The organism is Bradyrhizobium sp. CFUWI (assembly GCF_056429085.1).
Map to the genome: position 1 here is coordinate 170,074 of NZ_JBWJZE010000011.1, position 57,671 is coordinate 227,744.

Consider the following 57,671-nt stretch of genomic DNA (forward strand, 5'->3'; position numbering starts at 1 on the left):
TGGAGACGCAGGCGGGCTTCGCCTTGTTCGAGCGCGTCAACAACCGGTTGTTTCCGACCGCCGAGGCGATGGCGCTCTACAAGGAAAGCGAGACGATTTTTGCGCTGCACGCCAAGCTGGAGAACCGCGTCCGCGACCTCAGGGAATGTCGCACGGGACACCTGTCGATCGTCGCAACGCCGCCGCTGGCCTACAGCATCATCCCGCCCGCATTGTCGGACTTCCTGCGCCGGCGGCCGCAGACGCGGATGTTCTTCGACGTCCGCCGCTATGAGGGCATCATCGACGGAGTCCTGAGCCGGGTCGCCGAGCTCGGCTTCGTGCTCGGCTTCTCTCACCATCCGGGTATCGCCCATGAAGTGGTGCACACCGGCGAGATGGTCTGCGTCATGCCGCCGCAACATCCGCTGGCGGACCGCGCGGTGATCACCGCACCCGATCTCGCCGATCTCCCCTTCATCGGGCTCGAGCGCGGAACGCAATTGGGTGAAGCCGTGCGTGCGAGTTTTGCTTCCGCCGGCGCTCCATTCCAGCCGACCGTCGAGGTGCGATACTGCAACACCGCCTGCGTACTCGCCGCGGCAGGCGTTGGCGCGGCGGTGGTGGACTCGTTCTCGCCGCACCAGGCTGGCAGCCAAGAGCTGGTCATCCGCCCTTTCCTTCCCAAGACACCTGCGCTGGCATACATGCTGTGGTCCGAAGCGGAGCCGCTCTCGCGTCTTGCAAGGGCGTTCCTCGACGAAGTCCGCCGAGCAAGCCGACAACTGCAATGATCTAGGCGCCGTACTGCTGCGGCGTCGCAGCTTGCAAGCTCTCAACCTCTTGGCGGCGTTTCGTGCGTGGCGAGAGGCGCACCGATCACCGAACATTCGCGTGGCGGTACATGCGGTCGAGCGCTTCGCTTGAGCCGTGCAGCAATCCAGGAACCACCATCGTCCTGCCAGAGAGCTGAGGTGACGCGAGACGTCGCATCGGCGGCCGGCTCGGTTGAGACCGTTTTCCGTTCTCGTATCGGTCACCATCACTATTGATTGTACACTTAGGTTCCACATCGTTTCGATCGAGCAGGGCTTCGAAGGCAGCGAAGGCCTCGTCAGCCGTTCCCAGCAAGGCCCCGATCGTAAGAGAGCCGTACAATCGGAAGAGTCGCGGCATTCAACAGCATTATCGTCCTATCAGGACACTTCTCCGAGGCTGAGCAGCCCCCCGTTGCGAACAGCAACAGACCGGCCGCATACGATGGTGGATACGGCCTGGACCAAGACGGCCCCCGCGCAATCTCGAAGCCTCGCCTTTCCCCAAGCAGAATGTTGGTGGTGGGCACGCGAACATTTGTGAATACAACTTCGGATGAGCGATCGAGAACGCCGCAAGAACCGAACGCCGGGATCGGCCGCAGCACCTCGACGCCCGGCGTATCCATGGGCACCAGGATTATCGATTGCTGCCGGTGCCGGTCGGGAGCTGAACATCGCAGCTTCATTCGCATCATTCGGCGCTTAGCGCCGACTGCCGCCCATCCCTCCTCCCGGACCGCCAAAGCCGCCGCCACTCATTCCACCGCCAGGTCCCATGGGCCCGCCAGGCGAGCCCAGACCGCCGGGTCCTGACGGGGCGCTTGGTCCGACCGGTGCAGAGCGGGGTGATGAAGCTGAGCCTGCTCCCGGCGCTGGCGAATGCGATCCGCCCGGCTGAGGGCCGCCCGAATTCGGCGTGTTGCGCTCCGGATGCAAGACCGAACCACCCGGCGACCGGCTTGGATTGCCGTTGCCGGGCGAAGCTGCTCCCGGCCTTTGGCCGATAGCACGAGCGGAATCCACCTGGAGGCCGCGCGAACGATCCAATACCCCATTGATCACCATCCGCGCTTCCCCGGCGGCCGGGCCAAAGCGCGAGCCGTCTTGGGCAACGAGCCCGGAGCCGAGCTGGAGGTTCGAACCCGCCCGCTGCACGTAGGCCTCGATCGACAGACGGCTGGCGCCGACGAGATCCGAAAAATCGTCGATCCGCGTTCGCGCCGCCTGCATCGCCCCCTGGCTCGCGTTGCCCTCGATCTGGACCCGCTGGCCGACCAGCAGGGGATCGACGCCGTTCAGCTTCAATCCGCCGATTCGCAAGCCGTCCGGCCCGCGCTCGACCAGACCCGTCACGCGCGCGGCCGCATTGCGCCTCGACTCGACCAAGCTTGCGACGATGACCCCGTCAGTCCGGCGCAATCCATAGACGGCGACTTGCGTACCCGTCCGGAGCTTGCTCGCCTTGTCACCGGCGAAGATCTTCTGGCCGAGCACGGTCAGCTCGTTGCCCTTCACCTGCTCAATCGGACCGGAGACCTCGCTCGCGATCGTGATGTTGCGCGTGACGAGCGTGCCGTCGGCCTGACGGATCGCAACCACGCGCGCGAGCTGACCGATACGCAACGCCTTGGGGCTGGCCGCCTCCCCGTCGATCCAGACCGGCACGTCATTCGCGTAAGTGATGTGCTCGCCATTGACGTAGATGCTGCCGAAACGCTGGATCACGCCGACGATGCCGGTGCCGCCGATGCCGTGATCATCACCGCGCGTGATCCCGGTGCCACCGATACCCTGATCGGCGCCACGCTGGACCTGTGCACGGGCGATGGCCGTGCCGGCGAGCCAGAATCCGGCCAACAGCAGGCGACGGGAGATGACCGGCGACCGGCTCATGAAGAATCACCTTGTTTGCCGCCCTCCTTCGCTTCACCCTCCTCGTCGGCATCTTCGCTGTAGATGTAGATACCGAAATTCCAGCGGGCATTGCCCCCCTTGTCCTTTGCGAGCGCGCGGTTGGCCTCGCGGTTGGCGGTCTTCAGCACGTCCATGGCGAGCTCGCGCGAGCGCGCTTCCAGCCGCCACGCCAGCCTCGGCGAGATGTTGTTGTAGTGCACCGCGCGCTCGAGGAAGCGTGGCGCGGCACCGGACACGTTTTCCGCGGCGGCCGCGATATGGTCGTGCAGATTGCGACCGAGATAATGCCATTTGCCATCGTCCTCGCCGCTCGGCACGAAAGCGGCCTCGACTAGCTCGATCTCGTCGGCCTCGTTGATGGTGACGAGCTTGCGGTCGACCCACTCGTCGAGCACCGCACGTGGGCGCACGTCCTTGGTGACGGAGGCGACGAGCTGCTCGAACGAGGGCGCATCGCCCTCGGCCGTGCGCGGCAAAGTGAGCGGTTCGCCCCTGTCGTCGGTGAACTCGGGCGCGGCGAGCCAGCGCGCGATCACCGCACTGGTCAGCGAGACTGCCGCCGGTGTCTCGTGCACGGGCGCGCCGGCGCTGCGCAGCCGCGCCACTTCCTTGCGATGGATGCCGGTGAGCAGGCTGACCCGGCTGTCGGTCTGCTCCTTTCCGTCCAGCGCGAAATCGTGCTCGGCGACGTTGACGAACAGCTCGCGAAGCAGCTGCGCCAATGCGGGAAAGGTCATGCCGCTGCGGATGCAGAGCCGCACGAGCGGGCGCAGCAACCGCGCCAGCGGCGCTTGCAGCTTCGCGGCGGCATTCGGCTGCGGTACCGCTGCTTTGGACCCCGATTTCGCATTCATGTCTGAATTGTACCAATGCGTCACGTGGGACACAATCCCACACTTTTCCGTGGGCGGATTGACGTGGTAAATTTTCCCACATATACGAACGCCACTTGGGGGCGCGACATACAGGGACTTCACCCATGGCTGACCGCTTGGTCCGCATTTCCAGTTCACCACGTGCTGTGCCGGCTCCCGACCGGGCACATGGCGCGATCGCGCCAATGCTGCCGGCTCTGCTGCGTGGCGTCATCTTCATCTCGGTGCTGGCCGCACCGTTCCTCGCAGCGCTTCTTGCAGGCTGACCGCCATCATGCATCCCACCAGCGACAGCCCGCCCCGCCCGTCGGTGCTGCACATCTTCAAGGTGTACTATCCCGACCTGTTCGGCGGCACGCTCACGGTGATCCGCGACATCTGCGCGAGCCTGAAGGATGCTTTCGCCTCCGCCGTGCTGGTCTGCTCGCAATCCGTCGAACGGCGGGAGATCGTCGTTAACGACGTCCCGGTCGAGCGCGTGCGCTCGTTCGGCAATATCATGTCGCTGCCAGCCGCGCCGACCTATCCCTGGCGTCTGTGGCGCAGGATTGCCGAGCACGATTTGCTCGCGCTCCATGCCCCCTTCCCTCTTGCCGACCTCGTGTTCGCCTTCGGAATCGGTGCCAGGCGTCCACTGGTGGTGCACTGGCACGCCGACATCGTCACTCATGCCGGCCTGCGTTGGCTCGTTGAACCTCTGATGCGGCGGACGCTGCGCTGCGCCAAGGCGATCATCGTCTCTGACCAAGCGCTGGTCGATAACACGCCGCTGCTGCGCGAATTCGAGGACAAATGCCATATCGTGCCGTTCGGCATCGACACCACAGGCTACGACTGGCCGAAGATCGAGCCGTACCATGTCAACGATCGCGGCCGGCTCGTGCTGGCCTGCGGCCGGCTCGTACCCTACAAGGGATTCGACGTGCTGGTCCGCGCTGCAGCCGTGCACGATTTCGAGGTCTGGATCATCGGCGAGGGAATCGAGCGGCCGCGGCTCGAGCAGTTGATCCAGGAGCTCGGCCTTCATGACCGCGTCCGCCTGCTCGGCTCGGTCAACGATTGCGAACGCATCAAGCTGATGCGCCTCGCCGACGTCTTCGTGATGCCGTCGGTGACCAATGCCGAGACCTTCGGCCTCGTCCAGCTCGAGGCCATGGCCGCCGGACGACCGGTCGTGAATACGGCGCTCGACACTGCGGTGCCGCGTGTCGCCCGCCACGGCATGGAGGCGATCACCGTGCCGCCCGGCGACGTCGCAAGGCTGGGTGAGGCTATCGACACCCTGATCCGCGATCCCGAGCGACGCCGTCGGATGGGGCTTGCGGCGCGTACGCGCGCCGTCACCCATTACTCGACCACGGCCTTCAAGCAAGGCATGGAGGCCGTCTACCGTGATGCCGTTGCCGCACCCAACAAGGAGCGACCAGCAACCGCGGAGCCGCTTCAAGCGACCGCTTGGCTGGACTGCGTTCGGATCGCGGCGGCACTGGCCTGGTCGGACATGCGCCACCGCTACGTGCGCTCGTTGCTCGGCCCGTTCTGGATGTCGCTCCAGATGGCGATCGTGGTGGCGGTGCTAGGCTCGGTCATCGGGCAGATGTCGAACGCCGACGTGCTGTCGCGCCTGCCCATGCTGGCGCTGTCGATGACGGCTTGGATCTTCCTCAACAGCGTGGTGCTCGACGCCACCACGGCGCTCCAGAACTCCGCGAGTCTGATCCGCGACCGGGCGCTGCCGCCGATCATCTTCTTGCTGCAATGCACGTTCCGCCAGGCGCTGTTCGCGCTCCATAACGCCTGCGTACCACTCCTCCTTTGGCTCCTCCTGTCCCGCCACGAGTTCTCCCACGCGCCGGCGGCGCTGCCGGGCCTCCTAGTGTTCGTGGTCTGCACTTTCGGCTTGAGCCTCGTTCTCGGTGCGATGGCAACACGCTATCGCGACCTCAAGCCAATCATCGAATCCACGTTGACGCTCGCCTTCCTCGCCTCGCCCATCATCTGGTCGTCGGAGATGGTCAACCATCGCTCGACGGTGATACGGATCAATCCGCTGACGCATCTGTTCGCGGTGTGGCGCGAGCCACTGGCCGGCGGCCATGTTGACCCCTTCAGCATCGTCTATGTCCTGATCGTACTGGCGCTTTTGATCGTTGCGAGCGTGATGACGCTGCTCCACCTGCGCAAAGCCGCGTTTTGGATCTGATGCATGGTCTCGATCAGCCTACGCAACGTCTGCCTCGACTATCCGCTCTACGGCGCCTACGACCATTCGCTGAAACGGCGGCTGCTCGGCTATCTCATCCGCGAGCCCGGCGAGACGCGGATCATACGCGCCATCGACGACGTCACCATCCAGGCCGATGCCGGTGCCCGCATCGGACTTGCCGGAGCCAACGGCTCCGGCAAATCGACGCTGCTGCGGCTGATCGCCGGCGTCTATCCACCAAGCAGCGGCAGCGTCGTGATCCAGGGGAACATCGTGCCCCTGCTCGGCCTCAATGCCGGCGTCAACCTGGATTTCGTGGCCGAGGACAACATCGCACTGCTGCTGCGGATCAGCGGCCGCAAGCCGACCCGCGGCGCAATCGACCAGATTTGGGCCTTCACCGAGCTAGAGGCGCGCATGCAGCGGCTGCCGCTGCGGATGTTCTCCTCGGGCATGCTGATGCGGGTGCTGTTTGCGACCGCGACGGCCTTTCCGGCCGACATCCTCCTGCTCGACGAATGGCTCAGCGTGGTCGACGAGCACTTTGCCGAGAAGGCGCAGGAGCGGCTCCTCAAGCTCATGTCCCAAGCGGCGATCGTGATCATCGCCTCGCATGACCAGCCTCTGCTGCGCCGCACCTGCACCAGCATCATCAACCTCGATCACGGCCGCATCGCCTCGACCATCACGGTCGCCCCGCCGGGCCCCAACGCCTTCGAGCTCCGCGAGAAAAGCGCATGAAGCACAACATCCTCGTCGTCTCCGAGTCGCTCGGACAACCCAATCACAAGCGCGGCATCTTCCACTTCACCCGGGAACTGGTACGTTCGCTCGCCTCGGAAGGCCACGAGCTCACGCTGGTGGTGGAGACCACGAAACGCTACCGCAAGCTCTGCCAGCGCGAGCGGCGTACGAGGCTGTTCGCGGCGCAATCGCGCAACATCGAGCTGCTTGCGCTCTATCGCTATCTCGACGAAATCAACGTGAGCGGGCCGTTGACGCTCAGCGGCACGCGCCGCAAACTCGACTGGCTCCGCCGCAGGGCCGGCCTGTTGCTGTCGCAGGACAACACCGTCTGCCTCCTGCGCGCGATCGGCCTGCTCGGCCTGCCCAAGCGCCTGATCGAGAACCGGCCCGCCGCGCTCGAATACATTCCGCCGGATCTCAGGCACCTCGAGCTGTTCGGCGACTTTCAGCTCGAGCCCGGCTTCTTCAACTATCAGGACGCATCGGCCTTCTTCCTGCTGCCTCCCCCGCGGATCGACGCGCGCGATTACGACTTGATCGTCGTGGACACCCCGACACGAGTGGTGATCAGGCGCAAACCCGGCGCCAAGGTGATCTGCATCGTCCACGACCTGTTGCCGCTCACCGACCTCAAGCTCAGCGACATCGCCACGCGGCAGTTCCTGGCGCGAATCCGCACCAGCCTGCGTCAGGCCGACGAACTCGCCTTCGTTTCAAACTACAGCATGATGCGGTTCAGGGAACTGCTGCCGCAATTTGCGCACCTGCCGGCGCGCGTCGTCTATCCCCGCACCAGGTTCGACGCCCCTGATGTCCTGCACCTTTCAGCCCCGTCGGGGAGTCGGGGGCGGCCGAGCTTCGTCGTCATCGTCTCGAACGAGCCACGCAAGAACATCGCCGCCGTGGTCCATGCCTTCCGCAACATTCCCCAGGCCGATCTCGTCGTGATCGGCTATACCGGAGAGATCAGCCGGACGCGCAACCTCCCGCCCAACGTCCGCTTCGCCGGCTATGTCGACGAGCACGAGAAGGCGGCGCTGATCGCGGAAGCGCACGGCCTGATCATGCCGAGCCTTGCCGAAGGTTTCGGCGTGCCGATCATCGAGGCGCTCGCTGCGAACACGCCGGTGCTGTGCTCCGACATCGCCGTCTTCCGCGAGGTCGCGGGCGAGCTCGCCGACTATTTCGACCCGTTCTCCACGGAGGCGATCGCCGCCTCCGTCACCCGCGTGCTGATGGGGCAGGAAGAGTGCCGCGGCAGGATCCGGGCGCGACGCCACGAGCTCGCCGAACGCTTCGGCTACGAGACCCAGGCCCGGGATTTCCTCGGCCATGAGACGCCCAGAGAAAGCCTGGTCGCAGCACAGTAAGCGTCAGCCACATGATCGCTGAGCAAGCCGCATCACCCAGTCCGGCCAGCCAACCAACCTTGCACGACCGATGGCATGCCCTGGGCCGTTCCGCCGGGCTGTTTCGTGCTGCCGACCTGCTCGTCATCCTGATTGCGGCATCGCTGCCCTGGTCGACCACCGCGACCTCGATCTTGGTCGGGTTCTGGCTGCTTGCGGTGACGCCGACCATCGCCTGGCGCGAGTATGCGCGCCAGCTTGCGCGACCAGCGTTTGCCTTGCCCCTCGCGCTCCTACTGCTCGCGCTTCTTGGCACGCTGTGGTCAGAGGGAGCGTGGGCGGACCGGCTGCATGCCGTCAAGCCGGTCGCAAAGCTCATGCTGATTCCGCCTTTGCTCTACCATTTCAGCCGGTCTGAGCGCGGCTTCCATGTCTGCATCGCCTTTCTCGCTTCCTGCGCGCTGCTTGCCGCGTTGTCCTGGATCGTGCTGCTCGATCCCGATTGGAAGATCACCGCAACGGCGTCGCCAGGCGTTCCCGTCAAGAACTACATCGACCAGAGCCAAGAGTTCACCCTGTGCGCCTTTGCGCTCGCGCTGCCCCTCTGGCGCGGCAGACTCGCGGTCGCAACCGTCGTCTGCTTGGCCTTAATCCTGCTGTTCGTCACCAACATGGTGTTCGTCGCCTCGGCCCGCACGGCCCTACTCTGCATCGCGGTGCTGCTGGCCCTGTTCGCCATGAGGCATTTGAGCCGGCCGGCGGCGCTGGTCCTGCTCGCAGGTGCGATCGCCGCGAGCCTATTGGCCTGGACCACCTCGCCCTATTTGCGCCAACGCATCGGCGACATCGCCGTCGAATACCGCCACGGCCACGAGAACATCAGCCGCGCCTCGACCGCGCAGCGGCTGATCTATTGGCGCAAGTCGCTCCATGCCTTTACCGAGGCGCCCCTGATCGGCCATGGCACCGGTTCAATAAAGCGTCAGTTCGAGCGCGCCGCCACGATTGAAAGCAAGCTCGATGCCGAGGTCGTGAGCAATCCGCACAACCAGACCCTCAACGTCGCGGTGCAGTGGGGCCTTCTGGGTGTCGGCCTGCTTTACGCCATGTGGATCGCGCATCTTCGCTTATTCGCAGGTGAAGGCTTCGCCGCCTGGATCGGCCTCGTGGCCGTCGTGCAGAACATCGCGAGCTCGCTGCTCAACTCGCACCTGTTCGATTTTCATGAGGGCTGGATGTACGTGCTTGGCGTTGGCGTCGCCGGCGGCATGGTGCTGAAGGCTAAGGCGAAAACGGCGTCCGGCAGCCAGGCTTGACGACTGGGCCGCGTACTCACAAACCGCTGGCGATGTCCGCTTTGCGCCGATACCGAACGCCTTTTTGCAGCCGCAGCTCGTCGTCCTGCATCTAAACGTGCGGCTCCGCTAGGACGCGCGGTAAAGGCTCTTGCGGGCGATTAACCTGATTCACCGAGCGGCTCGACCTGCAGCACGCATCGACGCTCTGCTCTACCAAGTTGACGACCCGATCCGTGACGCCCAGCTCGATGTCGAACGGCGCCTGACTATATTGCGTATTGCTGTGGAAGCGGACGCGTCGTGCAAAGGCACGCTGCCATTGCAAGCCATCGGCTCGTACCTGGCGCGGTGGGAAATTTTAGCCTTCATTGCCCTCGTATGTCGCTGTCCTGCGTTTTGTTTCAATTGTATTAGAGACGCCTGAACGCCGGAATTCCAACGTTCAATCCGCGTTGGTCGCCACATGCTCCTGCGAGGAACCCGTGACGTCCTCCGAGGGTGAGATGTCAAGGGATAATCGTTATGCAGGGCGGCATCAGACCATCGTTGCGCGCTTCCAGGCACAGGCTTCCAGCGTTACTCGTTCTGGCGGTTTTTTCCTGTGGGCAGTCGTCGGGAGCAGACGCTGCGGACCGCAGATCCGCGATGCGAGGAGATGCGATTAGCCAGTCCGATACGAGGTTTGTGTCTCTCGGCGTAGGCAAATCGATCGTAATCGATCTTCCACGCGACGTGAAGGACGTGCTGGTCGCGGATCCCAAGGTAGCCAACGTGGTGCTGCGATCGACACAACGCGCCTACATCATCGGCGCCGCTGTCGGGCAAACCAACGTCGTGTTCTTTGATACTGCCGGCCAGGCGATCGTCGCCTACGACATCGCCGTCAAGCGCGACCTGAACGGCGTTCGTGCAGCATTGAAGCAGGCTCTTCCCGCCGCCAATATCCATATCGACGGCGTCGGCGACGGCGTGATCCTGACCGGCACTGTCGCGACACCCCTCGAAGCCCAGCAGGCCAACGATATTGCTACGCGCCTCACGGGTGCGGCCGACAAGGTCGTCAACTCGATCGCGGTTCGGGGCCGCGACCAGGTGATGTTGAAGGTGACGGTCGCCGAGATTTCGCGCGAGGTCGTAAAGCAGCTTGGTGTCGATCTCAGCACGAGCCTCAGCTCAGGCACATCGGTCGTAAGCCTAACGAACTCGAATCCCTTCACGGCTTACGGCAAGAATCTTGTCGATAGCAACAGCGTGACTCTATCAGCCGGTGGAACGACGGCCACGTTGAGGGCGATGGAGAAGGCGGGTGTCGTACGCACGTTAGCAGAACCTACTCTGACGGCGATATCGGGAGAGGCCGCCACCTTTGTTTCCGGCGGTGAGTTTCCCGTTCCCGCGGGGTATTCTTGCGACCCAACAACCCATGTGTGCACGACGCAAATCAGCTTCAAGAAATTTGGAATGTCGTTGAGCTTCACGCCGGTCGTGCTGGCGGAGGGGCGCATCAGCTTGCACTTGATGACCGAGGTGTCGGACCTATCGAACGAGAATTCGATTACCTTGTCCCAGGCGGTGAGCGACAACACGACCAACTCTCTGACGGTTCCCTCCATCAAGACGCGACGGGCCGAGAGCACGCTTGAGATCCCGTCGGGCGGATCCATGGCAATCGCCGGCCTGATTCAGGACCAGACAAAGCGAGCCGTGAACGGCTTGCCCGGGCTGATGCAGGTGCCGCTGCTGGGTGCGCTCTTCAGGAGTCAGGACTTCGTCAACAACCAGACCGAGCTCGTCGTCCTCGTGACCCCTTACCTCGTTCGCGCCGTGAGTCCGAGAGAACTGTCGCGGCCGGACGACGGCTTTGTCGGGCCGAGCGACCCACAAGCCAATCTCATCGGCAACATCAATCGCCTTTATGGCCGAACAGGATCAACGGGAGCCCGTCGCGGCAATATCGGCTTCATCACCGATTGACGCGTTGTCCGTCCGTCGCGCCCGCACCGCGGCAGCGTTCAGGCAATCTTTGCAATATACATAAACATCGTCGTCATTATCCCACGGTTGTTCGGGCATACGACGCGCCGAACCTTTACAGATCAGGATTGGCGAAATGTCTTTGAATTCTTGGCGGTGCAAACGGGCGGTGGTACGGCCTGCCTCATCGTCGTCGGAATCAGCCCGTTGCGCGCAGAGCCGGTGTTCGACGGTCTGGCCCGGGCATGGTCCGGCACCGCGACGGTGAAACTATCGGACGGGCTCCGCGGGAGCGTGCGCGGCAAAATGGCTTACGACGTCGCCCAACCCAGACGGTCATTGACGCTGCACCTGCGCTGCGCGAGCGATGCTTACAAGATGGTCTTGTCCGCGAACATCGAGCAGAGCGGAGCCCTCCAGCAACTGGTTCGGGAGCGAATACTGGCGGGGCGGCAAGGTCTACGACACGAACAGGAACGGCCTGGTCGAGGCGCGAATTGAGGGGAAACACCGCATGACCCAGGCACTCCGAGTCGCCCTGTGTGCGCTCGTCACCATCGTATCCTCATTCGTTTGGATCTCTCGCCCTCAAGCACAAATGCCGCCGGGAAGCGCGCCGTCGCCCCGAACCGATCCCTTTCCTGACGGACTGCCGGTCTGGGACTACGATCGCGACGGAACGTACAGCTGCGACGAATGGAAGAGGCATATGGACCAATTGTTCCGATTTGCCGACCAAAACCGCGACGGGCTTCTGACCGCATCTGAATTCCCCGCTATTCGTCGCGTCGACCGGATGTTCGCGCAGGCGGAGCTGGGATATTTCGACGACAACCGTGATGGAAAGGTGAGCCGCTCCGAATTCGTGGACAAGCCAAGCCGGTTCATCGGCCAGTACGACAAGAATTCCGATTGTAAGGTCACGCCTGCGGAGTTGAAGAACAGCACATCCGCGCCACCCGGCGGCAGCCAGCCGAGTCCGACTGGTTCGGGAGGCTTCGGCCCGAAGTACTAGGTGTTCAGTGCACATAGGGGGATTGATCCTGAAGCGATCTGGCGCGTTCGCCATGACTTGCACATCGCTTCATACGGCATGAGGCCGCGCAGGGTCTCGAGACATCTGGCAAAGTCGCAGGCGAAGTCGTGCCGTGACTTGCCTGATCCAGAACTTGCCTTCGATGTTGTAGGGCGGCTCGCTCAACCAGATCCGCAATAGTAGAAGGGACGCAATAGGCTGCAGGCTGACAAGACTGTTGAAGCTTCGAGAGGTTACCCGCTCAAACAAAAACCTGGCTCGCGTCCCGCGATGGTTCGCAAGGAGCGTTTGTTGCTAGCTTGCGTCATGGAATGGACGCCGGTCACAACCTCTGCTCGTTGGTGGTTCGCCCGCAGTGCTTGCCCAAGCGAGACCTTCCGGCAAATGCCTTGATGGCGTCAGCCTAGTGCAAAGGCAGGATCAAGGAGAAGGCAACGCCCAGAGCAACCGCGAAAATGGCCAGACCAATCGAAAACCTTTCGTTTCCGCTCGCGGACGGCGGAACGTTCCGGTTAATTAATCCAAATGATTGATGACTCGGGCCGTCCTGACCGCACGTTCTCCGCGGCTTGAGCGGGGCGATCATGATCACGACGAAAAGGACGTTTATGATCAACCACATGCCGATGATGATCAGGAATCGTAGCATTCGAAATGCTAATGTGTTCGATGCAGGTGTAGCAAGCGGGGAGGTATTTCAACTTCCACTGATTTGTAAATACGATTGGGGATGGCATAGCCACTTGGCAGGACGATCCCCTGGATTTGAGCGGAGCCGTTCGATGGCGAGACATTCCGCCCTCGATCGCCGCCACCACGCGCTTTTGCGAAGATCAAAAGAATAGACGCCTCCGCTCGGCTAGCATGGCGAACCAGAAACAGCTGATTTGGGAGCCCCAAATCAATTCAGCTCAACATCATCACGCTTTACTTTAGCAGCCTCAGGTTCGCATTTAAAACAGCGCCAGATCGGTGGCCCCTTCCCCTTTCGCGGTGACGTTAGGGTCATCGGCCTCCTGCACCGCGGGCATATGGGAATTGCTCCAGAACATATAGGAAATTCGGTCACCATAGCAGGAACCTATCTAGTAGACGGAGGACCGTCGTCTGCCATTTGCCGTCGATCGCAGTACGACTCTGGATGATACTGACGGCCCCCACGACGAGCTGTTCTCATGAACGCAATCTGTTTCTCCGCGCATCCATGATCATCTGCGCCATGAAAGGCGCAGAGCATCCGAAGGTGCTGCAATGTTCGACTCGAGGGTGAACGATTATCGTTCATTTTCAGCGCCTCCCCTCTTAGCCAATCTAAGCGATCCGATTCTTCGGATGTAGACGTGGCTTGGTTCGTGCAGAGATTGTACGACCAATTCGTCGGAAAACCGAGCCCCAAGAGGTGGTCAGCCGCACACATTGGCAACGCATTTTGTGTCGCAATGTTTCTATACCAGCTGCGGCAGAACTAGGCGTCGTACCTATAATGCGAATTCATTGTCGGTCCCCGCTCGCGACTCTTGTGTCCGGAAGGGTTAGGACCTGCTCGTACACCACGCGTTACAATCGCATCGTTCGTTGGTAGCGACTGCTGGACCCGACTATCCCGGCAACAACTTTGCCAGCTTCGTCGGCGGCAGTGGCACGGTCACAGGTATTCTCTGGTTCAGCTACGCAGCTGACTTCGGCTAGGACGTACTGCGTCCTTCTCAGCGCAAGACCCGACGTCCTACATGCAGGCCGGCAACCTCAACATAAGAGCTAGAACGACCTCGCCTCCGACTGCTGTTTGCTGCCAGGCCCTGCCGCGAGAGGGCGTGGCTGGCTTCGATCTCGTGCGGAAGTCCTATTCGATCGAGGAATTGTCGCGTGTACTGCATCGGACAGCGTCCCTCGCAGTGGAAGAGTCCGTCGGCGCAAGCAAGCGGTCCTCAATCCGTGCAGCCATTAGCCGAGCTCGGCGCCGTCACCCGCTTGATTTCTGACCATTCGCTGCCGGCTATAAAGTCTGACCATGCGGCGATCTTTACCACCTCACAGGCCATTCAACCGATATGAAAACTCGTCCTATTGCCGAATCCTGTTTCCCACATAGCGACGATGTGACAACCGTGATTTGAGGGATTGTCAGCGCTTCTGCAATATCAGTTACCGACCCGGTCCAGATCGACGGAGACCTCCGAGGCCCAAGCCCCAGGTGCTTCCAACAGAAATGATTGATGATTCGCTTTGGTGCGAATGGTCACAAAAGCCGCGACGGTATTGCCCTCAATCCTTGCCTCGACAATCCCTTCGGAGCTCGTCCCGTATATTTTTCCGCCCTGCCGATACTCACTTTCGAACCAATTGCCCGAAATTACGGAACCATCTTGCTCAATCTGGGCGGACAGTACCATCTTATAGGCGTCGCTCGCGCATCTCAGTTCAAACCCGACGGATTTTTCGGGCCGCTTCACTACGTAGATTGCCCTGCAGCGAATACGTTCGCGAGGCCCCTCAGAGAGCTTCATTGACCCCGTCCCGTTCCATACCCCGGCCAGGCCATCGAGCGTTGCCAACGCATTCGATGACACGAGGAGCAAACATGCAAGGACAGACACCCCTAGTTGCCGCTTGTAATGGGCAATTCGTACGAACGCTTTGTGCTTTCCTATGGCCATGTTCTACCTGCCCTCTGATTGAGGGCTGTAGGTACTCCAGAAGGAGTGTCCTAAAGATGGTCTAAACTTTGCTATTCTTGACGCTTCTGGGTCCAGGCAATACTTGGCAATACTAATTGCGCTAAGGTTGTTTTTGATTCAGCTCGGCCATGGCAATTCATTCAGCTCCTGGGCCAAGTGGAGTACAAGTTATGACTGCTTTGGGATGCCGTCGAGTCGTCCATAAAACGTAGATTTACACCTTGCCCCACTTTCCCAATCCGACTCGAAAAATAAAGTATCCGGTGAGGACCGGGGAGCGCTCACACGGGCTGCCCGATTGACGTTCATATTTGGTCTCGCCATGAGCATCGCGTGCGATGCGCTCGACCACCAACGATCACGAAAATCCACCAACCCATGGCTTTATCCGACGTTCACCGAGACAATAGCACAGGGGTGTTGCTACCGCCCTTCATCAGAAAGTGGCCGCCTCCGTTGACCGGTGATGTTACGTTTGGCCCTTCGCGACTGTCTGAGCGTGCCCGGCCGTTTCCGACATTGATGGTAGACCGGACCTGACCGCCCATGGCCGCAACGGGCACTGTTGCCCCTGGCGGTGTGAAACGCTGCGCTTGATGTGATTCGCGCGATATGATTCCCGTACGATTTGCGGAGGCCGAAATGAATCGCTTTGTGCGGTGATTCAGAGGCGCGCTTTACGGAGTTCCGGGTTTAATTGGGCGGCAAGGGAGTTGGTCAAGCGACCAGATCGTTATGATCGGCACACCATCGATCAGCATCGTTGATCCTGCTCCGGCTTCCTCTACGTTCGACCGAGTTTGTTGCGTTTCGAGGGTCGTTTCGAACGCCATCCCCACTTCGCGCGACCCTTGGCGTGATGCGTCGACGGTCGGTCATGATCGCCGAATTATGGTGGCTACGGCCAGGCTGCCGTTGTCCTTGCGATGATCTGGAAGCTCGCAATCCCGGCATCCAGGCGGGCCTCTGCGATGCGTCACCATAATCCGCTTCAAGCAATGTCATTACCAAAGAGGATTCGTGCAGCACGAGACCGTGGAGACCCTTGTGGACCGGTGGAGCACTTCACACCAGAAATCGCGCCGATCAATGTCTATCTCAACGGGCTGTCATTTCATCGTTGGGAGCTCTTGCATTGGCCACCCGCATGATAGCTCGAGTGATGCTTTCGGACTTCGATTAAAGCGAACCCCTCTGGTCACTATTATCCCCGATTGGCTCCATGTCGATCCATAGTTCGGATCGTTTCTCTCGGAGAAACGTCCCGCAGGACGCTATATTCCGCCCCCGCCAGTTCCGAAACTCGTTCAGAATGCAAATTGAGATAACTGCGATGTCCCGTACGTCGCGCTTGGTGAGGTCATCAACCTTTGGATCAGTTTGCTTGGAAGGTGGCCCGGTCCCTCGCCTAGACCACCCAAACCGGTGCGCGGCCAAGCCTCACGCTGGTTGCCGGTAAACAAGTTCGAGGTAACTAGCGTGAATGGTGATCGGATGTCGCGCGCCATCGAACAGGATACGAACTTGCGATTTTGTTGCGCCATACCCGACGACCTTGCAGGATCCAGAGCCTTTGCGGGGGCTGCGGCGTCTTCCTAGGCTGTTGAGCTGACATCGGGCCCCCACTTCAAACTTACCGTCTTCCACGACTTCCCCACGCTTTAGAATAAGTATCGAACTAAAGCGCCATTTCGCCGGTTTGGTGACCGGTACATCAGCTGTTATTGCAAACTGTAAATATGGCCCGAGTGGCTTCCGCACTCTAGCAGTCTTCCCGCGTAAGGCTGGGTGGCCGCTTTGCCAATTTCCCGATTCTAGGCACGCTGGGCGAATCTATGAACGTGGCCCGCGGCAGTGGGGAGCGCTACCGCTCTCCGTTGGCAAACGTCGAGAGACCCCGAAACCTTCGGAGCTCAGGTTCAAATCGGGGAACGCACAAAAGCCGGGACCAGGATCAGCACCTCCCGCGCTTCACGCTATTGAACTGTGCCCGGTATCGGCCCAAACGGACTGCGGCATCTGCAAGGCGCGCCGGGAGGTGCAGGGGGAGCACGGCAAATTATCGGAGGAGGTCCCGGCGGCCCAGGAGAAAATGCCACGCACCTTAAACGAGGGGGTGGAGGCGGAGGTGGTCCGAATCCTGGTGGCCCGACGGGCGGCGGAAAAGGCTGAGCCGGAGCGCCATGCACCGCGCACAACATGATCGCAATTGCGAGAGCCAATTTGCGCATGATGAACCTCCGCTGCACATTAGCAACATGCCAGAAGATTCCGTCGTCGCAAGCACTGACACGTTTATCGAAAGACTTCGCAACATTTCTATACTTATAGAAACAATGTAGCCTCCGATGAGGGCCGCCCGGGAGGGACGAATATTGTTCAATGATGCAGGTCCGCAGATAGGAGCCAAAGTCGTTGTAAACTTCTATTCGTAAGAGCTACGTTTGAAGAATGGGTACTCAGTTAGTTGCGAGAGCCCTCATTCCATTCAATCAGGGGAGGCTGTCATGCAAAGGCGCACGATATCCCGTCGGCTGTTTACAGGGTGCTGGGGTTTGATTGGAGGGCACGTCGAGGATGGTCGTGTCGCCGTTCCTGGCGAACTCATTGCGCCACTCGCGCAAGCACACCTCCAGCTCGAGGAGCACGGGGCGGCGACGCTAATGGTGCACACGTAAGTGCTTCTCTGCAGAAGACCGTCGATCTCCTGCTCGATGGCGAACGGAACATCGATGCGCTTAGCCGCCACTGCTGAGCCGCGCGAGGTCCAGGAATTTGCGCCTGCCGTGCGCCCAGCAAGCGGCCTTTATGATCGGGACCGCCCTTGAGATTGGCCTCCTAGTGCCTGCCAAACACGCGGCGTAGAGTTAGCCTGCATGGATCCGACGCAGCCCGCCAGATGCTTGCTCCGGCTGCCCACCGTCACAATCGGGCGCGCAGAAGAACGCGGCCGCCAGCTGATCTGGACCGAGCAAACTCACGGTCATCGCGCACGTAGGTCCAGAGCAACGGAATCTCGGCGAGGTCGAGCGCCCTCGCCTCCTCTACGGCAGCTTCCAGTTAGAAGTGTAGTAGGCCCCCGTGGCCTTCGTGGCTCAGCCATCCGGCATATAAACTGCCGGATGGCTGTTGCCGTTTGCTAACTCCAGACAGGTTGGCTTAGAAGTTGCGCTGAGCGCGGAGCAGCATGGTGATCATGTTCTGGCCCTTGGCTTCGTATACGGCTGCGGGCTTGGCAGCCGCCGCCGACGCCGTACACGCGCCCGAGAACGTGCCGGAGTACTTCTGATCGAGATGCGTCCAGCTCAGATCCGCTGTGAAGGCAAGGTTCTTCACCGGAGTCCAAACCGTATTCACGCCGACCGCAGCCAGATTAAAGTTCGGGTTGCAGGTGCCGGCGAAGCCGAGCAACGAAACCGCGTTGGCGCAGATCGTAGCCGAGCCACTGGAACCGTACGTCAACTGACCGTACGCACCGTAAATAGCGCTCGCCCAGTTAGGGCTCCAGTTGTGGGTGTAACCACCACGGAAGCCCCATGTCTTGACGGTTTCGATCGACGAGCCGGTAGTGAAGACACCGTCAGCAATACCCATGCGATAGACGGCTGAACCAGCTTTCTCGCCGCAAGTGCTCGAGACGCCGGTCTCAATCATTTGCGCAGAATTTGGCTACGGGCTGCGAGCGGGTTGAGGCATCCCGCAAATTCGCTGCGGGATGCTTGTTGCTGTTTCGCTGCCTGGTCAGCTAGGCCGACTCAGAAGTTGCGCTGAGCGCGGAGCAGCATGCTGATCGAGTTCTGGTCCTTCAACTCATAGACGGCTGCTGGCTTGGCGGCCGTACTAACGCCCGGGCTCACGATGGTGCCAGAATATTTCTGGTCCAGATGCGACCAGCTCAGGTCAGCCGTGAACGACAGGCCTTTGACCGGGGTCCACACGGTGTTGACACCGACCACTGCGAAATTGAAGTCGGGATTGCAGGAACCGACGAAGCCGAGCAACGAAACGGCATTGGCGCAGATAGCGGTTTTGCCGGCTGAACCGTAGCGCAGCGAAGCGTAGCCGCCATAGACGCCGCTCGCCCAGTTCGGGCTCCAATTGTGGCTGTAGCCAGCACGGAGCCCCCAGGTCTTCACAGTCTCGATCGACGAGCCGGTGGTGAAGACACCGTCAGCAACGCCGGCGAACCCTACGCTCTGGTAGGCACCAGACACGCCAGTGCTGCCGTACTTGAAGAAGGACTGCGGGAATAGGTTCTGGAAGTTGTAGCGAGACGCGCCGTCCGTATAGACAGCTTGCAGGTTGATGCTGTCGCCAGGTCCCGTCGGGATGTTCTTGATCGACAACGCTCCTTGGATGGCCCAGCCCCACTTGTCGGAGGGATGACCGGTGGCTTCATTCGCGCCGTAATAGGACGCATGGAGCTCATGCGCGGCAACCGACAGCTGAGCCAGACCCCAGGCCTGGTCGACACGAACCTGACCGACGATATCGGGCGAACGCGTGCCGCCCCAGGAGTTGGTGCCATAGACGCCTTGAACCATGTTGGCTGCGGTCGCACCCGACAGGTTCCAAAGGTTCGACTGGCCACCTGAAGTCGACGTCATGTCCTGCAAAGCGACCGAAGCGGTGATGCCCTGGCCGAAGTCAGCCGTGTAGGCGACCTGGTTGATGCCGGTCACGTTGTTGCTGCCACCCGGAATGGTATCGGGGCCGCCAGCCGGATAGCTCTGCCACGGCGCATCGAAGATCGAGACCGTGCGGCCGAAGGTGAAACCCGCGAACTGGATGAACGCATGGTAGAGACCGAGCGTGGCCGCGTTGGTCGAGAACGCCGAGGGATTGCTGCCAGTGACGTTCGCGGCGTCATAGGTGAAGACCATGTCAGCGTAGGTGCGAACAACGCCGTACTCGGTTGCCGTGCGCGTATCGATGTTCAAGTCCAGACGAGCGCGGCTGTAGTAGTAGTTGGTCAGACGGTTGTTCGACCCGCCGTTCACGCTGCTCGTGCTGTTCTGGAAGCCATAGTCGCCGGCGCCGCCGAGAACCATGTCGGCGCGGACGTAACCACCCAGCTTGATGCAGGTGTCGGTGCCCGGGATGTAATAGTAGCCCGCACCGTACAGGGAGCAGATCTTCACGTATTCGACCGCTTTGGCCTTCACGGGGAGATCCGCTGCCTGCGCTCCACCCACGGCGATAAGACCCGCCGCAGTGCCGAGCAAAAGGCTCTTCGTCAATTTCATGCTTAACCCTCCAAGTTGAACCGGGCGGATTGGACGCTATCGGCAACGGCCCACCGCCCCTCATTTCGCCGCTCGCTCACATCCGATCACGGATCCCGAACGGAACGACTTCAAGGTGCCCCCATCCGCCGCTCGAACTTCGATACTTCACTATAACAATCATTTCCATTACTTGTTTTTATTAATCGATGGAATACAGCGCCCCTGTTGTAGACACGCAACACTTCTTCACCTCGAACAGAAATTGTTCATTGCTAACAGAAAAGCCCTCGGGGGGGCATCCCGAGGGCTGGCTTCCTTGGAGGTTTAGCGCAGTGTTTCAGAACCCCTCACGGGGAAGATTTTGAACCGCCCTAAACGCATCTGATAATTATCTTAATTACTTGATTTATGCAAGTCTAGACGAGAGATAATGCTTAAGTTTCAGTCAGACACGAGCGCAAAGCTCTGCATCGCAAATAAATATCTGGTAAGATGACCCGTCTCACGATACCGCCGTCTCATTCTTCCCAATCGCCCTGAACCGGACATGACCGATAAGAAGCTCGACCGAGCAATCAGCGATTTTGTTTGGAACGTGGTCGAGATCCACTCCCAGTTGGAGGAGATCCACAAAAGCTGGGCCGAGCTGCTCGGAATCACAGAACCGCAATGGTTGATTTTGATGGCGGTCGACGAGCTCGATAAGGGCCAAGGCGTGGCGGGGATCGAGGTCGCGAACAAATTGCGGATTCATCAGGCGTTCGTTACGAACCAGACGAAGAGCCTTGAGAAGAGCGGGTTTCTGTCGCGAAAGCATCGTGCAGACGATGCGCGTTACGTCTTGATGTCACTTACTTCCAAGGCCCGGACTGAAATTGCAAAACTCTCCAAACGAAAACTCGCTTTGAATTCGACAATGTTCAACGAGTTCGACGAGAAGACCTTGGAGGAACTGAACGTCGTGCTGACGACGATTGCGAAGAATGCGCGGTTGGCCGCCCGCTTGCTCTCCATTGACATCTCGTAATCAAGCGGCGGACGTATTGACCAGACCCTTGAAGATACGGGGCAGACAAAGAGCGACTGACACTCGCTGAGCCCGGCTGTATAAACTTGGGCCAAGAGTCCTTCTCTTGGACACTCTTGAATCAGTGTCCCCCAAGGCACCAACCCCGAAGTGCCGTGAAGGGATTCGTGAATGAGACCTCCGTAGCCTTGGCAAAGGTTTGCCGCGTCGAGCCTTTGCCCCTGGTTTTGACCGTTTCGTGCCGACTGCCCGCAACAAATACCGTATGAGGAGCCGAGGCGAAGCCGATGCTCTGGTAGGCCGTGCTGGAGCTACCGAACATTGAGTACGAGCTGCCCACCAGGTTCTGGAAGTCGTAGCGGGTCGCGCCGTCGGCGTAGACGCCGGACACATTGATCATGTCATCCGCACCGATAGGGATGTTCTTGATCGACAGAGCGAGCTGAATCGCCCAGCCCCATTTGTCGTCAGGATGGCCAGTGGTCTCGGTCGCGCCGTAGTAGGCGACATGGTTGTCCTTCGCTGCGACCGGCGCCAAGGAGCGGTTTTCTATTGCGGCAACAGGGAGCGGACGACGCGCGCTTCATTCTGATGTCGCTCACGACAAAGAGCGATCACAGAGATCGAATAGTCATGTTATCCAAACGAAAGCTCGCTGTGGACTCGACGATGTTCAATGAACTCGACGAGACGGCCTTGACTGATCTAAACGCTGCTCTCGCGGAAATTACCAAGAACGCCCGGCTGGCCGCACAACTATTGGCTATAGATGTCTCCTAGCATCTTGCACCTGACTAGGTCTCTTGCTTAGCACTTCGCCGGACTGACGCGAGATGCATCTACGACCGGACTAGAGGTAAGTTACTGGATCAAATCGGCCGGCAGATCCGAATTTGAAGCCAATCCAATCCAAGACGAAATCGTCCACGGCAATAAAGTTTTCGATCTCGTCTCGAGGGTATATGATGCGATTCGGCACGACGATCGAGCAATCAGCTCCGGCCTGCCGACAATCGGCCTGCAGCTCTACAGCGTCTTGCTCCCGGACCATTGAGCGATGCCCGACGACAACGAGAATCGGACAAGGCACGCGGCGTGACAATCGCAACGAACCAATCCAAGACTTGTCACCCACGCGCATTTCAACGCCGGTCATCCAGGGAACTAGCGCTCGGCGTCTGACCGAAGTCCAAAGGTTGCCATCGCATACGGCAGCGGCTATCCTGCGATCCAAAAGGGCTAAGTTGGACGCATAATGGGCGCCCATCCCCTCGCCATAAATTGCGATCCTTTTTATATCGACGTCCGGGCGAGACTCCAAATAGTCCAACCAGCACGCAAGGATGTGCTCGGGTCTGAATGGGCGGCGAATAGTTGCATTGGAACCATCGATGAGAAGGAGTGATATCTCGCGACCGACCGAGGCCGGCAGCAGCCTGCGCGCCATCGAGTGCAGAGTCACCTCATCGTCGGCAACGCAGATGATCGCTGGCGCGGGAGATCCGTGACAGGACGCCCGAAAAAAAACGCCGGACAGCAGCCCCTGATCAAGATAGTCAACTTCCACTCGCTCGATCGATTTACCCAGGTAACCGTCGAAACTGCTAAGCGTTGAGCCGACTTCCAGGTCAACTCTCGCAGGGTTTTCTTGACAACATAGACTTTTCGCGACCTCAAGTGCCGTCAGAGAACACAGGCACTCCTCGCGTGCAATCTGCGTCAAACCACTTTGGCGCGCGGACTCGGCCAACGTTCGATACTCGTTTCCGATCCTCGCCCAATCCAAAATCCATCGATTTCTGTACCGTTCTTGAACAAGCTCAACGATTGATAGGCTTTCGAAGAAAGCGGACGCGCGTTTTCGAAGACGTACTACGCTGTAGCCGCTTCCGTCATTAGTATCCGGGCGGCCCATGATCATGCTCCATTTCCCAGCCCGGACTGCGCTGCCAGCAACCGAAACCTGCGCGACATCAGCGATTTTGATAAGGGACCACCGCCACATGCACCCGAATTTTGGCGCTGCGGCGATGGTCCACGATGGACGCAAAACTTGGGGAAGTTTCTGGCGACGCGAACGCGGATTAGCGCGGCGACGTGACGTCATCAAGCCAAGAAGATTGTCATCGTGTAGCGTCGTGTAACCAAGTATTTTCGCAAGAGCGCTTCATCCGTCCACGAAGCGTTTAGCCGCACAAAGCGACCTAACTTCTGAAGCGTACCGGTCTCAGGCGCTCGAGCCCAAAACGCAGTGTCGGAAAGCCTGCCTCGTAAGGCACGGAACGAGCGGTGGCTTCACGAGCCCGCGGCGCTGATATAGCCACCACACAACTAGCTGGTTTGCGTCAAAACCTTCTCAGTTAGGAGTTCGTTTTACTTTCAGGCGCGCGCCGTCGGTAGGTCGGGGTGTCATTCGGCATGCAAAATTTGCAAGCCGATTGACGGAATACGACGCAGTCCAGCCGCTGCCGTTCGTCGCATCCATGGATGCGACTAGTCCCGAGTCTAGGTCGGCGCGCACCGCAATGCGGATGGCGTCCGCACCGCGGATGTTGATCCCGGCCCATCGATAGGCGTTATGGCCCATATGCCGCAAGTTCGCGCCCCTCGGATCAGACTTCTTCACGGACGACCGCCAAATCCTTCCTCCGATAAGCCGCAGCGCGCGTAGGCCCGTCCTAAAACTTCGGCGGGGTTCACTTCGGGCATATTTGCCTGAATGGCGAGACAGGTTCTTCGCTTTCGATACGGAAGGTCACTCGTACAACGAGGCCAGTCGGCTGCCTTTGGATCAGTTCCAAGGTTCCGCCATGCGCCTCAACGATTTCCTTCACGATGGAGAGGCCGAGACCGACGCTCTCCGGCCTGCCAGACCGAGCAGGGTCGAGGCAAACGAAGGGCTCAAGAACGTCCTTGAGCTTGTCTTCCGGAATACCGGGACCGTCGTCGGCGACATCGATCTTGATGCGGTCGCCGTTGGTTGAAGCCGTGACAACTACAGATGAGCCGAAGCTGATGCCATTCTCCACGAGATTGGTCAGCGCGCGAGTGATTGCGCTAGGCCGGCAGAAGAGCCGAATCTGCTCAGGTCCCTCATAGCTAATGGCCGCGCCACGCTGCTCGAACTCGTCGCAGACGGTCGACAGCAGCGCCCCGAGATCGAGCCATTCGCGTTGCTCCTGATCCGATCCTCCGCTCAGGAATGCGAGCGCGGAGGATACCATCGCCTGCATGAGCCGAACATCCCTGAGCAACTTTCCGCGTGCGATATCCGTCGAGCTGGTGTCGAGCTGCAGGCGCATACGGGTGAGCGGCGTGCGCAGGTCGTGGCTGATGGCGGCCAACATGCGGGTACGGTCCTGGAGCGAGCGCGTGACGCGTTCCTGCATCAGGTTGAAGGCGCGCGCCACACGCCGAATCTCCAGCGGGCCTTCCTCTTCGATCGGCGAGATCGCAATGCTGCGGCCAAAGGCGTCAGCCTGTTCCGACAGGCGTCGCAAAGGCCAGATCACGCGCCAGACGGCCCAGGCAGACATGGCAGCAAGTGCGACACAGAGGAACAGCAGCGCGCCGACAAACTGAAACGTGAGAACCGGCGGATCAGGCGTGGTCTTGCCGGTGCGAATGTCGAGCGTCTGATCGCGCAGTCCGATGACGGCCTGGATCCGCCGCTGCGGCTCGCCCGAAGCGCATGAGCGGACCGTGACGTCCGCCGCATCCTTGCCGAGCAGAGCCCGCAGCACGGCCTCGAGATCGCGGGTGTCGGTCGTCACCTTTCCGCAGAGCGCCGGCGCCTGCGTCAGTCGAACCGACAGGTCAGGACGCTGCGCCCCGGCAATGACAAGGGAGCGCCCGCTGTCAGGCAATGTCCGCAAGGCATCGACGAGGTTCACGATGCGGTAAGCCGGCGGCCAAGGCCAGGGTGGCTGCCGCGACACGATCGGGTTCAGCTCCCACAGCAACGCCAGGAACAGCACGAAGGTGATTACCGAGGAGGTGGCGATGATCGCGAGAATCTGTCCGAGCGTCGTGGAAAAGAAGCGACGCATCACTCGCCCGCGACTTCGGGATGAAAGGCATATCCATCCGCCCGGACGGTGCGTATCGGGTCGGCAAGCGGATCGTCGCTGGCGAGCTTGCGACGCAGACGACTGACGAGGAGATCGATCGATCGCGTGGAGATGGCGAACCCCTCGCCGCGCGTCAGCTTGATCAGCTCCTCCCGCGAGAGGACCTTGCGCGCATTCTGGCAGAACACGAGCAGCAGGTCGGTCTCGGCGCCCGTCAGCGGTATACGCACGCCCGCCGGCGAGCGCAGAAAGCGCCGGTGCGGATGGAACGCGAAGCCCGAGAAGCGCAGCACCGGTTCCGCACCGGGCCGCTGCAGCTCCTCGTCGGCGATCGGCCCGCGTCGCAGCACGGCGCGAATGCGGGCCAGCAGTTCGCCGAGATCGAAGGGTTTCGAGACATAGTCGTCGGCGCCGAGCTCGAGACCGGCGACCTTGTCGGTCGGCTCGGACAGAGCGGTGACCATGATGATGCGCGGCCCGCCCGCCGCTCGCAACCGCCGGCAGAGGGTAAGACCGTTCTCCCCGGGGAGCATGACGTCGAGCAGGACGAGATCGACATCATCATGCGCGAGAACCTCGTCGGCTGCTTCCGCCCTCTGGGCGACGGAGATCGCGAACCCATTGCCGCGCAGAAAGCCCGCAAGCGGCTCGGAAATATCCGGATCGTCCTCGACGATGAGGATATGGGCTTGGGTCAAGGCTTCCTCCGCTTGGCGGCCAATCTAACCCATTCTAACTCATTGCTCGGCTAACGCTCATGCGAATCTGCTCAGGCGGCAGCGCCTGTTCATGTTCGATTTTGAACTAGAGAGGTGCCTTCGGACAGGCAATACAATCGAATTTGTCAATTCTGACACAATATATGGATGCACATACACTTCGATTAGTTAGTTGATCCCGCACCGCCATTCGGTTTGATGGCTCCGGACGCAGTCTCTCAGACAGCATCCTGCCAGCGTCAGTGGGGCGGTTATTTTCTATGGACACACGTGTCGAACCTCCGTTGAAGCCGGATGCTCCTCTTGGCGCCGAACGAACACAGGGTCGGCGTGTCTGGCCTTGGCTTCTGCTGCTCGTTGTCGCTGTCGCCGGGATCATCGTCTGGCGCCAGCCCTGGAAGTCGGCGATGAGCGGTCCGCCAGGCGGGTCCTCGTCGCAATCCGCGCAGTCCGTGGCAGTTGCCGCGGCGGTGAAAGGCGACATCCCAGTCAGGCTCACTTCCCTTGGCACAGTGACGTCGCTGGCCACGGTGACGGTCAAATCGCAGATCAGCGGGTATCTGACAGGAATTCACTTTCGCGAAGGGCAGATGGTGAAAAAGGGTGACGTTCTCGTCCAGGTCGACCCGCGCCCCTATGAGGCGCTGCTGGCGCAATATCAAGGTACGCTCGATAAAGACCAAGCCCTGCTCGACAACGCGCGCCTCGACCTCGAGCGCTACCAGCGGCTGATCAAGCAGGATTCGACATCCAAGATGACGGTTGACACCCAGGCCGCGACGGTTCGTCAGTACGAGGGCACGGTCCGGGCCGACAAGGCACAGGTCGACACCCAGAAGCTCAACCTTGAATATTGCCGCATCGTCTCGCCGGTCGACGGCCGGGCTGGGCTGAGGCAGGTCGACGTGGGCAACTATGTCACCGCCTCCGATACCGACGGCATCGTCGCGGTCACGCAGATCGAGCCGATTTCGGTGGTGTTCACGCTGCCCGAAACCAGCCTTCGGCAACTGACGAAGCGGCTGCGGACCGGAGCGAAGATCAGCGTCGCCGCCTATGACCAGGCCAACATCGAGAAGCTCGCCGACGGTACACTCGACGCGGTCGACAACCAGATCAGCACCACCACCGGCACTGTCAAATTGCGGGCGGCGTTCGACAATGCGGACGGGACACTGTTCCCGAACCAGTTCGTCAACGTCACGCTGCTGATCGATACGCTGCACGACGCCATCACCGTGCCGGCGGCGGCGGTGCAGAGCGGCACGCCGGGCACCTTCGTCTATCTTGCGAATGCCGACAACACGGCGTCGCTGCGCAAGGTCACGACCGGGCCCTCGGCCGATGGCCGCATCGCCGTGCTGTCCGGCCTTGCCGAAGGCGACAAGGTGGTGGTGGACGGTGCCGATCGCCTGAGCGACGGAGCGAAGATCGGCATTCCTGCCGCCGCGACGCCGGCGGCGAAATGAACCCCTCAAGCCTCTTCATCCGGCGACCGGTGGCGACGACGCTGCTGATGGTCGCGCTGTTCACGGTCGGCGTCATCGCCTGGCGTTACCTGCCACTGTCGGCCCTGCCGAGCGTGGAATATGCCACCATCCAGGTGCAGACGTTCTATCCGGGCGCGAGCCCCGACGTGATGACCTCCGCCGTCACCGCACCACTCGAAAAGCAGCTCGGGCAGATGGCGGGGCTCAAGCAGATGTCCTCGCGCTCGTCGGGTGGCGCCTCGGTGATCACGCTTCAGTTCGAGCTCTCCGTCACGCTGGACGTGGCCGAGCAGGAGGTTCAAGCCGCCATCAACGCGGCCAACTCGCTCTTGCCCGACGATCTCCCGGCACCGCCGGTTTACGCCAAGGTCAACCCGGCCGACACGGCCATCCTCACCCTGGCAATGACGTCGTCGACGCTGCCGCTCACCGACGTCCGTACGCTCGCCGACGCACGCCTCGCGCAGAAGATCTCGCAGCTCTCTGGCGTCGGGCTGGTGACGTTGAGCGGCGGCCACAAGCCGGCGATCCGGGTGCGCGCCAACATCCGCAAGATGGCGGCCTACGGCCTGAACATCGACGATCTACGCACGACGCTCGACAACATCAACGTTAATACGCCGAAGGGTACGCTCGACGGCCCGCACCGGTCGTACACGATCGACGCCAACGACCAGATCGAGAGTCCGGCCGACTATCTCGACACGGTGATCGCCTACAAGAACGGCCGGCCGGTCCGGCTATCCGACGTGGCAAATGTGGTCCGCGACGCGGAGGACACCCAGCTCAGCGCCTGGATGAACACGACGCCGGCGATCATCCTGAGCGTGCAACGTCAGCCCGGCGCAAATGTCATTAAGGTCGCTGACGGCATCAAGAAGATGCTGCCGGAGTGGACGGCGGACCTGCCGTCCTCGGTCACCGTCAGCGTGCTGACCGATCGGACGACCACGATCCGCGCCTCGGTCGAGGACGTCCAGTTCGAGCTTGCGCTGGCCGTCGGCTTGGTGGTGATGGTGATCTTCCTGTTCCTCCGCAATCTGCGCGCCACGATCATCCCGAGCCTATCGGTGCCACTGTCGCTGGTCGGCACCTTCGCGGTGATGTATCTGTGGGATTTCAGCCTCGACAATCTATCGTTGATGGCGTTGACCATCGCTTCGGGCTTCGTCGTAGACGACGCAATCGTCGTCATCGAAAACATCAATCGGCATATCGAGGCAGGCCTGAGCCCGCTCGAAGCCGCACTGAAAGGCTCGCGCGAGATCGCTTTCACGATCATCTCGCTGACCGTCTCGCTGCTCGCGGTTCTCATTCCGCTGCTCTTCATGGGCGACGTGATCGGGCGGCTGTTCTACGAGTTTGCCGTGACACTCGCCGCAGCCATCGTGTTGTCGGCGATCGTCTCGCTGACGCTAGTGCCGATGATGTGCGCGCGACTGCTACGCAGCGAGCACAGGGAGACTTCGGCTCCCGCCCGGCGCGGATGGTTCGATCACCTGCTCGGCGGATATGACAGGGTGCTCACCGTCGCACTGGATCATCAATGGATCACGCTCGCGGTGGCCGCTGCCACAATCGGCGTCACCGCCTGGCTCTATCTCGTGGTACCCAAGGGCTTCTTCCCAGTTCAGGACACCGGCGTCATCCAGGGCATCACGCAGGCAACCCAGTCCATCTCCTTTTCGGACATGAGCGCGCGACAGGTGGCGCTCGCCGAGGCCGTGCTCAGGGACGCGGACGTCGTCAGCCTGTCCTCCTTTATCGGCGTCGACGGCACCAATACCACCCTCAACGTTGGCCGGATGCAGATAAACCTGCGCTCGAAGGACGAGCGAACCGCCACGGCCAGCCAGATCATCCGCCGTCTGCAGCGGGAGGTCGCCGACGTCACGGGCATCACACTCTACATGCAGCCCGTCCAGGACCTGACCGTCGATACGGAGGTCAGTGCGACCCAGTACCAGTTCATTCTGGACAATCCCTCGCTCGATGCATTGAGCGCCTGGACGCCGAAGCTGGTTGCGGAACTGCGCAAGGCGCCGGAACTGGCGGACGTGACGAGCGACCTTCAGGACAACGGCCTGTCCGCGACGGTGACAGTCGACCGGGCGACGGCCGCGCGATTCGGGATCACGCTCGCGACGATCGACAATGCACTCTACGACAGCTTCGGGCAGCGCATCGTCAGCACGATCTTCACCCAGTCGAACCAGATGCGGGTCATCCTGGAAGCCGATCCGAAACTGACCCAGGGACTAGCATCGCTCGATTCGATCTATCTGCCATCCTCGACCGGAACCGGCCAGGTCCCCCTCTCCGCCATTGCGCGCGTCGTGACCGGCCGCAAACCGGTGCAGATCGGGCATCTCGCCCAGTTTCCGGCGACCACGATCTCCTTCAACCTCGCGCAAGGTGCCTCGCTTGGCAGCGCCGTCGACATCGTGAAGAAGGCGCAGAAAGCAATCGACCTGCCCGCCAGTTTCGGCACCAGCTTCCAGGGCACGACGGCGGCGTTCCAGTCGTCGCTCTCGAACGAGCTCTACCTCGTGCTCGCGGCCGTGCTCGTTATGTATGTCGTTCTCGGCGTGCTCTATGAGAGCTTCATCCATCCACTCACGATCCTGTCGACGCTTCCGTCCGCGGGCATCGGCGCGCTGCTGGCGATGGAGGTGACGGGCGCGGACCTCGACATCATCGGCGTGATCGCAATCATCCTCCTGATCGGCATCGTCAAGAAGAACGCGATCATGATGATCGACTTCGCCATCGTCGCCGAGCGCGACGACGGTCTGACGCCGCGCGACGCCATCCACAAGGCGTGCCTGATGCGCTTCCGGCCGATCCTGATGACGACGTTCGCGGCGCTGATCTCTGCGCTGCCGCTCGCTCTCGGCTCTGGCAGCGGCTCGGAGCTGCGCCAGCCGCTCGGCATCGCCATGATCGGCGGGCTCGCGGTCAGTCAGTTGCTGACCCTGTTCACCACGCCCACAATCTATCTCGCGCTGGACCTCGCCGCCGGCTGGCTGCGCGAACGCGGCATCGGCATCGCTGAGCCGGAGGGGAGCGCACCGTGAATATCAGCGCCCCATTCATCCGCCGGCCGGTTGCCACGATCCTGCTAACGCTCGCCATCGCCCTCTCCGGCGTGGTGGCTTTCGGCCGGCTTCCGGTCGCGCCGCTGCCGGCCGTGGACTTCCCCACTATCCGCGTCCAGGCGCAAATGGCGGGCGCAAGTCCCGAGACCATGGCGAGCACGGTCGCCGCGCCACTCGAACGCCGTCTCGGTCAGATTGCCGACGTCACCGAAATGACGTCGGAGAACAGCATCGGCTCGACGAGCGTCATCCTGCAACTTGGTCTCGACCGGAATATCGAAGGTGCAGCCCGCGATGTTCAGGCAGCCATCAATGCCGCGCGCGCCGACCTTCCGTCCGCGCTCAAGAGCAATCCGACCTATCGCAAGTTCAATCCCGCCGATGCGCCGGTGCTCATCCTGGCCCTGACCTCGAAGACGCTCACGCAGGGGCAGCTCTACGACAGCGCCGCCGCCGTGCTCCAGCAGCGGCTGCTCCAGGTTCAGGGGATCGGCAATGTCAATGTCGCTGGCAGCTCCCTCCCCGCCGTGAGGGTCGAGCTCAACCCCGGCCCCCTGGCCCAATTTGGCATTGGCCTCGAAGACGTGCGCGCAGCGCTCTCCGCCGCCAACGCCAACAGCGCCAAGGGTGCGATTGAGGACGGCAGCCAGCGTTACCAGCTCTACGCCAACGACCAGGCCCTGAAGGCTGCCGACTACCGCGATCTCGTCATCGCCTGGCGCGACAGCCGCCCGGTATTCCTGCGCGACGTGGCCGAGGTGGTCGATTCCGTCGAGAGCCTGCGCAACGAGGGCTCGGTCAACGGGCAGCCCGCCGTGATCCTCATGCTGTTCAAACAGCCGGGCGGCAATATCGTCGACATCGTCGATCGGGTGAAGAAGGTGCTGCCACAATTGCAGGCCGCGCTGCCTGCCGACGTCCAATTGACGCTTTCTGGCGACCGGAGCAACACGATTCGCGCTTCCCTCGAGCATACCGAGCAGACGCTGGTGATCTCCGTGATCCTGGTCGTCCTCGTGGTTCTTTTCTTCCTGCGCAGCCTGCGCGCGACCCTGATTCCGGCCGTGACGGTGCCGGTCTCCATCCTCGGCACCTTCGGCGTCATGGCGCTGTGCGGCTACAGCCTCGACAATTTGTCGCTGATGGCACTGACCATCGCCACAGGCTTCGTCGTCGACGACACAATCGTGGTCCTGGAAAATATCGCGCGCCATCGCGAGGCGGGGCTGTCGCGCCTTGAGGCGGCGCTGCGCGGCGCCCGCGAAGTCGGCTTCACCGTCGTCTCGATGAGCGTCTCGCTGGTCGCGGTCTTCCTTCCCATCCTGCTGCTCGGCGGCATCGTCGGACGGCTGTTTCGCGAGTTCGCAATCGTGCTGTCGGTGGCGATCGGCATCTCTCTGGTGCTGGCCCTCACCACGACGCCGATGATGTGCGCACTCCTGCTGCGGGATACAGAGACCCGTCCACCGTCACGTCCGGCCCGCATGGTCACCGGCGCGATCGACGGCCTGCATCATCTCTATGACCTCTCGCTGCGGCGGGCGCTGGCGCATCCGTTCCTGGTCCTGTTGGTCGTCTTTGCCACGATGGCGCTCAACGTCGTACTATTCTCGGTCGTCCCCAAGAGCCTGTTTCCAAACCAGGACGGCGGCCTGATGATGGGCGGCATCACGGCCGACCAGAGCATCTCCTTCCAGGCCATGAAGGCGAAGTTGGCCCAAGCCCAGGCCATCGTCGAGGCCGATCCCGCCGTCCAAACCGTGGTCGGATTCACCGGCGGCCGCAGCACGAACCAGGCGCAGGTCTTCGTCACCTTGAAGCCGCTCGAGGATCGCAGCGCCTCCGCTTTCGAGGTCATGGCCCGGCTCCGCGCGAAACTCGCCGCGATCCCCGGCGCCCAATTGATGATGTTCCCGATGCAGGACCTCGTTATCGGCGGCCGCATGAGCTTTGCCCAGTACCAATACACGTTGCAGGCGGACAGCATCGCCGATCTGCGGATCTGGTCCGAAAAGCTGACTGCGGCGCTGAAGCAGAGTGCGGTCCTGGCCGACGTGTCATCCGACCTGCAGATCGGCGGGCTTGCGAGCAGGGTCGTGATCGATCGCGCAACGGCGGCGCGGTACGGCCTCTCGCCCCGCATCATCGACGCAACCCTCTACGACGCCTTCGGCGAGCGGCAGGTTTCCACCATCTACAAGGCGCAGAACCAGTACCATGTCGTGATGGAGCTGGCGCCGCGTTATCTGGAAGATCCTGAATCGCTCAAGTTGATCCATCTCAGCGCCTCCGGTGAATCGGCCAGCGGCACTTCCTCCACCAATGCCGTGTCCGGGACGGTGACGAGTGCGTCGTCCAGCAGCGCATCCTCAACGACATCCACGAGCTCGTCAGCCACGAATCGCGCCACCAATTCCATCGCGACGTCAAGCGGCGGCTCCGCCTCGAGCGGCGCGGCGGTCTCAACCAGCGTTAGCAGCATGATCCCGCTCACCGCCTTCGCCCGGCTGACTGACGCCACCATGCCCGTCCAGATCAACCATCAAGGCCGGGCGGCCGCGACCACGATCTCCTTCAATCTCGCTCCCGGCGCCAAGCTCGGCGACGCAACGGCGGTCATCGCGCAGGCGGTGCGTGACATTCATATGCCGACCTCAATCCACGGTGGCCTCGCTGGCTCTGCCGGCACGGCGCAATCGGTCATCGCGACGATGCCGTTGTTGATCGGGGCGGCATTGCTCGCCGTCTATGCCGTGCTCGGCATTCTCTATGAGAGCTATGTTCACCCCGTGACCATCCTGTCGACGCTACCATCGGCGGGCGTCGGCGCCGTGCTGGCGCTGCTCCTCGCCAACACCGAATTCAGCGTGATCGCCCTGATCGGGGTCTTCCTGCTGATCGGAATCGTCAAGAAGAACGCCATCATGATGGTCGATTTCGCGCTCGAGGCCGAGCGGGTCGATGGGCTGGCGCCAGCAGAAGCTATCCGGGAGGCCTGCCTAAAGCGGTTTCGCCCGATCCTGATGACGACCTGCGCGGCGCTGTTCGGCGCGGTGCCGCTGGTGCTCGATCACGGCATGGGCGCGGAGCTGCGCCGCCCGCTCGGCATTTCCATCATCGGCGGCCTTATCGTCAGCCAGTTACTGACGCTCTACACCACCCCCGTCGTCTATCTCTATCTCGATCGCTTCCGACATCGCGCGCTCAAAGTCTGGCGCCGCGTATTCCAGGGATCGGCTATAACCGAAGTCGCACGATGAGTGGGTTGCGATCCGTCGGTGCGCTCTGTGCCATCTCCCTGCTGCTGCAAGCCTGCGTCGCCGTAGGGCCGGACTATCTCAGGCCCGATGTCACAACCCCACCCAACTTCAAGGAAGCCCCGAAGGGATGGAAGATCGCCAAACCCTCGAATGGGCTCGATCGCGGGGAGTGGTGGCGCGTCTACAAGGACCCCCTGCTCAATCAGCTGGTGCCGCAGGTCGCGATCAGCAATCAGAATCTCAAGGCCTATGAGGCTGCCTACCGCGAAGCCCTGGCCGTGGTGCGCGAGACACGCTCCTCGCTGTTTCCGACCGTGACGGCCAATCCGTCCATCACGCGCGCACGATCCTCCGGCGCGACCGCGACCACCCAGACGGCCGAAGTCAGTGCGAGCTGGGACGTCGACCTCTGGGGCAAGGTGCGCCGTCAGATCGAAAGTGACCAGTCTTCCGCCGAAGCAAGCGCCGCGGAACTCGCCGATCTCACGCTGTCGGCGCAGGCCGAGTTGGTGATCGATTACTTCGACCTGCGCTATCAGGATTCGCTCGAGCGCCTCCTGAACGACACGGTGGCAGCCTATGAGCGCACCCTCACGATCACGCAAAATCAATATGCCGTCGGCACCGCGGCGCGCTCCGACGTCATCACCGCGCAGACGCAGCTTGCCTCGACGCGCGCCTCCGCCATCGCCGCGGGACAATCGCGCGCCCAATATGAGCACGCCATCGCGCTCCTGATCGGCCGCGCGCCCGCGGACCTGACGATTCCAAAGGCGGCCCTGCCGCAAGCGATTCCCAACATCCCCGTCACGGTGCCATCTACGCTGCTCGAACGCCGCCCCGACATTGCCGAGACCGAACGCAAGATGCAGCAGCAGAATGCGCTGATCGGCGTTGCCGTCGCAGCCTTCTATCCGACGGTCAATCTCTCGGCCATCGCCGGATACTCCGGCGCGTCGCCACTCGTCTCCGCAACCAACCTGGTCTGGTCCCTCGCGGCAAGCGGCAGCCAGACGCTGATCGACGGCGGTAAGCGCTCCGCCGCCGTCGACGCGGCCGGAGCAGCCTACGACCAGAGCGTTGCCAATTATCGCCACACCGTGCTCTCGGCCTTCAAGGGCGTCGAGGACGAGCTGTCCAACCTGCGGATCTACAGGCGCCAGGCAGCTGCCCAAGCTGAAGCGGTCCGACTCGCGCGGCAGGCTGTCACGATTGCCATCAATGAATACCAGGCCGGGACGACGACCTACACGACCGTCGTGACCGCGCAGGCGACCGCGCTGACCAACGAAGAGACGGCTCTCGGAATCCAGCAGAACCGGCTTGTCGCCAGCGCCAACCTGATCAAGGCGCTCGGCGGCGGCTGGAGCGCGTCGCAACTGCAAACTGCCGACTCCAAATAGCCGGCTTTCCTTCTTCGTCGGGATGACGGCGAAATCGGACGACAGCGACCATTGATCGCGGCAGTCGTCGCAATACCGTCATCGGCCCGTAAACGAAAATCGAAAGTCTTGTTCGGATCTCCCAAGCCGCTGTGATGCCTGGCGCAAGTACTGAAATCCGCCGTTCACAATTCGCTAGAACAAGTTACACAACGGCCACTGGCGCACCGAATTGCCGAGCTAATCGGAGAAGCGAGAAGCTCCCGCAAGGAGCGGACGTCATCGTGACCGACGCGCATGTGCAGCGACGGCCCAACAGGGAAGCGGGTACAAGATGAACCAAAGCAGGATTGCCTATTACGCAGACCTCTTCTTCTATCCAACTGTCGTAGTCGGTTTTTTAGTGCTTGACGTTGAAACGAGCCGCTTCACCCTGCATATAAGGTGGTGGTGCACGTTCTTCCTTGGCGCTGTGCTCTGGACGCTGGTTGAATATCTGCTGAATCGATTCGTCTATCATGAGATGCCGATCGTGAAAGAACTCCACGCAATGCACCACGCGCGACCGATCGACTTTGTCGGTCCACCGTTGTGGATGAGCCTCCTCGGGTTCTCTGCAGTTCTTCTGATCCTCTCGCACTTCTTGACGTTCGAGATGGCGAGTGGCGCGACGTGCGGCCTCATTGTTGGATACATTTGGTATCTTGTGATTCATGACGCCGTGCACCGTTGGCGTGTGGACGGGAGTTCCTGGATCCGCCCTCTGAGGCTTCGCCATCTTCGTCATCACCGCAGTCCCACGCCCGGAAACTTCGGAGTAACCACAGGTCTCTGGGACTGCGTATTTGCCACAACGATTGCGCCGCCGATACGTGACCACCGACCCGGTGGGCGCAATTTGCCTGTTGGCCAGAACGAGACCTCCGTCGGAAGCGGCGGGCTCCATATTACCAAAGCATGATCCGCCCGTTCGAAGCCGGACTCCTGGGCGGCGCCTCGACTTTGTCGCTAGAGTGTTGTTCACATTTTGACAAACAAGCGAGCAACTGCCGGTCGTATTATTAGGCAGAACGCGAGCTGATGAAGCCGACGTTTGTCACAGAGTTCCGATCCATTGGTCAGAGCTTTCGTATCTGGCCTTGTTGCTATGCTCGCTAGCCAGACAGACTGAGCACCGTCGCGATCATCACCGAGTTTGCGAGGTGTCGCTCACGCATCCTTCGCGTCCGCCACCAGCTTTTGCGCGAAGTCGTTCAGCCTCGCGCCGGCCCGCAGCCAAAGCGCGAAGAAGGTCGCCTCGCTCACTTCCAGGGAGCATTGATGGACACTATTGTGGCCGTGAGACCATCCCGAGGCATAATCTGCGTCGTCGGGAAACAGTGGTATCCGGTGTTCTTCTCCGTGGCAGTAACCGAGTTGCCATCGAACGCTTTCGGGCGAAAGCCCGTACCCACTCGTGACGAACATCCTAAGAGCTCCAAGGGACTGATCTCTCTTCTCCGTACAAACTCAGGAGAAGCATAGGATTGGCGCTGCTTTGCGGCAGTAGAATTCATTTCGGTTACCAACACCGATCGCGAGAGGAATTTGTATCGGTACGTGCACCGTTTAGAGTGGCCTCCATACACGGCAATCGAGACGAGCCCTCGGAGCATGCGTTATCCCAAGCGCTCGCAATCGAAGGCAGAGGCAACGTCAGACGGGCATATTGCACCGATATGCGCGACGAGCGGCAATGGTTTAGCGGCATGATGGCGCCACCGCCCACGGATTCCACCGCCCCACAGGCTTACAAAACGAAATCAAAATAGATCACGAGCAACATCCCCGACGCATTGACGGCACAGATGATCGCCATGCTTTCCGAAGCAAGTAACGACTGCACGCGGCACGGGATGTGACCCGACGCCGGCATCGCTACTCGCTAGCCTCGCAGCGCTCTGAAAGGTTTGCGGGGGCAGTTGGCCAATCGATTGTGACTTTACCGATGACGCAATTGGGATTCCTCGTTCGGTCGCTAACGGTCTTAGGCGTCATTTTGGAAGCAGGATTTGCTTCCTTATCCGCCGAGACTTTGGAGGATGCGCTGGCCCGGGCCTATCAGAATAGCCCCCAGCTCAACGCGCAGCGTGCTCAAGTCAGATCGATCGATGAGAATGTGCCTCAGGCCTTGTCGGGCTATCGCCCAAAGGTGACACTCACCGGCAGCGCCGGTTATCGATATTTGGATATCCTGTCCAAGGGGAGCGCTAGCGCAACAACCTGGGCCCAGACCGACTACCGTGACGCGCCACGAAGCGCGGCACTTACCGTCTCGCAAACCATTTTTAATGGCAATCAGACCGCAAATAGAGCGCGCGCCGCCGAGACGCAAGTTCTTGCTGCGCGCGAAGTGCTCAGATCGCTCGACCAGAGCGTCCTTCTATCCGCCGTGACAGCGTATATGGATTACCTTCGAGACCTTGCGTCTCTTGACGTTCAGAAATCTAACGTGCGGGTTCTCGAACAAACCGCAACGCAGGCACATGATCGGTTTCTTCTCGGAGAAGTCACGTACACCGACGTCGCCCAATCCGAAGCGCAACTCGCTGCCGGTAAGTCGCAGCAACGTTCCGCGGAATCGCAGTTGGCAACGTCAAAAGCCAACTTCCGGCGCGATATCGGCGACAATCCAGTAAATCCCTCGCCTGGTTCGCCCGTGGACCGATTTCTGCCCGGAAGCTTGAGCGCAGCGACGGAGATTGCGCTCGTTGAGAACCCTGACATCGTCGGTGCAATCCATGACGTTGATGGTAATCATCTTCAGGTCAGGATCAACGAGGGTGCACTTCTCCCGACGGTCGCTCTGCAGGCGTCTGTCCAAAATTCGTACGAGTTGTACGAACAATCAACGAGAACATACCGGTCATTCGGAGCAGCCGCAGCTGTACAAGCCTCCGTCCCCATCTATCAAGGGGGGGCTGAGCACGCGCTCATTCGGCAATCCAAGGAATTCCTCGCCGAACAGCAGCTTGCGCTTGAGAGGGTGCGCGACGGAGTTCGAGCGACTGTTGCTCAGCGTTGGGCGCAACTTGGTACGACAAAGGCCCAGGTGCAGTCGGCCCAAGCCCAGGTGTCGGCCTCAGAGATCGCGTTGAACGGTGTCCGCAGCGAAGCCAAGGCTGGGCAACGCACAACCGTTGACTTTCTCAACGCGCAGCTCGCCTTGGTCAACGCGCGCATCTCGCTGGTCAAGGCACAGCATGACCGGGTGATCGCCTCCTACAACGTTCTCAGCGCAATCGGACGCCTATCGCCGCGAATCCTCGGTCTAAGAACGGCCATCTATGACCCGAGCACCCATTACCTCCAGGTGCGCAACAACTGGTTCGGGACTAAAGCATCCGGCGCGCCGAACCCATGATGATGGGCTCGTGTAGAACGTCACGCTGCGTTGAACACATAGTCAAAGCATCCGGGCCGGGCTGCGTCATTTCTTCGTTAGTATCCTTTGCATAGCCGCCGCAGCCGTGATGGCTCTACTGGCGCTTTCGGACTTAGATCAAGGTGAGGCGGCCTCCGTTCGTGGTCGCGACCATAGTGTTCTCGAACACCGTCATTCCGCCGAATGGGATTGGAATTTGGTGCGTCCGGATCACTCCCAAACGACAACGATCTGCCGCCGGCATACTCACGCCACACCCGGTGTGCGCCATAGATACGGTCGCTGGCTGCGAAGCTGGACTTGCCGCGGCCCAGGCATCAAAGACCTCGTTGCCGTGCGTACGCACCGCGATCTTCGGCGCGCCTGTCGTTCCACCCGTGCAGAAGTAAGATGAGACGGAATGTTCCGCGATCTTCCGCGGCGCGACCAAGCGATCGGCCGGCTGGCCCTGCATCGCCGCGCGGAAATCCACGACCTCGAAATTGGCGTCAGGCACGCTGGCCGCGGCTGCCGCGACCGCCGTCTCCCGGCGCCGCCAAGGTAAGTCATGAGGTCGCGCAGCGCGACCACACGAAGCTCAAGCGCGAACTGCTGGACGGGCTGTACCCTCCCGGCTCCAAGCTGCTCATCGATCAGATCGCCGAACGCTAAGCCTCGGCGCGGTCCGCGAAGCGCTATCGCGCCTCACCTCCGACCGTCTCGTGGTCGCCGAGCCGCCGCAGCGCGGCTTCAGTGTGGCGCCGATCTCGGCGGCTGACCTCATCGACCTGACCGGGGTGCGCATTGACATCGAAACGCGATGTCTGCGGTCGTCGATCATGCGTGGCACTCTAGAATGGGAAGGTCGTTTGCTCGATACCTGGCACCAGCTCTCGCGGACGGCAGCACATGTCGAGCCGGACAGGATCAATCCGGAATGGACGCGCCTGCACGGGCGCTTCCATGATGATCTGATCGCGGCCTGCGACAGCGTGTGGTGGCTGAGGCTGCGCGACCAGCTGTTCCTGCAGGCTGAACGTTATCGCAGGATGCTGCTGCCCTACACCCGGGTCGCGCGGCGCGTCGACCAGGAGCATCGCGAGATCCTCGAATTAACGCTGGCACGCGACGCCGACCGCGCTTCCGAAGCTCTCGCCGCGCACCTGCAGCGCACGGCCGACATCTTGCTCGCCTCCGACGCACCTTTCGCCGACGTGCCGCCTGCTCCGACCTCGGCCCGACATCCTTCAATCAAGGCCGACTGACATCCTGTAAAATGAGAGGACTACATGGCCCGCAAGAGCGTGATCATCACCTGCGCGATCACGGGATCGCTCCACACTCCCTCGATGTCTCCCTATCTGCCGATCACACCCGATGAAATCGTCGCCGAACCGGTTGCAGCCGCAGAAGCCGGTGCATCGATCATCCATCTACACGCCCGTGACCCGAAGGACGGCAGGCCGGTCGCCGATCCGAACGTGTTCATGCAGTTCCTGCCCCGCATCAAGCAACAGACTGACGCGATCCTATCCGATTGCCACGCGCGGGCTCATCGTGCCCTTTGCGCTGGCTGTGGAACATGAGCGCGATCAGGCCGCCCCCGGCCACCAGCGCCAGCATCGCGAAGAAGCCAACGATTCCTGCGCACGGGTCCCTCCATCGGATTCGCGAGGACTTGCACAGCCTTCATGACGAACTGCTGCTGCACCGATGAACGGCCTGGGTTGCGACGTGCGCCGCCTAGCGCCATCCGCAGTGGCGGCGGCCGCGATGCCACCAGCAAACCCAGCGGCGCCTCCGCGGCGGCGGTCGACCCCAACCGGGCGCAGGACCCCAGCCGGGTCCCCAACCGCGAGCGGCCGGCGGTCGACCCCACTGCGCCTGCGCCACGAGGTTTGACTGCCACCCGCAACGGCGACGACCACGATCCCACCAGCAAACCCAGCGGCGCCTGATCGGCGCCGGTTGACCCCAACCCCAGCCTGGGCCGGGGCCCCAACCCCAACCGGGAGTGGGCGGTCGTCCCCACCACTGCGCCTGCATCACGAGGTCCGACGGCCTCGCGGCTTGCCCAAGATCAGAGGCAACCGGCATCGCATCTGCAACCTCGATGAGACGCGCACCTATCGCGCCGATGGCTGCAGCGGCAGCAGCATTTCGCGCGAGACCAAGAAAGGCGCGGCGGGTGGGAGCGTTCATTGTTTCCTCCTCTTTGCTCTTCCGCACGGGCTGAAGTGCGAAGACGGGCGGGCAAGGCCGTGTGAAATCAGGTCGACACCAAGCAGGAAACCAGGTGCCCGCAGGCTGATGGTCGGAAGCGGCACGACGTCAATGCGATTGGCACCGTGGGATGATAGCTTCGAACCCGCACCACCGACATCCGACGAAACCCTGAGCAACAGGGCGGGAATGTTCCCACTGCATGAACGACGAGGATGACGGCAGCCTACCCCATCGTCGTCCTCGCGACCGAGCGTCAGATTGGTGACCCCGCCGCGAGGTTGACTCCGATCGCCCGCTCGACCGACAGCGGCTGCAGCACAACGCTTCGCCGAGAGCCACCGTACGTTGGCACCGAAGCCGGGACCGAATGCAACATTGGCGTGCGCTCCAACATAGCTTCCTCGCAAGACGCCGGAGCCGATCCGCGAGTTCTTGGCGAAGACTGCCCATGACAGGGTGCCGGCTCCGGTCACGCCGATGTCGAGACCAACGCACCGCATCCCTCCCTCCTAGATGTACTGCCGATGCGGTCTTCTCGCGTAAAACACACAACGCAATGACTGCGTTGATCCAAGGACCAATCCGACGCGTGGCGTGCTGAAACACAAGAGCCTGCCGACTCTGAACGTTTCGGCATGCGCGGGGACCGCTGCGACGCACAGCAAGACGGATGCGCCGATGGGTTACATGAAGCCGCATCATTCGCATTCAGGCCTCCAGATCAGTCTTGGCGTCGGTGGATATCCTCACAACGACCGAAGAGCACGACACCTTGATGCGAGCGCCTTGGGACGAGGCGAAGGCGCTGCAGCGACCGCTCGCGGACGGCGTGCTGAAGATCGTGGCTACCGGCGAGAAGGAAGACCCAGCCGCAATCTCCTAGTGTTGTGCACAAGAGGGCTGAACACGTGGACAATCGCCAGTGCCGACGATTTCAAATCCCAGCCTTGTGTTAACCGACCGGAACTAGGGCGAGAGACGAAGATTCGTCTCGGTGGAGCGATCGTTGACCCGCCCGTCTCTCAGGGATTACAGGTGCAGGCCACGGCCTTGCGGAGCCACTTCGTGCAAGTGCTCCTCCGGTGCCGAGGCGATCGCCCGACGAGGGAGGGCAACGACGGCTGCCTTTCCTAACGGACGGATTCCGGAAGGCAAAGTGACAGATGACGCTATCTAGGCTTTCACCGACATCGCGAAGGCGATGTCCATGAGCGGCCATCCACTTCTCGATCCGGCGCACGCCTATCTGTCCCAGTCCCGGCTGTGCAAGGAGTTCGGCCCTGGTATGGAGCGACGCAATCTCGAGGAGATATTTCATGCGCGTCAACGGCTCTCTGCCGACCAACGCAGCGAGGGGGCTGTGAACCAATATGACTGCAATCCGCTCCGGCAACTGACCGTAGCTTTGCTCGAAGGCTCTCCTCAAGGTCAGTTCCACCCGAACCTGCAAACATTCCAAGGATCGTTCTAAGATCACCTCTAGCAGAGCCGTAGGGCGTTGTCCTTGCTGTACACGCCTCGGTTGATCTCGATTAGACAAGTTCTAGATCGAAGGCGCTCCAAATCGAAATCGGAACACGCCAAATTCCGTCGAACGGATCGCGAATGAAATGGGATGGGACCCGTTAAGCGATGAGTTCCCGGCGCGAGATTGTCGAGAGCAGAGACTGCGCAATCTCCTGCGACCGCACGGCAATCACCGAAAGCAGCGTGTCGCTCAGGCCGTGGGAGGATTCCGAATAGCCCTGGAGGTGGATCTGCGGCCGGAACGCCGGATTGGTCACGAGCCGGTAGTTGCGATCCAGCGCCGCATCGCGAATATAGCGGCGGATCGGTTCGAGAAACCCGTGCGGCGTATCCCTGTCGTATCCCGTCGCCAGAACGACCACGTCATAGGTCGAACGACGGTTTTCGCCGCGAAACTTGTCGATCACGCCGATCTCGATGCCGTCCGGTCCCGCATCCACATTGGTAATCTCGCTGCGGGGACGCAACACGACCCTTGCGTCGCCGCCGACGCGCTGCTGGTAGAGCAGCCGATACAGCTGGTCCAGCAGGTCGGAATCGACGACGGCATAGTTGGTGTTCCGGAAGTTGCGGACGATCGCATCCCGCCGGTCGGCAGGCTGCGCGTAGACGAAGTCCGTATAGTCGGGGTTGAAGATCTCGTTGACGAAGGGACTGCTGTCGGACGGCTTGAGAGCATGGCCGCGGAAGATCAGATCGATATGCGCTTCGGGACATCGGCCCTGAAGATCGACCGTTACCTCGGTCGCGCTCTGTCCGCCACCGACGACGGCCACGCGCACGGTCCGACCGCGCGGGACAACGCGCTCGATCAGGTCGAGATAGCGGCTGGAATGCAGCAGCCTGCGATCGTCGGCAGCCTTGGCAAACACCTGCGGAACATAGGGCTGGCCTCCCACCGCGACCACGAGATTTCGCGCCAGCCGCACGGTCTCCCCGCCGGCGAGCGAGCGCGAATGCACCCGCAACGACGTCACCGTCTGCCCGGCCGTCACCGGCTCGACGGCGACGATGGTCTCGCCGTAAGCGGCCTGCGACTTGAAATGGCCCGCCACCCACTGCAGGTAATCATTGAACTCGACCCTGCTCGGATAGAACGTCCGGCAGTTGATGAAATCCAGCAGGCGGCCGCGCTTGTGCAGGTAGTTCACGAAGGTGAAGGGACTGGTCGGATCGCGCAAGGAGACCAGATCTTTGAGAAACGATATCTGCATGTCGCTGCCCGGAAGCAGCATGCCGCCATGCCAGGTGAAGTGCGGTTGCTTCTCCACGAACAGCGGCGTGCATTTCAGCCGTGATCGCTTCGCGCATTCGTCCAATGCGATGGCGAGTGCGAGGTTGGAAGGCCCAAATCCGACGCCAATGACGTCGTGCTCGATCGCAAGTTGATGAGACATGAAGCCGCGCTCCGCTTGCGCTTTAAGAGGAGACCGTTGGGCCGGCCACTGCCGGAAGCCAAAGCCGATCGCCGAAGAAGCGCTCGCGCAACAGCATGACCAGGGTCGCGCGCTTGTGGGGAAAGTCGAAATTCTTGATCTTCGCAAACCCCGAGCGCTCGAGATTGCGAAGCTGCTGGGAGTGCGCCGCCGCCGGCTCCCCGACGATCCGCTGCGTACGGCAATCGTCGAGAAACATGTAGTGCATCAGAGACGGCAGCCACGCGCTGATGTAACGACCGCCGCGAAAAGCGTCCTCGCCCACGACCACGTGCCATCCCCGGTCATAGTCATCGGCATCATAGAACGGCGCGATGCGATTTTCCTTGGCCCAATAGAGCTCGAAATAGCCGAACGGCTCATCACCGAAGCAGCCTATCAACGGCAGCATATGGGGATCAGCCAGGATGCCGGCCAGATACCGCCGATGCTTGTCGAGATCACCCGCCTCGTTCCAGAACGCATCGACGCGGGGGTCATTCATCCAGCGATGCAACAAATGGAGATCATTCTCGAGATCGGCCACGCGAAACGAGATGACCTCCGACAGCCAGGGAATGAAACGGCCGTACACCTTTCCCGCCGGCTTTGCGGCGCGGCGCGGATGGCGCTTGCCGTCCGTCATGACGTGGAGTTGCGGCAATGGCGGTCGCCCGGGGTTGACCAGCCAATTGTCCCGCCGCTGCATGACCAGTTCGGGCAGCAGCACCAGCTGCCCCTCGGACACGATGGCGAGACCACTCTCTGTCAGCTCTCGTGCAAGCGGCGCTCTTCCAGCGAAGTCCAGAACGAGCCGATCGGCGCCCGGTCGCCAGGCAAACAGCGCCTCGGCGGACGCCGACACCGCCCGTGCCGCAACCTCGCGGTCGTCCGAAGCATTCAGGATCTCGATGTGATCGACGCGCTCGCGCAGACGCAGTTCCAACGCGGTCACATCCGCGGCGACGACGCGAAGACGATCGCCCTCCTGGAAAACGGTCTGGGCGGAATATGGGCCGACCGGGAACGCACGAGGTCCGGTCCCGGAATCCGAAGCCTTGTTCATCCGGCCCTCGCATCTCGATCATCGCTGAGGCGTGGTGTAGATCACTCACCTACAGGCTGACAAGAAATGCGCGCACACGCAGATTAGATTCTCTACAAATCTGACGGCCTGTCGCAAAACGGGATCGCATGACGTGGTTTGCGTGCGACAGATGGCATCAGAGGCTCGCTAAAATGTGTCTAAAGCCGGCGCATGGGTTGGAACAGCTGAAGCCCCAACGACGTTGCTGCCCTTCGCCTCGCTTGCGACGATCTTGCCGTCGCGCAGCCGCACCAGATGATCCGCAATCCCGAAATAGCGATCATCGTGTGAAATCACGATGATGGTCTTTCCGAGACGCTTTAGATCGGGCAGCAGCTCCGTATAGAAGATGTGCCGGAACGCCGGATCCTGATCTGCGGCCCATTCGTCGAATACGAGCACGGGTCTTTCCTCGAGCCATGCATTCATCAGCGCCAATCGCTTGCGCTGTCCGGTCGACAGGTCCGTCGTCGTGAACACGCCGTTCTCGACCGAAACCTTGTGCGCGACCTCCAGCCGCTGGAGATAGCGTTCCGCGACATCAGGAACCACGCCCTCTCCACGAATGAGATCCTCAAACAGATAATAGTCGGAGAAGATGGTCGTGAAGAGCTGGCGGTAATCGTCGCGTGTCTCCGTCAGGACCGGCGAACCGTCCCGCAGCACGGCGCCGCCATGCGGAGCATAAAGGCCCAGCAACAACTTGATCAGGGTCGTCTTTCCGCTGCCGTTCTGCCCCACGATGAAGACGATGTCGCCTTGCCGAACGAGCAGATCAACCGGCCCGAGGACAAAGGGATCGCTGCCCGGCACGGCGCGAAAAGCATAGGTTACGCCGCGGAGCTCGATGGATTCGATGGTGGTCTTGGCGGGCGCAGCGGGAGCACTGGCCAGCAGATCGTGCTCGGGGGTCGAGAACTGCTCCGAGAGCTCCGCAATGCGGCGCATCGCGACCTGGGCGCGGCCGAGCGCCGGCAGGATGCCGATGACCTGGTCGATGGGCCCGCGCATAAAGAGCAGCACCAGCACGAACCCGCTGGACACCGCAACGGGACTGTCGGGCCACAGGAACGGTCGCAAGGTCAGCGCCACGCCGATCACGACGAAGAACAGCATCGTCCCGAACGCCCGCGCCGTCACGAACAGATTGATCGACCTGATCTGCACCGAGCTGATCCGGTCGACGGTCTGCTGGAGCTGCTCGACATAGACGCGCCGACGGCGCACGCGATTAAGGCGCAGCTCCTTGGCACCTTCGGCGATCGCGCGATACTGCTTGTGCAGCTGATCTTCGGCCTCTCGCGCGGCGCTGAAGCCGCGAACGCCGCGCGTCCGCGCATATCCATGCGCCAGCGATCCCAGCACGATGACGACTCCCGTGATCAGGAAAAGCTGCCAAGACAGCACCGCCAGGTAAACCATGCAGCCGAGCGCGATCACGAGCGACACGAAAAAGGACGAAAAGAAGAACGCGAAATCGCTGATCGTGTCGACATCCTGCGTGAGAACCGGGATCAGGCGATGCGTCCGGTAGATTTCGAGCTGATCGATCGGCGCAGCCAGAATTTTGGCGGCGAGCGACTTACGAAGCTCGGCGATGATCCGCTGTCCGACATAATTGGCGCTGATGTCGGCGCCAATGGAACCGATCAGGATCAGAAGGCACAGGCCAGCGAAGGCGAAAAACAGCGTTACCACGTCGGCCTGCGTGGCATAAAGCCCATGATTCACGACCGCGAGCAACGCCGCGACGGAGGCACCGCCGACCACTCCCAGAACGCTGCCGCCGAGCACGAGTGGCCAGTAAGGCCGCAGGAGCTGCAGGATCTGCGTCGTCAGGCCGCTTCGTGAGTTCATGATGAGAGCCGCGCTGGAGGAGACCTGAAGCGAACCTATATGGCCGGACAAGCCGTGCCGAAGTGATGCGAATACATGATGGCGGCCCCGCAACTCCAGCGCTTATTTTCGCTGCTCTTTCGATGGATTCTAATTTGGGATCGGCAATGCCTTTAATATGATGCGGGTAGTATCGCTTTTGCATCGCAGCCGGCGAGCGAGCAGGATTTATGATCCAGAGCCGTGCCAGGCCGCGACATCCGGACATCGAAGCACTTGCAGGCTGGCATCGGACAGGGCCGGTGGAGAATGACTTTGGACTTGCTGATCTCCGAAACCCGCATCGCGCTTCCCGACGCCGCCGGCCTCGCCGCGCGGATGATCGATCATCTGGCCGAGCATGACATCGCCTTCGAGGACCGGGACGGTCTCATGGTGGCGAAACTGCCGTTCGGCACCAGTTCCCTCGCCGTCGAGGCCGAAGCGCTCAAGATTCGCGTCGAGGCCAACGACAAGGGTAATCTGGAAATGCTGCGCTCGGTCGTCGCCTCGCATGTGATCGAGTTCGCGGGCGACATTGCCCCGACCATCATTTGGTCCGGTCACGAATCCAGCGGCGGCACGCTGGCCAATTTCCGTGAAATGCGGCTGAAGTCCGCGATCACCCTGACGCCGCACATGCGGCGGCTGACCTTCACGGGCGACGATATCGCCCGTTTCGTGAATGACGACGACCTGCACGTGCGGCTGTACTTCCCGCCCGAGGGCCTCGCCAAGCCCGAATGGCCGTGGCCCGCGCCCGACGGACGTATCCTGTGGCCGGAGCCCGACCGCAGGCCCGTCACCCGCTATTACACGATCCGCCGCATCGACTTGCAGAGCCGCGAGATCGACATCGACTTCGTGGTCCATGATCATGCCGGGCCGGGCTCGGCGTTCGCCGTCAACGCGACGGCCGGCGCCATCTGCGGCATGGCCGGCCCGCTCGGCCGGGGCATTCGTCCGGCGCGCTGGATGCTGCTGGCGGGCGACGAAACCGCCCTGCCCGCCATCGCGCGAATTCTGGAGACGCTGCCCGCGACAGCGGCGGGTGAGGCCTTTATCGAGGTCGCGGATCGGCGCGAGGAACTTCCGCTGGCCGCCCCGGCCGGGGTAGCAATCCGCTGGTTGCATCGCGAGGGCCGTCCAGCCGGGACGACGCAGCTCCTGGTCGACGCCGTCAAGGCGGTGCGATGGCCGCACCATCAGGACGTCTTCGCCTGGATCGCGTGTGAGGCGCAGGCGCTGAAGGCCCTGCGCAACCATCTGCGCGATGAGCGAAAGCTTTCCCGCCACCAACTTCTGGCCGTCGCCTATTGGAGCCTGCGCCAACCATGACGATCCAACACGCGCAGACGAGCGAAAGGACGCTCGCCTTGCCAACCGACGTCACGCAGGCCTCGCTGGAAGCGCCCGCCCCCTTGTTCCAGCTCGACCAGGTCGGCTTCGCGGTGGCCGGGCGCGCGCTGCTCGAACCGCTGACGCTATCCCTTCCCGCGCGCAGCGTCGTCGGACTGATCGGCCATAATGGCTCCGGCAAATCGACCTTGCTGAAATTATTGTCGCGCCAGCAGCCAAGCTCGTCGGGAACGATCCGTTTCGAAGGCCGCGCACTGCGCGCCTGGAGCGATCGGGACTATGCCCGCAAGGTCGCCTACCTGCCGCAGCAGACGCCGCCCGCCGCCGGCATGCTGGTCAAGGAGCTGGTCGCACTCGGCCGCTATCCCTGGCACGGCGCGCTCGGACGGTTCGGTGACATCGACCGCGAGAAGGTCGCAAACGCCATGGCGTTGACCCATATCGAACCCTTTGCGGATCGCCTGGTCGATACGTTGTCCGGCGGCGAGCGCCAGCGGGTGTGGATCGCCATGCTGGTTGCGCAGGACGCCGAGTGCCTGCTGCTTGACGAGCCGACCTCGGCGCTCGACATCGCTCATCAGATCGAAGTGCTGTCGCTGGTCAGGCAGCTCGCCCGCGAGCGCAATCTCGGCGTGGTCGTGGTGCTCCACGACGTCAACATGGCCGCCCGCTTCTGCGACGAGATCATCGCGCTGCATTCCGGGAAGCTGATCGCGCGCGGCACACCGGACAAGATCATGACGCCGGCCGAGCTCGAAAACATCTACGGCATCCCCATGGGCGTGATGCCGTCGCCGGACCATGGCCATCTCATCAGCTTCGCGCGGTGAGCGCCGTCAACCGCGCTGCGGGCGCAGCAGCCAGATGAGATAGGGTCCGGCAAGCATCATGGCGAAGATGCCGGCGGGCATCTGGAACGGGAAGATCACCATGCGTCCGGCCCAATCCGCCGTGACCATCAGGATCGCCCCGATCAACGCGGCCAGCGCCGCCTGATGCAGCGCGCGCTGCGCCCCCATCATCCGTGCCATATGCGGCGCGATGAATCCGACCAGGCTCAGAAGACCAACCATCAGCGTGGCCGTCGCCGTCAGCAACGCCGTCAGCAGCATGATGATGACGCGGCTCCGCGTCAGCGAGATGCCGATCGAACGCGAGGTCGCAGGTCCCAGCGGCAGGATATCGAGCCAACGGGACAGCATTGGCACCATGATCAGCAGAACGAGCGCCGCGGCGGCGAGGATTGCGGCCTCGGCCGGGCCGATCTGGTAGAGCGAGCCTGTCAGCAGCGACAGCAGCGTGCCGATGCGGGGATCACCGGTGGCCAGCGCCATGGCAATGATCGCGCCGAATGCCGCGCTCATGGCGACGCCTGCCAGCAGCACGCGCTCCGGACTGAACTCGGACCGCCGGCTGAACAGCAGCACCAGCGCCAGCACGATGAAGGCGCCGATCCCGGCCGCTGCAATCTGCTCCAGCCGGGTGTGGGCGGGAAAGAGATAGAGCAGAACGATTACGCCCATCGCGGCGCCATAGCTGATGCCCATGACTTCCGGCGCGGCCATCGGATTTCCGGTCATCCGCTGCAGCAGCGTGCCGGCGACCGCCAGTGTCGCGCCTGCTGCCAGCGCCGACACCACGCGCGGCCAGCGCCACGGCCAGAATTCCTGCAAGCCCGACAGGCCGCTCCAGCGCCAGCCGTCGGAGCCGACGCCGAGGGCGAGTGCGATCCAGACGGCAAGCAGCAGCAAGACGAGCGCGAACAGGATCACGCGCCAGGGATGATCGAGCCGCGCCGGAACGGATGGCGTGAGGTTTCCCATCGGCATGGTGGCCCGCAGCCGCGGCAGCAGCACGAGCAACATTGGCGCGCCGATCAGGGCCGTCACCGCACCGGCCGGCATTTCGCGATAGCCGGGCGGGATCAGAAGCACGAGCTGATCCGTCAGCCACAGCAGCAGGGCGCCGCAAAGTGGCGCCCAGATCAGCCGGTCGCGAAACCGGCGCGCGCCTGACAGCATGACGATGGCCGGCGCGGACAAACCGATAAATCCCATGACGCCGACCACGCTGACGACCGACGCGCTGAGCGCGATCGCGATGACGAGTGCGAAAACCCGGGCCCTCGTCAATCCGAGGCCCAGATTGCGCGCGGTCTCGTCGTCGAAGCCGAGCAGGGTCAGCGGACGAACCATCGCCGCGATCAGCACGATCGAAATCAACAGCCGCGGCGCCAGGAACGTGACATTGCTCCAATCCTGCTGATTGAGGAAGCCGGCGCCCCAGATGAACAGACCGATCAGATATTCGTGGTTGAGCAGTACCAGCGCCTGGGTGGTCACCGCGCAGTAGTAGCTGACGATCAATCCAGCGAGCACCAGGACGACGGGCGACAGCGCACGCTTCCAGGTCAGCCCGAACACGCACAGGAACGCAGCGAACCCGCCGCACAGCGCAATCCACTCGCGGCCGAAGACCAGCAGCGACGGCGCCCACAGGGTCATTATGGCCAGCGCAAGATAGGCGCCGTTCAGGACGCCGATGGTGCTCGGCTCCGCAAGCGGATTGCGCAACACCTGCTGAGAGACCGTGCCGGCAAGACCGAGGGCTGCGCCGGCCAGCAGCGCCACTGCGATGCGCGGAAAAACGGTGTAGCGCACGAGCATCTGTTGGGGATCGGTGACCTCCGGCCGCCACAACACCGGCAGCCAAGCGCCGGCGGGCAGATATCCGGACAGGTTGCGCCAGGTCAGCGCGGCCGCCGCTGCCAGCAGCAAGCCGATCAGCACCGCCGGATGCATCTCCAAGCCGGACCGGGCCGGCAGTGCCTCAACCTTGCTCATGGCTTTCCCGCGGCAGACGTTCGGCGAGAAGGCGGGCGAAACGTTCGGCCGCCGGCACGCCGCCATAGAAGAACTGATTACCCAGGACCGTCAGCCGATGCGACCGAAGAGACGGCAGGGTTTGAAGCACAGGGCTTGCCTTCAGTAGCGCTTCGACATCGGCGACCCGCGAGGTCATCAACACCAGCCGCGCGTCCGGAACCGCGGCGAGCACTTCGAGCCCAACACTGGTATGGCCCCATGGGCCGCTCTGTCCGGTCCAGGCATTCCTCAATCCGCACTGATCGAGCACCTCCTGATAGAGGCTGTTCGGACCGAACACGAGCGCGCGGTTGCGCGCGATCTCGCTGACGAGATAGAGGGGCTTGCCGCCGCGACCGCGGAGCTGCTCACGATAGCCGGCCATGGCGACGTCGAAACGGGCGAAATAGGCTTCGCACGCCGGCTGCACTCCGAGACGTTTGGCAAGCTCCAGCGTCGAACGGCGCGCCGTGTCGAGAGGATGCCCGCCGGGTCTGAAGATCGTGAACGTTTCGACCGGCGCGATCAGCTTGAGCCGGGGGACGGCGGCCGCAATGCTGGGATCGATGACGATGATGTCGGGGGCGAAGCTCTGCAGCAGTTCGAGATTTGGCTCCGAACGCAGACCGACCTCCTGAACGCTGGGCGGAACAGGCGGCTCGACGACGAGCCGGCCATAGCGCTCGATCTCCGGAATCACCAGCGGCACGACGCCGAGCGCCAGTATCGTCTGGGCACAGGCCCAGCCGAGCGCGGCAATTCGGAGCCCAGCTTGCGGTCCACTGGTTTGGGCAAATGCCATTGGCCATGGGCCCGCAATGGCCGTGCCTCCGATCGCTGCGCCCGCGCCGAGGAGCGCACGGCGGGACAGCCTATGGTCTGGAATAGACGTGCTCATGGGATCCGTTCAGGCGCCTCTCGCACAGAAGCGCGAGAGATGATGATCATGACATACTCTCGTTCACACTGCATTGCCATATCAGGCCGCCTTTTCGCCAGCGGCGAGAAAGGCCTTGGCCAGCGCCCGCCCGATCGTCGCCCTCGCCTGCAAGGCATCGGCCACGACATTCCCCATACGCAGGAATTCATGGATCATGCCGGGATAAACGTGCAGATCGACGGGAACGCCGGCCGACGCCAAGCGGGCTGCATAATCGCGTCCCTCGTCAACCAGGGGATCGAACTCGGCGAGGACGATGCATGCGGGAACGAGGCCCGACAAATCATCCGCTGTGAGCGGCGCGAACCGCCAATCGTCGCGGTCCGACTCGTCGCGGAGATATTGCCGGAAGAACCAGTCGACAGTGCTGCGCTCCAGCAGATGGCCGGTACCGTAGCGCTCGTAGGATGCGGAGGTTTGTCGGGAGCTGAGGCCGGGATAAGCGAGAACCTGAAGCACCGGCTGCGGAAGGCCCGTGTTTGTCCTCGCTTCGATCGCAAGCGCGGCAGCAAGCGTTCCGCCGGCGCTGTCGCCGCCGACGGCGATCCGGCGCGGGTCGAGCCCGATCGCGCGGCCCTCGAGGCCGATCCAGGCCAGCGCATCGACCGCATCCTCGAAGGCCGTCGGAAACTTGTGCTCCGGCGCAAGCCTGTAGCCGATCGAGAGCACGGCCGCGCCGCTGTCCTCGGCCAGGCCGCGGCACAATGGCTGATGCGAGTCGAGGCTGCCGACGACGAAGCCGCCGCCGTGCATGTAAAGAAGAATCGGAATGGGAGTGCGTTCGCTCGGCTGCGCGCTCGCATAAAGCCGCGCCTCGATCAGCGCGCCATCCCGTGTCGGCAGCGACAAACGCCGCTCATAGGCCAGGGCCGGCGGATCGACATCGAGCAGCGGCGAGGACGCATCGAAATCGGCTCGCGCCTGCGCCGCGGTCAATTGCGGAAACGGAATGCGCGCGCCGCTTTCGGTGCCGGCCTGCACCATCTCGAGCAATGCTGCGATATCTGGATCAAGACTCAAAGGCTTACTCCGCCGGCTCCGGGACCGTATCCTGCGCGGTCGTCGACGCCGCCGCCGGCGCGAGCAGACCGCAGATCTCATCGAGCAGGCCGGCATCCCTCAGGATCGTGAAATGGTTGTCGCCAACGAGGCCGCGATCGACCGCTTTCGGCAACTGCAATTCCAGCCGATCACGCTGTGCCAGACGGGTCGAGGTCCACCAGCAGAGCGGCGTGGCTTCGAGGCCCCGCGGCAGCGCGGCGTTCTGCGCCAGCCTGTTGAGGTGCCGTCCGACTGCGAATGCAGCGGACAAATCATCCGCGCCGAGCGAGGCATCGTCCGCTCGCACGCTCCTGCTCTGCTCCACAACAGAAGCGACGAGGTCGCGAATGTGCTCCGGCGTCTCCGGCAAATCAGCACGTTTTGCCGCCTCGACCTGCGCCTTGATGCGAGAGGCCGCAGCGCTCGGGAGGACCGCCGACAGCAATCCGGCGAGATCGTCGGCCCAGTGGGCAATCGCCTCCTGCGGGATCGATCCGTCCGGCTGCCGCGGCACGAAGCTGTCGATCAGCGCGAGACGATCGACGCGCTCACCGCCGCGTTCGAGCTCGGCCGCGACGAGACCGACCAGCAGTCCTCCCAAGGACCAGCCGACCAGGCTGTAGGGACCGCGCGGCTGCATTCGCCGGATCTCGGCCGCGTAGTCCACGGCCATGGCTTCGAGGGAGGCGTCGGTCCACGAGGAATCGACCAGCATTCTCGATTGCAGCCCGATCAGCTGCCGGTGCCCTTCGAGGCGGCGCGCCAGCGGCCCATAGTCGAACACCGTGCCAAAGCCACCGTGCACGCAGAATACCGGATTCACGCCGCGAACCGCGGCATTCAGCGGCAGCAGCGCCGATGGTGCGACGGCGGACGCCGCGGTCGCGCTGCCGGCGAGCAAGGCGCGAATCGTCGGCTTCTGAAGCAGATCGCGCAACTTGATCTCAATCCCGAACGTCTGGTCCTGACGGACCCGCGCCACGACCTTGAGACACAGGATCGAATTGCCGCCAAGCTCGAAGAAATTGTCGGTGACGCCGACCTGCGGCAACTCCAGGATCTCGGACCATAGGCGCGCCATTGCAATCTCTGCCGGGGTTCGCGGGGGGACGAAGCTCCGCATCGACGCATCGGGAGCCGGCAATGCACGCCGGTCGATCTTGCCGCTCGACAATGTCGGCAACCGCTCCAGCACCATGATCCGCGCCGGCACCATATAGGCCGGCAGGATCAGCTTCAGGAAACCGGTCAAGCGCGCGACCAGCGTATCGGCCGCATCAGGCGCGGCGTCTTCTGCAGCCTTCGGTGCGACATAGGCAATGAGCTGATTTCCGGCTGCACTCGGCACTGCCACCACCGTCGCCTGCGCAATCGCCTCGTGACGGAGGAGCGAGGTCTGGATCTCCCCGAGCTCGATGCGGAAGCCGTTGACCTTGACCTGGTCATCGCTGCGGCCGAGATATTCGACGGTGCCGTCCTCGCGCCACCGCGCCAGATCGCCAGTGCGATATAGCCGCGCTCCCGGGGTCGACGAGAATGGGTCGGGGACGAAGCGCTCTGCGGTCATGCCGGCCTTGCCGTGATAGCCCCGTGCCAGCCCGAAGCCGCCGAGATAGAGCTCGCCGGCGACTCCGGCGGGAATGATGTCGAGCGCGGCATCGAGGATGTAGGCGCGGCGGTCTCCGACAGGCACGCCGATCGGCGCGTAGGGCGTGTCGCATTCGGACGCGCCATCGACCTTCCAGACCAGCGGTGTGACGACGGTTTCGGTCGGACCATAACCATTGATCAGAATGCGTGGCTTGAGAACGCGCTTGACCTTGTCGAAGCCCGCCTTCGGCATCGCCTCGCCGCCGAACGAGTAGAGCCTGACCGGCGGTGGATTGCCGCCCTGCTCGACGCAATCGGCGACCTGCTGGAGGTAGGCCGGCGGCAATCCGATATGGCTGACGCGATGGGCGTGCAGGTTCTCGACCGTCTGTTCCGGCGTCCACAATTCGGCGTCACGCATCAACAGCCGTGCGCCATGCGACAGAACTGTGAGCCAGCGCTCATGGGCGCCGTCGAAGGCGAGCGATAGGAAATGCAGCTCGCAGGAGCTTTCGTCGATCTCGTAGAGGCTGCCCGTGACGTGACAGTGCATCGCCAGCGGTCCGTGGGCGACAGCGACGCCCTTCGGCGTCCCCGTCGAGCCCGAGGTGTAGATCACATAGGCAAGGTTCTCGGGGTGCAGTTCGGGCTGCGGCGGATGGTCGGGCCCTGCATCGAAATCGAAGGTGGACAGCGGGATTGTTTCGACACCATCCGCGCCGTCCTCGATTTCCAGCCGTTCCATCAGCAGGAACGCGATCGCGGCATCGCGCATGACGAATGCGCGCCGTTCTGACGGCAACTCGGGATCGAGCGGAACGTAGGCTCCGCCCGCCTTGAGCACGGCTAGCAGCGCCATCATCGTGACTGCGGTTCGCTCGACCACAACGCCAACGCGTTGTTCGGGCCTGAGCCCGCGGGCGATCAGATGATGCGCCAGACGGTTGGCCCTGCGCTCGAGGTCTCCGAACGAGAGCACCGAGCTGCCGACGGTCAGCGCCGTCCGCTCCGGATGACGCCGCGCATGGCCGCTGATCGTCTCATGCACCGGCGGCAGCGGGGCGCTTGACGTCGCGTGCCGATTGCAACGATCCGCAAGGGCGGTGTCGAGTCCGGTGACCGGATCGAGGCTGCCAAGCGGCGCCGTGGCGTCCCGCGTCAGCGCCACCAGCAAATGCTCGAACTGCGCCTTGATCTGCGCCGCATGCACCGCCGTGAAATGGCTGGGCATATAGGTGTATTCGACCTGGAGCGTGTCTTCGACCAGCACCGACAGGTCCATCGGATAGTTCGTCACGTCGACATTCTTCAGGCCGCTGAACTGCAACCCGCCTGCACCGCGGTGCATGCTGCGTTCGATCGGATAGTTCTCGAAGACGATGATGCTGTCGAACATGGTCTGACCGGCGCGGCCGGCCCAGCCCTGGATGTCATAGAGTGGCGTGTGCTCGTAGGCCCGGATCGCCGAATTGCGGTCCTGCAACGCGCGGAGCCATTCTCCGATCGGGCTTTCGGGCGGAAGCGTTTCGATCACGGGCAGCGTGTTGATGAAGAGCCCGAGCATCTGCTGCGATCCGTCGAGACCGGCTGGACGACCGGCCACGGTTACGCCGAACGTCACGGTGTTCTGGCCCGTATAGCGTTGCAGCAGCAGCGCCCACACGCCCTGGACGATCGTGTTCAGCGTGATCCGTTCGCGCCGCGCGAACGCCTTCAGCTCCGCGGTCGTCGTCTCTCCGAGACGTGTGTAACAGCGTTCGTGGCCGGACGCCTGATGGCGGCGCGCGCCGAAGGCATCGGCGAGCTGCGTCGGCTCATCGAAGCTCCTGAGTTGCTCGCGCCAGAACGCTTCGGCAGCCTTGGCGTCCTGCGCGTGCAGCCAGGCGATATAGTCGCGGTAGCGCGTCGCATTCGCGGCGACAGCGCTGCCGTAATAGCACTCCAGGACTTCTCCGACGAACCTGGCCGAGCTCCAACCGTCCATCAGGATGTGATGGTAGGTCCAGATCAGCCGGTACAGGTGGTCCTGGAGCCGCAGAAGCCGCACCCGCTGGAGCGGCGGCCTCTGGAGATCGAACTCGGCGGCGCGCTCATCGGCAAGGGCCGCCGCAATTCTTTCATCACTGATCGCCTGCCCTCGCCAGTCCTCCTGTGCGAACGGCACGGTGGCGTCGCGATAGACGGCTTGCAGCGGAGAGCCGGAGAGCTCACGCCAGAGGAAGCCGGTCCGCAGCATCTGATGACGCGCGCTCACCTCGCGCCACGCTGTGCCGAGGCGTTCCGGGTCGAGGCCCTGGATCTCGACACTGACCTGGTTGACATAAACGCCGCTGCCGGCATCGCGCAGGCTGTGAAACAGCATGCCCTGCTGCATCGGCGACAACGGATAGACGTCCTCGACGCGGCTCCAGTCCAGACCGAGTCGTTCGAGCTGCTCACTGGAGAGTCCCGCTAGCGAGCCGCGCTCCGATGCAGGGTCTTCCTTGTCGGGCTCGACATCTCGGGACGACGCAATCAGCGCCTCGATGGTTTGATGCCGGAACACGTCGCGCGGCTCGATGAGCACGCCTTCGCGCCGCACGCGGCTCACCATCTGCAGCGAGATGATGGAATCGCCGCCGAGCTCGAAGAAATTGTCGGTGACGCCGATATTGGGCTGGCGCAGCAGATCGGCCCAGATCGCAGCCAATGCGGCTTCCGCCGGCGTGCGCGGCGCCACATGCTGGGCGGACGCCACAAGCTGATCCGGCGCCGGCAATGCCTTGCGGTCGATCTTGCCGTTCGGCGTCAGCGGCAGGCGCTCCAGCACCACGATCCGTGCCGGGACCATGTAGTCGGGCAGCACCGAGGACAGCGCTGTTTTGAGCGCCGCGCCATCCAGCGCCTCGCCGCTGACATAGCCGACCAGCTGACGGCCGGCGCCGGCCTCGCGCGCCACCACCACGGCCGCGCGAACGCCCGGCTGTGCCTGCAGCCGCGCCTCGATCTCGCCGAGCTCGATACGGAAGCCGCGGATCTTCACCTGGTAATCGGCCCGGCCGACATAATCGAGCACACCGTCGGACCGCCACCGCGCCACATCGCCGGTGCGGTACAGTCGCGCCCCCGGCGGACCGAAGGGATCGGGGATGAAGCGCTCCGCCGTCAGGCCGCCGCGCCGCCAATAGCCGCGCGCGAGCCCGCTCCCACCGATATA

At 62.3% G+C, this 57,671-nt stretch carries 38 protein-coding genes and 6 pseudogenes (3 of these 44 cut by a window edge); 22 read left to right on the top strand and 22 right to left on the bottom strand.

Translation table 11 applies throughout. The annotated features are described in order from the left end of the window. Window positions 1–43: the 5' end (the start) of an ATP-binding cassette domain-containing protein gene (locus tag AC066S_RS24195; protein WP_478270784.1), read on the bottom strand. Its footprint begins 1,361 nt before the window's first position; the window shows 43 of its 1,404 coding nt (coding positions 1–43); the start codon lies at window positions 41–43; its stop codon lies beyond the left edge, outside the window. Between AC066S_RS24195 and AC066S_RS24200 the strand changes: the two genes are divergently transcribed. Next, window positions 1–773 carry the 3' portion of a LysR substrate-binding domain-containing protein gene (locus tag AC066S_RS24200; RefSeq protein WP_478270785.1) on the top strand. It extends 1 nt beyond the left edge of the window, so only the last 773 of its 774 coding nucleotides appear in the window; its start codon straddles the left edge of the window (only 2 of its three bases are visible, at window positions 1–2); its stop codon occupies window positions 771–773. The genes AC066S_RS24195 and AC066S_RS24200 overlap by 44 nt on opposite strands. A gap of 457 nt (window positions 774–1,230) precedes the next feature. On the opposite strand, the pseudogene AC066S_RS24205 reads toward AC066S_RS24200, so the two are convergent. The 3 genes and pseudogenes from AC066S_RS24205 to AC066S_RS24215 form a co-directional block, all read right to left on the bottom strand. Continuing rightward, a pseudogene (locus tag AC066S_RS24205) lies at window positions 1,231–1,459 on the bottom strand (acyl-CoA dehydrogenase); the annotation flags it as partial. 40 nt (window positions 1,460–1,499) lie between these two features. Next, a complete protein-coding gene (locus tag AC066S_RS24210; protein ID WP_478270786.1) occupies window positions 1,500–2,690 on the bottom strand; it encodes a DUF5666 domain-containing protein in 1,191 nt (396 codons plus the stop codon). After that, window positions 2,687–3,565 carry a DUF6502 family protein gene (locus AC066S_RS24215; protein ID WP_478270787.1) on the bottom strand — a complete coding sequence of 293 codons (879 nt, stop codon included), beginning with the start codon at window positions 3,563–3,565 and terminating at the stop codon, window positions 2,687–2,689. The genes AC066S_RS24210 and AC066S_RS24215 overlap by 4 nt, the downstream gene beginning before the upstream one ends. A gap of 125 nt (window positions 3,566–3,690) precedes the next feature. On the opposite strand from AC066S_RS24215, the gene AC066S_RS24220 reads away from it, so the two are divergent. The 8 genes and pseudogenes from AC066S_RS24220 to AC066S_RS24255 form a co-directional block, all read left to right on the top strand. Next, entirely contained in the window at window positions 3,691–3,852 is a 162-nt protein-coding gene (locus AC066S_RS24220) for a hypothetical protein (protein ID WP_478270788.1), read from the top strand. 8 nt (window positions 3,853–3,860) lie between these two features. Then, the gene (locus AC066S_RS24225) at window positions 3,861–5,789 is read left to right on the top strand and encodes a glycosyltransferase (protein WP_478270789.1); all 1,929 of its coding nucleotides are present in this window, start codon (window positions 3,861–3,863) and stop codon (window positions 5,787–5,789) included. 3 nt (window positions 5,790–5,792) lie between these two features. Beyond that, a complete protein-coding gene (locus tag AC066S_RS24230; protein ID WP_478270790.1) occupies window positions 5,793–6,533 on the top strand; it encodes an ABC transporter ATP-binding protein in 741 nt (246 codons plus the stop codon). Beyond that, a complete protein-coding gene (locus AC066S_RS24235) occupies window positions 6,530–7,909 on the top strand; it encodes a glycosyltransferase family 4 protein (RefSeq protein ID WP_478270791.1) in 1,380 nt (459 codons plus the stop codon). The genes AC066S_RS24230 and AC066S_RS24235 overlap by 4 nt, the downstream gene beginning before the upstream one ends. An 11-nt stretch (window positions 7,910–7,920) precedes the next feature. Next, window positions 7,921–9,204 carry an O-antigen ligase family protein gene (locus tag AC066S_RS24240; RefSeq protein WP_478270792.1) on the top strand — a complete coding sequence of 428 codons (1,284 nt, stop codon included), beginning with the start codon at window positions 7,921–7,923 and terminating at the stop codon, window positions 9,202–9,204. Between the two features lie 504 nt (window positions 9,205–9,708). Next, on the top strand, window positions 9,709–11,160 hold the full coding sequence (locus tag AC066S_RS24245; protein WP_478270793.1) for a type II and III secretion system protein family protein: 1,452 nt from the start codon (window positions 9,709–9,711) through the stop codon (window positions 11,158–11,160). Window positions 11,161–11,674: 514 nt separating this feature from the next. Continuing rightward, window positions 11,675–12,175 carry an EF-hand domain-containing protein gene (locus AC066S_RS24250; RefSeq protein WP_478270794.1) on the top strand — a complete coding sequence of 167 codons (501 nt, stop codon included), beginning with the start codon at window positions 11,675–11,677 and terminating at the stop codon, window positions 12,173–12,175. Between the two features lie 1,617 nt (window positions 12,176–13,792). Continuing rightward, window positions 13,793–13,950: pseudogene (locus AC066S_RS24255) on the top strand (porin); the annotation flags it as partial. Window positions 13,951–14,337: 387 nt separating this feature from the next. Here AC066S_RS24255 and AC066S_RS24260 read toward each other — a convergent pair. The 3 genes from AC066S_RS24260 to AC066S_RS24270 form a co-directional block, all read right to left on the bottom strand. Next, window positions 14,338–14,703: a hypothetical protein gene (locus tag AC066S_RS24260; RefSeq protein ID WP_478270795.1), complete on the bottom strand. Its 366-nt coding sequence runs from the start codon at window positions 14,701–14,703 to the stop codon at window positions 14,338–14,340. A gap of 3,330 nt (window positions 14,704–18,033) precedes the next feature. Then, complete coding sequence (locus AC066S_RS24265; RefSeq protein ID WP_478270796.1) at window positions 18,034–18,528, bottom strand: porin; 495 nt, start codon at window positions 18,526–18,528, stop codon at window positions 18,034–18,036. A 101-nt stretch (window positions 18,529–18,629) separates the two neighbouring features. Beyond that, a complete protein-coding gene (locus tag AC066S_RS24270) occupies window positions 18,630–20,120 on the bottom strand; it encodes a porin (RefSeq protein ID WP_478270797.1) in 1,491 nt (496 codons plus the stop codon). A gap of 529 nt (window positions 20,121–20,649) precedes the next feature. On the opposite strand from AC066S_RS24270, the gene AC066S_RS24275 reads away from it, so the two are divergent. Next, window positions 20,650–21,129 carry a MarR family winged helix-turn-helix transcriptional regulator gene (locus AC066S_RS24275; RefSeq protein WP_478270798.1) on the top strand — a complete coding sequence of 160 codons (480 nt, stop codon included), beginning with the start codon at window positions 20,650–20,652 and terminating at the stop codon, window positions 21,127–21,129. 121 nt (window positions 21,130–21,250) lie between these two features. Here AC066S_RS24275 and AC066S_RS24280 read toward each other — a convergent pair. The 4 genes and pseudogenes from AC066S_RS24280 to AC066S_RS24295 all read right to left on the bottom strand — a co-directional run. Continuing rightward, window positions 21,251–21,664: pseudogene (locus tag AC066S_RS24280) on the bottom strand (porin); the annotation flags it as partial. 315 nt (window positions 21,665–21,979) lie between these two features. Then, window positions 21,980–23,050: an alpha/beta hydrolase family protein gene (locus AC066S_RS24285; protein WP_478270799.1), complete on the bottom strand. Its 1,071-nt coding sequence runs from the start codon at window positions 23,048–23,050 to the stop codon at window positions 21,980–21,982. Window positions 23,051–23,825: 775 nt separating this feature from the next. Next, window positions 23,826–25,178: an ATP-binding protein gene (locus tag AC066S_RS24290; RefSeq protein WP_478270800.1), complete on the bottom strand. Its 1,353-nt coding sequence runs from the start codon at window positions 25,176–25,178 to the stop codon at window positions 23,826–23,828. Next, window positions 25,178–25,897, bottom strand: a complete 720-nt coding sequence (locus AC066S_RS24295; RefSeq protein ID WP_478270801.1) for a response regulator — start codon at window positions 25,895–25,897, stop codon at window positions 25,178–25,180. The genes AC066S_RS24290 and AC066S_RS24295 overlap by 1 nt, the downstream gene beginning before the upstream one ends. 305 nt (window positions 25,898–26,202) lie before the next feature. On the opposite strand from AC066S_RS24295, the gene AC066S_RS24300 reads away from it, so the two are divergent. The 5 genes from AC066S_RS24300 to AC066S_RS24320 all read left to right on the top strand — a co-directional run bounded on the left by AC066S_RS24300 (window position 26,203) and on the right by AC066S_RS24320 (window position 36,109). Further along, entirely contained in the window at window positions 26,203–27,387 is a 1,185-nt protein-coding gene (locus AC066S_RS24300) for an MdtA/MuxA family multidrug efflux RND transporter periplasmic adaptor subunit (protein ID WP_478270802.1), read from the top strand. Then, window positions 27,384–30,485: a multidrug efflux RND transporter permease subunit gene (locus tag AC066S_RS24305; RefSeq protein WP_478270803.1), complete on the top strand. Its 3,102-nt coding sequence runs from the start codon at window positions 27,384–27,386 to the stop codon at window positions 30,483–30,485. Before AC066S_RS24300 ends, AC066S_RS24305 begins: the two co-directional genes overlap by 4 nt. Next, complete coding sequence (locus AC066S_RS24310) at window positions 30,482–33,766, top strand: efflux RND transporter permease subunit (RefSeq protein WP_478270804.1); 3,285 nt, start codon at window positions 30,482–30,484, stop codon at window positions 33,764–33,766. Before AC066S_RS24305 ends, AC066S_RS24310 begins: the two co-directional genes overlap by 4 nt. After that, a complete protein-coding gene (locus AC066S_RS24315; protein ID WP_478270805.1) occupies window positions 33,763–35,169 on the top strand; it encodes an efflux transporter outer membrane subunit in 1,407 nt (468 codons plus the stop codon). The genes AC066S_RS24310 and AC066S_RS24315 overlap by 4 nt, the downstream gene beginning before the upstream one ends. 313 nt (window positions 35,170–35,482) lie before the next feature. After that, window positions 35,483–36,109, top strand: coding sequence for a sterol desaturase family protein (locus AC066S_RS24320; RefSeq protein WP_478270806.1), 627 nt, complete (start codon window positions 35,483–35,485; stop codon window positions 36,107–36,109). A 248-nt stretch (window positions 36,110–36,357) separates the two neighbouring features. On the opposite strand, the gene AC066S_RS24325 is transcribed toward AC066S_RS24320, so the two are convergent. Next, on the bottom strand, window positions 36,358–36,615 hold the full coding sequence (locus AC066S_RS24325; RefSeq protein ID WP_478270807.1) for a hypothetical protein: 258 nt from the start codon (window positions 36,613–36,615) through the stop codon (window positions 36,358–36,360). 520 nt (window positions 36,616–37,135) lie between these two features. Here AC066S_RS24325 and AC066S_RS24330 point away from each other — a divergent pair. Beyond that, window positions 37,136–38,551: a TolC family outer membrane protein gene (locus AC066S_RS24330; RefSeq protein WP_478270808.1), complete on the top strand. Its 1,416-nt coding sequence runs from the start codon at window positions 37,136–37,138 to the stop codon at window positions 38,549–38,551. A gap of 133 nt (window positions 38,552–38,684) precedes the next feature. Here AC066S_RS24330 and AC066S_RS24335 read toward each other — a convergent pair whose 3' ends face one another. Further along, window positions 38,685–39,068 carry a hypothetical protein gene (locus AC066S_RS24335; protein ID WP_478270809.1) on the bottom strand — a complete coding sequence of 128 codons (384 nt, stop codon included), beginning with the start codon at window positions 39,066–39,068 and terminating at the stop codon, window positions 38,685–38,687. Window positions 39,069–39,273: 205 nt separating this feature from the next. Between AC066S_RS24335 and AC066S_RS24340 the strand changes: the two genes are divergently transcribed. Together AC066S_RS24340 and AC066S_RS24345 are read left to right on the top strand one after the other, a co-directional pair. After that, window positions 39,274–39,816, top strand: a complete 543-nt coding sequence (locus AC066S_RS24340) for a GntR family transcriptional regulator (protein ID WP_478270810.1) — start codon at window positions 39,274–39,276, stop codon at window positions 39,814–39,816. A 24-nt stretch (window positions 39,817–39,840) separates the two neighbouring features. Beyond that, window positions 39,841–40,086 (top strand): annotated as a pseudogene (locus AC066S_RS24345) (3-keto-5-aminohexanoate cleavage protein); the annotation flags it as partial. Between the two features lie 944 nt (window positions 40,087–41,030). Here the strand turns inward: AC066S_RS24345 and AC066S_RS24350 are convergent. Together AC066S_RS24350 and AC066S_RS24355 are read right to left on the bottom strand one after the other, a co-directional pair. Beyond that, the gene (locus AC066S_RS24350) at window positions 41,031–41,171 is read right to left on the bottom strand and encodes a DUF992 domain-containing protein (protein WP_478270811.1); all 141 of its coding nucleotides are present in this window, start codon (window positions 41,169–41,171) and stop codon (window positions 41,031–41,033) included. A 7-nt stretch (window positions 41,172–41,178) separates the two neighbouring features. Continuing rightward, window positions 41,179–41,442: pseudogene (locus AC066S_RS24355) on the bottom strand (DUF992 domain-containing protein); the annotation flags it as partial. Window positions 41,443–41,519: 77 nt separating this feature from the next. Between AC066S_RS24355 and AC066S_RS24360 the strand changes: the two are divergent. Together AC066S_RS24360 and AC066S_RS24365 are read left to right on the top strand one after the other, a co-directional pair. Beyond that, window positions 41,520–41,660: pseudogene (locus AC066S_RS24360) on the top strand (SOS response-associated peptidase); the annotation flags it as partial. Window positions 41,661–41,984: 324 nt separating this feature from the next. Continuing rightward, complete coding sequence (locus AC066S_RS24365; RefSeq protein ID WP_478270812.1) at window positions 41,985–42,248, top strand: hypothetical protein; 264 nt, start codon at window positions 41,985–41,987, stop codon at window positions 42,246–42,248. 154 nt (window positions 42,249–42,402) lie between these two features. Here AC066S_RS24365 and AC066S_RS24370 read toward each other — a convergent pair whose 3' ends face one another. The 3 genes from AC066S_RS24370 to AC066S_RS24380 form a co-directional block, all read right to left on the bottom strand. Further along, a complete protein-coding gene (locus AC066S_RS24370) occupies window positions 42,403–43,701 on the bottom strand; it encodes a lysine N(6)-hydroxylase/L-ornithine N(5)-oxygenase family protein (protein WP_126258906.1) in 1,299 nt (432 codons plus the stop codon). A gap of 22 nt (window positions 43,702–43,723) precedes the next feature. Then, complete coding sequence (locus tag AC066S_RS24375; protein WP_135171608.1) at window positions 43,724–44,785, bottom strand: GNAT family N-acetyltransferase; 1,062 nt, start codon at window positions 44,783–44,785, stop codon at window positions 43,724–43,726. A 168-nt stretch (window positions 44,786–44,953) separates the two neighbouring features. Then, window positions 44,954–46,663 (bottom strand): cyclic peptide export ABC transporter, encoded by a 1,710-nt coding sequence (locus AC066S_RS24380; protein ID WP_478270813.1) that lies wholly within the window; start codon window positions 46,661–46,663, stop codon window positions 44,954–44,956. A gap of 294 nt (window positions 46,664–46,957) precedes the next feature. On the opposite strand from AC066S_RS24380, the gene AC066S_RS24385 reads away from it, so the two are divergent. Continuing rightward, entirely contained in the window at window positions 46,958–48,019 is a 1,062-nt protein-coding gene (locus AC066S_RS24385; RefSeq protein WP_164718763.1) for a siderophore-interacting protein, read from the top strand. Beyond that, window positions 48,016–48,870 (top strand): ATP-binding cassette domain-containing protein, encoded by an 855-nt coding sequence (locus tag AC066S_RS24390; RefSeq protein ID WP_126258902.1) that lies wholly within the window; start codon window positions 48,016–48,018, stop codon window positions 48,868–48,870. The genes AC066S_RS24385 and AC066S_RS24390 overlap by 4 nt, the downstream gene beginning before the upstream one ends. Window positions 48,871–48,876: 6 nt before the next feature. Here the strand turns inward: AC066S_RS24390 and fhuB are convergent, their stop codons facing one another. The 4 genes from fhuB to AC066S_RS24410 form a co-directional block, all read right to left on the bottom strand. After that, window positions 48,877–50,883 (bottom strand): Fe(3+)-hydroxamate ABC transporter permease FhuB, encoded by a 2,007-nt coding sequence (gene fhuB / locus AC066S_RS24395; protein ID WP_478270814.1) that lies wholly within the window; start codon window positions 50,881–50,883, stop codon window positions 48,877–48,879. Continuing rightward, window positions 50,870–51,706 (bottom strand): ABC transporter substrate-binding protein, encoded by an 837-nt coding sequence (locus tag AC066S_RS24400; protein WP_167767799.1) that lies wholly within the window; start codon window positions 51,704–51,706, stop codon window positions 50,870–50,872. Before AC066S_RS24400 ends, fhuB begins: the two co-directional genes overlap by 14 nt. 177 nt (window positions 51,707–51,883) lie before the next feature. Further along, on the bottom strand, window positions 51,884–52,864 hold the full coding sequence (locus tag AC066S_RS24405) for an alpha/beta hydrolase (protein ID WP_478270815.1): 981 nt from the start codon (window positions 52,862–52,864) through the stop codon (window positions 51,884–51,886). A 4-nt stretch (window positions 52,865–52,868) separates the two neighbouring features. Beyond that, window positions 52,869–57,671: the final stretch of a non-ribosomal peptide synthase/polyketide synthase gene (locus AC066S_RS24410; RefSeq protein ID WP_478270816.1), read on the bottom strand. The gene runs 11,631 nt beyond the window's last position; the window shows 4,803 of its 16,434 coding nt (coding positions 11,632–16,434); its start codon lies off the right edge, out of view; its stop codon occupies window positions 52,869–52,871.

Bases quoted from the DNA above. Each gene is read 5' to 3' on its own strand.
- AC066S_RS24210 (WP_478270786.1), bottom strand. From the start codon at position 2,690: ATGAGCCGGTCGCCGGTCATCTCCCGTCGCCTGCTGTTGGCCGGATTC.
- AC066S_RS24215 (WP_478270787.1), bottom strand. From the start codon at position 3,565: ATGAATGCGAAATCGGGGTCCAAAGCAGCGGTACCGCAGCCGAATGCC.
- AC066S_RS24220 (WP_478270788.1), top strand. From the start codon at position 3,691: ATGGCTGACCGCTTGGTCCGCATTTCCAGTTCACCACGTGCTGTGCCG.
- AC066S_RS24225 (WP_478270789.1), top strand. From the start codon at position 3,861: ATGCATCCCACCAGCGACAGCCCGCCCCGCCCGTCGGTGCTGCACATC.
- AC066S_RS24230 (WP_478270790.1), top strand. From the start codon at position 5,793: ATGGTCTCGATCAGCCTACGCAACGTCTGCCTCGACTATCCGCTCTAC.
- AC066S_RS24235 (WP_478270791.1), top strand. From the start codon at position 6,530: ATGAAGCACAACATCCTCGTCGTCTCCGAGTCGCTCGGACAACCCAAT.
- AC066S_RS24240 (WP_478270792.1), top strand. From the start codon at position 7,921: ATGATCGCTGAGCAAGCCGCATCACCCAGTCCGGCCAGCCAACCAACC.
- AC066S_RS24245 (WP_478270793.1), top strand. From the start codon at position 9,709: ATGCAGGGCGGCATCAGACCATCGTTGCGCGCTTCCAGGCACAGGCTT.
- AC066S_RS24250 (WP_478270794.1), top strand. From the start codon at position 11,675: ATGACCCAGGCACTCCGAGTCGCCCTGTGTGCGCTCGTCACCATCGTA.
- AC066S_RS24260 (WP_478270795.1), bottom strand. From the start codon at position 14,703: ATGAAGCTCTCTGAGGGGCCTCGCGAACGTATTCGCTGCAGGGCAATC.
- AC066S_RS24265 (WP_478270796.1), bottom strand. From the start codon at position 18,528: ATGATTGAGACCGGCGTCTCGAGCACTTGCGGCGAGAAAGCTGGTTCA.
- AC066S_RS24270 (WP_478270797.1), bottom strand. From the start codon at position 20,120: ATGAAATTGACGAAGAGCCTTTTGCTCGGCACTGCGGCGGGTCTTATC.
- AC066S_RS24275 (WP_478270798.1), top strand. From the start codon at position 20,650: ATGACCGATAAGAAGCTCGACCGAGCAATCAGCGATTTTGTTTGGAAC.
- AC066S_RS24285 (WP_478270799.1), bottom strand. From the start codon at position 23,050: ATGATCATGGGCCGCCCGGATACTAATGACGGAAGCGGCTACAGCGTA.
- AC066S_RS24290 (WP_478270800.1), bottom strand. From the start codon at position 25,178: ATGCGTCGCTTCTTTTCCACGACGCTCGGACAGATTCTCGCGATCATC.
- AC066S_RS24305 (WP_478270803.1), top strand. From the start codon at position 27,384: ATGAACCCCTCAAGCCTCTTCATCCGGCGACCGGTGGCGACGACGCTG.
- AC066S_RS24315 (WP_478270805.1), top strand. From the start codon at position 33,763: ATGAGTGGGTTGCGATCCGTCGGTGCGCTCTGTGCCATCTCCCTGCTG.
- AC066S_RS24320 (WP_478270806.1), top strand. From the start codon at position 35,483: ATGAACCAAAGCAGGATTGCCTATTACGCAGACCTCTTCTTCTATCCA.
- AC066S_RS24325 (WP_478270807.1), bottom strand. From the start codon at position 36,615: ATGTTCGTCACGAGTGGGTACGGGCTTTCGCCCGAAAGCGTTCGATGG.
- AC066S_RS24330 (WP_478270808.1), top strand. From the start codon at position 37,136: ATGACGCAATTGGGATTCCTCGTTCGGTCGCTAACGGTCTTAGGCGTC.
- AC066S_RS24350 (WP_478270811.1), bottom strand. From the start codon at position 41,171: ATGTTGGAGCGCACGCCAATGTTGCATTCGGTCCCGGCTTCGGTGCCA.
- AC066S_RS24365 (WP_478270812.1), top strand. From the start codon at position 41,985: ATGAGCGGCCATCCACTTCTCGATCCGGCGCACGCCTATCTGTCCCAG.
- AC066S_RS24370 (WP_126258906.1), bottom strand. From the start codon at position 43,701: ATGTCTCATCAACTTGCGATCGAGCACGACGTCATTGGCGTCGGATTT.
- AC066S_RS24375 (WP_135171608.1), bottom strand. From the start codon at position 44,785: ATGAACAAGGCTTCGGATTCCGGGACCGGACCTCGTGCGTTCCCGGTC.
- AC066S_RS24380 (WP_478270813.1), bottom strand. From the start codon at position 46,663: ATGAACTCACGAAGCGGCCTGACGACGCAGATCCTGCAGCTCCTGCGG.
- AC066S_RS24390 (WP_126258902.1), top strand. From the start codon at position 48,016: ATGACGATCCAACACGCGCAGACGAGCGAAAGGACGCTCGCCTTGCCA.
- fhuB (WP_478270814.1), bottom strand. From the start codon at position 50,883: ATGAGCAAGGTTGAGGCACTGCCGGCCCGGTCCGGCTTGGAGATGCAT.
- AC066S_RS24400 (WP_167767799.1), bottom strand. From the start codon at position 51,706: ATGGCATTTGCCCAAACCAGTGGACCGCAAGCTGGGCTCCGAATTGCC.